Here is a 53,926-nt window from a genome sequence, read left to right on the forward strand (position 1 = left end):
CTTCGGCGACACCCGCCACCTCCAACACCGCCGCGCCGACGCCCTCGGCATCATCAGCGACCCCCGCTACACCCAAGAACTCCTCACCCAAGCCCGCAACCACCCCACCGCACCCCCGACCACCTCCCCAAGCACCGCCGCAGAACCCTCCGCAGACCCTGCGCCCGCGCCCGCAGACACCCCAACTCCGGCCGCAGACCCTGTCCGGTGTTCGGCGGAGGCGAACCCCGAGACCGCCCCTGGCCTGCGCCCCACAGCGGACCCGCAGACAGGCGTCGGTACGCGGTCCGCAGGTGCGGGCTTGATGTCAGGCGTCGGCACGCGATCGGCGACCGCGGACGGCGCGTTCGGTCCGCGCGACCGTACGAGCGACGCACCGCGCACGCCGTCCACGCCGTCCACGCCGGCGGACCCGGCCCGCGGCGGCAGTGTGGCTGGCTCGGAAAGCCCGCCGTACGACGGTCCCTGTGACCGCACGAGCGACGCACCGCGTACGTCGCCGGCCCGCGCCGGCACGACGGCGGGTCCGACGCGCTCGCCGTACGTCGGTCCGCATGACCGCTCCAGCGGCGCACCGTGTACGTCGTCTGGCCGGGCTCGCGGTGGCACGACGGCGGGCCCGGCAAGCGCGTCGTACGACGGCCTGGATGCTGGTGATGCCCACCTGGCCGATCCCATCGCCGGGGCGACGGCCGACCTGGTCGAGTTGCGGGAGCCTCCGTTGGAAGACGGCGCCGGACCGTATGATCCCGATCCGCCCAGTGACCCGTTCGACAGTCGGCTACCGGGATACATCCCCGGTCCGCGCAGTGAGCCCGACGAGGGCGTGCCGATGGATGCCGCCGCTCAGCGGGCGCTGGACGCGCGCCTCGCGCAGATCAAACGCGACGCCTACGCGAACCCCGCGACCAGTGCGGACTCGGCCAGCGCCGCGGGCAGTGCGAGCCGGGCTGGGCAGGTGCGTCCTGGGCAGACCGAGGTCTTCGTGCACCTCACCGACCTCACCCTGGCCACCGGGACCGGGGTGCTGCGCGCCGAGGGGATCGGGCCGTTGCTGGCCGAGCAGCTCACCGAACTCGTCGGCCACGGCCCGTACACGGTCAAGCCGGTGATCGACCTCAACGACGCCGTCAGTGTCGACGCCTACGAGATCCCGGCGCGAATCCGGGAACGGGTGCGGCTGACCTACCCGGTCGAACTGTTCCCGTACGGGACCAGGGAAAGCCACCGTGGCATCGATCTGGATCACATCGAGCCCTACGACCCGTACGGCCCAGCCGGGCAGACCAGCACCCGCAACCTGGCGCCGCTCAGCCGGTTCGCACACCGGGTGAAGACCCATGCCCGCGGGTGGGATGTCCGGCGCGTCGACCACAAGACCTTGGAGTGGACGACGCCGCACGGGTTCAGGTTCGAGGTCGGTCCGACCGGGACGCACCGCCTGCCCAACCGCATACCCGACAGCTGATCCCGGGCTGGTGGGAAGGCTCGGCCGAGTGCCCCGGTGAGCTGGTCGCGATCGAGCCTGTCCCGCGGGCCCTTTGGCTGGCGAGTTGAGCGAGTCGCCGTTCGGGTTCAGGTTTGAGGTTGGGCCGGCCAGGACGCATCGGCTGCCCAACGGCATATCGGATGGCTGATCCCGGGCTGGTGGGAAGGCTCGGCCGAGCGAACCAGTGAGATCGTCGCGGTTGAGCTCGACCGGGGACGCTCAGCTGGCCGGTCGAGCCGGCCGCTGCTCTAGATCTCCTTCGCTTTGGCCTACTTGGTGTACAGGGCCTCGACGTCGGAGCCGTACTTTTCCATGACGATGTGGCGGCGGAGGGAGAGTTTGAGGGAGAGTTCGCCGGATTCCTGGGTCCAGTCCATCGGCAGGATCGAGAACTTCTTGATTGCCTCGGCGTGGGAGACCGAGGTGTTGGCCTCGTCGATCGCCTTCTGGAACTCGGCGATCAGGTCCGCGTCCTGGGTCAGGGCCGCCGGGTCGGTCGGCTTTCCGCGTTCGGTTGCCCAGGGCACGATCGTCTCCGGGTCGATCGTGATGAGCGCGGCGATGAACGGTTTGCCGTCGCCGACGACCATGCACTGGCTGACCAGCGGGTGCAGCCGGATCTGGTCCTCGAGCAGCGTCGGCGCGACGTTCTTGCCGCCCGCAGTCACCAGGATCTCCTTCTTCCGCCCGGTGATCTTGATGAACCCGTCGACGTCGAACTCGCCGAGGTCGCCGGTGTGGAACCAGCCGTCGGCGTCGATCGCCGCCGCGGTCGCCTCGTCGTTCTTCCAGTACCCCTGCATCACCTGGCCGCCCTTGAACAGCAGCTCACCATCGTCCGCGACAGCGACCGTGACACCAGGCAACGGCCGGCCGACGGTCCCGATCCGGATGTCGTCGGGCAGGTTCACCGCGACGGCAGCCGTGGTCTCGGTCAGCCCGTACCCCTCGAGCACCGGTACGCCGATCCCGCGGAAGAAGTGACCGAGGCGGTCGCCGAGGGGAGCGCCGCCGGAGACGGCGTACTGCACCTGTCCGCCGAGGACCGCCCGCAGCTTGCCGTAGACCAGCCGGTCGAACAGCATGTGCCTCGCCTTCAGCCCGAACGACGAACCGCCCTTGTCCAAGGCCTGCGAGTACGCGATCGCGGTGTCCGCGGCGGCGTCGAAGATCTTGCCCTTGCCGTCCGCGTGCGCCTTCTGCGACGCCGAGTTGAACACCTTCTCGAACACCCGCGGCACGCTCAGGATGAACGTCGGCCTGAACGCGCCGAGGTCCTCGACCAGGTTCTTCACGTCGGCGCTGTGACCGACCTTGACCCGCTTCATCACACAGCCGACCTGGATGATCCGGGCGAACACGTGCGCGAGCGGCAGGAACAGCAGCGTGCTCGCGCCGGTGGTGTCGAAGAGGTTGTCGAGGATCTTCACTGCCGGGCCGAGCTCGTCGAGGAAGTTCGCGTGGCTGATCTTGCAGCCCTTCGGGCGTCCCGTCGTACCGGAGGTGTAGATCAGCGTGGCCAGGTCGTCGGCCGTGACCGAGGAGCGGCGCTTGTCGAACTCGGCGTCGGAGATGTCCTGGCCGAGCGCGGTGAGCTGGTCGACGGCGCCGGCCTCGATCTGCCAGACCTCCTGCAGCGCAGGGGCCTCGGCCCGCGCGGACTCGACGACTGCACCGTGGGTCGCGTTCTCGACGACGGCGACGACCGCCTCGGAGTCGGTGAGGATCCACTGGATCTGCGAGGCGGAGGAGGTTTCGTAGATCGGAACCGTGACCGAGCCGATGCTCCAGATCGCGTAGTCGATCAGGGTCCACTCGTACCGCGTCGGGCTGAGCAGCGCGACCCGCTCGCCGGGCTTCACGCCGGCCGCCATCAGGCCCTTCGCGACGCCGGTGACCTGCTGGGCGAACTCGGCCGCGGTGACGTCCTGCCAGCCGCCGCCCGCCACCCGGCGGCTGAACACCGCGGTGTCAGGATGGGAGGACGCGTTCGCCCACACCGGGTCGCTCAGGCTCCCGCTGGCGGGCTCGGTCACAGCAGGAACGGTGTACTCACGCATCCGCGTCGTCTCCTCAGTCGGTCACGAATTGTCGACTTCCGGCGCACGCTACAGTCACCTACCCACAAGTAGCCACCTTTATGTGACCCAAGGAACTAGGTTCGGAGCCATGCCCACGCTCGACATCAGTTGCGACGACCTGGTCGTTGCTGATCCAGCCTACGTCGCCGAGCGACTCGGATCGGACACCCTCTGGCGCGAATGGTGGCCGGACCTCACGCTGACGCCGTCCGAACGGCGCGGCGCGGAGGGGGTCCGGTGGTCCGTGACCGGAGCAGCGGTCGGTACGGCGGAGTGGTGGCTGGAGCCGGTCCGCGACGGTGTCGTCGTGCACTGGTACCTGCGCGTCGACCCGGCCCGGCCGGTCCGCGGCCGCGCCCTCGAACGGCTCAAGGAGCGGTACGTCGCGACGTACCGGGAGCACCTGTGGCGGTTCAAGGACGAAGCCGAAGCGGGCCGCGCGGCGGGCGAACGACGTACCTCGTCCGATCCCGCGATAGTCTCCGTTGAGGACACTGGTTCATTGCACCAGACCGCATCAGACCCGACCGGCGAAGAGGTGAATCGATGGCGGAACAGACCACCTCGACCATCAAGGTGAACGCGAGCCCCAAAGAAATCATGGCGGTGATCGCGGACTTCGCGGCGTACCCGGAGTGGGCCGACTCGATGCGGGAGACCGAGGTGCTGTCCACCGACGAGGCCGGCCGGCCGAACAAGGTGCGTTTCAAGGTCGACGCCGGCGCGATCTCGGACGAGTACACGCTGGCCTACGTCTGGTCCCGCAACGAGGTGACCTGGACGCTGGTCGAGGCGAAGATGGTCAAGGGTATGGACGGCGCCTATGTGTTGAAGGACCTGGGTGCGGAGGGGACAGAGGTGACGTACCGGTTGGCCGTCGACGTGGCGATCCCGATGATCGGCATGCTCAAGCGCAAGGCCGAGAAGGTCATCATCGACACCGCCCTGAAGGGCCTCAAGAAGCGCGTCGAGTCCTGATCCAGTGACTCGGGTTCTGCTGTATACGGGTAAAGGCGGGGTCGGCAAGACGACCTCTGCCGCGGGTACCGCCACGCTCGCCGCACTGCGCGGGCTGCGGACGCTGGTGCTGTCGACGGACGCCGCGCACTCGCTGTCGGACGCGTTCGACTCCGAGGTCGGCCCGGAGCCGACGGAGATCGACGATCTGCTGTTCGTCCAGCAGATCGATGCGCAACGCAAGTTCGAGCGGTCCTGGGGCGACATCCAGAACTACCTGCGGTCGGTGCTGCACATGGTCGGCGTCGACCCGATCGAGGCCGAGGAGCTGACCGTGCTGCCCGGCGCCGCAGAGGTGCTCGCGCTGCTCGAAGTGCGCGACCACGTCCGGTCCGGGCGCTGGGACGTGATCGTCGTCGACTGCGCGCCGACCGCGGAGACGCTCCGGCTGCTGGGGCTGCCGGAGGCGCTGAACTGGTACCTCGACCGGATCTTCAACGCCGAACGCAAGATGATGCGGACGTTCCGGCCCTTCATCTCCCGGGGAGGCAGCCTCAGCCGCGGCTCGAGCCTGCCCGTCCCGGACGACAACGTCTTCGACGCACTGCGGCGGCTGCAGAGCGATCTCTCGGACATCCGCACGCTGCTGGCCGGCCCGGACGCCTCGGTGCGGCTGGTGCTGACGCCGGAGGCGGTCGTGGTCGCCGAGGCGCGGCGGTCGCTGACGAGACTCTCGCTGTACGGGTACCGCGTGGACGGCGTCGTCGCCAACCGGGTCTTCCCGGCTGCCGGTGCGGACACCTGGCGGCGGCAGTGGGTGGCCGCGCAGCGCGGGATCCTCGAGGAGGTCGCCGACTCGTTCCGGCCGCTGCCGATCTGGGAATCGCCGTACCGGGTCTGCGAGCCGGTGGGCGTCGAGGAACTGGCCGCGTTCGCCGTCGAGATGTACGGCGGGGACGACCCGTTCGCTCGTGCCACCGACGAGACGTCGTTGTGGGTGGACCGGCACATCGACACCGACGGACGGACGTACACGCTGACGATGCCGTTGCCCTTGGCATCGGCCAGCGAGCTGGAGCTGGCCCGGCACGGTGACGAGCTGATCATCACGGTCGGGTCGTACCGGCGGGTCCTGCCGTTGCCGGCGGCGCTGGCGCGTGGCGTGGTCGCGGGTGCGCGGCTGGACGACGGGCGGCTGCAGGTGCGGTTCGCGCCGCGGGAGACCGCGCGGCCGGTCGCCCCGGCGGAGGTCCCGAGCGGATCGGGTCCGTTGGAGTCTGCGCAGGAGCTGGCCCAGGGGCTGACGGCGGAGTACCACGAGCAGCTGGCCCGCCGTACGGCCGCGATCGGGGAGGGTCTGTGAGCAAGGAGCCGGTCGGCTCGGTCGCCGAGGAGGCTGCCAAGCTGTTCGCGGTGCTGCAGCACGCGACCAAGGACGCCCCGGACGAGGGTGAGCCCGAGCACAAACTAGGCCCGGACTGCATGTGGTGTCCGGTGTGCCAGCTGATCCACAGGGTACGGAACACCAGCCCGGAGACGATCGAGCAGCTGTCGACGGCGGCCGCGCACGTGCTGGGCTCGTTGAGATCTCTGCTGGAGGCCGCCGCGGACGCGGCCCGGCAGGCGCGGGAGGACGCAGCGTCGCGGCCGACCAGCTCCGCGCAGCCCGAGGAGGAACCGGCCCCGCCCAAGGTGGACCGGATCGACGTGAGTGAGGACCCCGAACCATGGGACTGACGATCGGCATCGATGTCGGCGGTACGAAGATCGCGGCCGGCGTGGTCGACGAGCACGGCACGATCGTGGCCCGCTCGCACCGCGACACCCCGGCGGACTCCGTCGACGGGACCGCGGCGGCGATCTGCGACGCGGCGGCCGAGCTGATCGCCGAACACGAGATCGAGGCGGTCGGGATCGGCGCCGCCGGGTTCGTCTCCTCGGACCGGTCGACCGTGCTGTTCGCGCCGAACCTGGCCTGGCGGGACGAGCCGCTCGGTGAGCGGGTCACGGAGAAGCTGAAGATCCCGGTGGTCGTGGAGAACGATGCGAACGCCGCCGCCTGGGGCGAGTTCGCGTTCGGCGCCGCGAAGGACGTCGAGCACATGCTCTGCCTCACGGTCGGCACCGGTATCGGCGGCGGTGTCGTGATCGGGGGCGAGATGCTCCGCGGGGCGTACGGCGTCGCGGCCGAGCTCGGCCACATGCGCGTCGTACCCGGTGGTCATCGGTGCGGGTGCGGGTCGCGCGGATGCCTGGAGCAGTACGCGTCCGGGCGGGCGCTGGTGCGTGAAGGGCGGGCGCAGGCGGAGTCGGGGTCGATCGCGGCGGCGCAGATGCTGAGCGTGTGCGGGATCACCGACCCGGCGGAGCTGACCGGGCCGATGATCACCGAGGCGGCGATGGCCGGTGACCCGTGCGCGGTGGAGCTGCTCGAGGACCTCGGCCGCTGGCTGGGCGAAGGGCTGGCGAGCCTCGCGACGATGTTCGACCCGACGCTGATCGTGATCGGCGGCGGCGTGAGCGCGGCGAAGGACCTGCTGATGAAGTCCGCCGAGATCGCCTTCGAGAAGGTCCTCCCGGCCAAGTCCAACCGGCCCCACCCCACCTTCACCCTCGCCCTGCTGGGCAACGACGCCGGCCTCATCGGCGCCGCCGACCTGGCCCGCCGACCGGCTCCGGCCCAGGTCCCCGCACGGTGATCTGGGATACTGGAAGCGGTCCGGCGGGGGTCGGGGGTACCGCGAGGAAGGTCGAATCTTGGCTCTGACGCAGGCTTTGACGATCGGGATCGATATCGGCGGGACCAAGGTCGCCGCCGGCGTGGTCGACCCGGAGGCCAACATCCTGGACCGGGTACGGCGGGACACGCCGACGACGGACCCGAAGGAGACCGAGGACGCGATCGCCGAGATCGTCCACGACCTCGAGTCGCGGCACGACGTGATCGCGGTCGGGATCGGCGCGGCCGGGTTCGTCGACGTCACCCGGTCCTCGGTGCTGTTCGCGCCGCACCTGGCCTGGCGGCACGAGCCGCTGCGGGACGCGGTCGAGCGCCGGCTCGGCCTGCCGGTCGTGGTCGAGAACGACGCCAACGCGGCCGCCTGGTCGGAGTGGCGCTTCGGCGGCGGGCAGGGCGAGAGCCACCTGGTCTGCGTCACGCTCGGCACCGGCATCGGCGGCGCGATCCTCAACGACGGCTCGCTGCAGCGCGGGAAGTTCGGCATCGCCGGCGAGTTCGGCCACATGCAGGTCGTCCCGGGCGGTCACCGCTGCGAGTGCGGCAACCGCGGCTGCTGGGAGCAGTACGCCTCCGGCAACGCGCTGACCCGCGAGGCGCGCGAGCTGGCGCTGTCCGGCTCGCCGGTCGCGCACAACCTGCTGCGTGCGGCCGGCGGCGACCCGCGCAAGATCAACGGCCCGATGGTGACCGAGCTGGCCAAGGACGGCGACCCGGTCGCGGTCGAGCTGCTCGAGGACGTCGGCCGCTGGCTCGGCATCGGCCTCGCCAACCTGGCCGCTGCGCTCGACCCCGGCACGTTCGTCATCGGCGGCGGCGTGTCCGACGCGGGCGAGCTGCTGCTGGCGCCGGCGCGCGAGGCGTTCAAGCGCACCCTGACCGGTCGCGGGTTCCGTCCCGAGGCGCGGATCGTCCGCGCGGTCCTCGGTCCGGAGGCCGGTCTGGTCGGTGCGGCTGACCTGGCTCGGGAAGAGGCGACGTGGTTGCGCCGGGTCCGGGTCAAGACGACAGCGGTCACGGCGAAGACGGCGGCCGCACGTGGACGGTCGACGCGCTTGGAGCGGGCCGCGCGGAAGTCGGCCGGCCGCCGTACCGGAATGCGCGCCGCGGCCACCGAGACCGAGCTGCACCCGGCCGACGTGAACGGCGACAACGAGGGATGACGGACACGCCCCGGCTGCGGGTGCTGTCGTACAACGTGCACCGCTGGGGCGATGACCGTACGGCGCTCGCCCGGGTGGTTCGAGCCTGTCGGCCGGACGTGATGCTGGTCCAGGAGGCGCCGACCTGGTGGGGGACCAGGCGCAAGCGGCGCGCGATGGCCGCGACCTTCGGCATGCGGTACGTCGCGGCGTCGGCGCGCAACGCGATCCTTGTTGCCGACGGCATCGACCTGACCGGTGTCCGGGGGCGCCGGATCCGGCGCCCGTTCGTCCGTCGCCGGCTGAACTTCATCGCCACCCAGCTCCCCGGTGGCTCGGTCGGCGGAATTGTGGTCCTCGGCTCGACCCGGATCGCGGTCGTGGTCTGCCACCTGGGCCTGCACCCCCGCGGCCGGGTCCACGAAATCGCGCAGGTGCTCGAGCTGTGCCGCTCCTTCGGCACGCCGTACCTGCTCACCGGCGACGTCAACGAAGAACCCGACGGCCCGGTCTGGAAACGCCTGGCCGAGGAGGGCCTGCTCGACCTCGACGCCGGCAACACCTTCAACTCGACAACGCCCCACAAACGCATCGACGCCGCCGAGTTCTCACCTCAACTCAAGGCCCGCCTCCGCCACATCCCAGCCACCCGCGAAGACCTCGCGGCGGCCACCGACCACCTCCCGCTGCTGATCGAACTCAGTCCCTGAACTCCAGCAGCGGATCGATGACCACGTCTCGCCAGCGCTCTCGATGGCCGTCGGCCTGGAGGCGGTAGTAGAGGGTCTCCCGGCGTACGTCGTCGGCGGTGCCGAAGTGGCCGCCGATGTTGTGGGCCAGCAGGTAATGGGCAAACAGAACGCTGCCGGCAGGCCCGATTGCCTGGACGGGGTCGCCGAGCGGGACGTCCGGGTACGGCCCGGGGTTCATCTCGTCGACGCGGGCGAGGGCGTCGGCGCCGCGTTCGGCCAGGTAGGCGCCGAACTTCAGATGGGTGCCTGGCCAGAGGTACAAGTTCCCGCGGTCGGGCTCGTCGTGGTCGGTCAGCCAGATCCCCGCGAGCATGCTGAACGTCCCCGGGGTTCCGTCGGGGAGACCAGGTGTGATCCCGTCGACATGCGGTCCGCCCGGTCGGTGCGGCCACGGCGGGATCGTGGTCGCGACCTGCGCGAAGTCCGGATCCTGTACGGCGAGGTCGGGCCGCAGCAGCTGACCGGCCAGCTCCGCCAGCCCGATCGAGCGGTAGAAGTCGAGCAACGGATGCCCGCCCTCGAACCGCGGCCAGAGAAAGTGCGCCCCGACGCCCTCCGGCCGCTCCTGCTCGAGCATCGTCGCCACGATCCGGCGCCCGGTCGCGAGCTGCGCGCCGGACAGCGCGCCGGGAACAACGACGTACCCCTGCTCACGGAAGTGGGTCAGGTGGGCGTCGGTGAGCATCAGCTCTTCTTGCGGTTGAGGAAGGCGCGCATGGCGTCCTGGGCCACGGGGGAGCCGAAGAGTGATGCCGAGAGTTCGGCGAGGTCCTTGCCGCGGGCATCGATGTCGGCGAGGAGGTCGCGGTTGAGGAGCTTCTTGGTCTCGCGCAGACCTTGTGGGACGCCCTTCAGCAGCGCCTCGAGCACGGTGTCGACCGCCGCGTCCAGGTCGGCGTCCGGCACGGTCAGCGTGAGCAGGCCGAGTCGCGCGGCCTCCAGCGCGTCGAAACCGTTGCCGGTGAGGAACGTGTACGCCGCCGCGCGGTCCGTCAGCCGCGGGATGACCGTGAGCGAGATCGTCGCCGCCGCCAGCCCCAGCCGTACTTCGGTCAACGCGAACGTCGCACTCTCGCCGGCGATGCTGATATCGGCCGCCGCGACGATCCCGATCCCACCGGCCCGCACCGCGCCGGCCACCCGCGCGACCACCGGCTTCGGGTTCGCGACGATCGCCCGCTGTACGTCGACCATCCGCTGCGCCCCGACGCCCATCCCGACCGTCGTCGCCTCGGACAGATCGGCCCCCGAGCAGAACACATCCAGCGCCGACCGAACCACGATCACCCGCACCGCGTCGTCCGCCCCCGCCGCCTCGAGCCGCTCCAGCAACTCACCCGTCAACTGCTGCGACAGCGCATTCTTGTTGTGCGGCGAATCCAACGTAATCGCCGCAACCCCACCGGCCACCTCGAGGTGCACAAGTTCCGTCATACCGCCATCCAACACCCTGGCTATGGCTCAGGGGCCTGAGGTGCCGGGTTTGGGGCTTAGGGGGTCGCCGTGGCGGTGGCGGATTTTCCAGGAGTTGGATTCCAGGGCGAAGATCATGGTTGCGCGCAGGACGTGGGCCAGCGGGTCGGGGCGGTCGGCGTACGCGACGGTGCAGCGTTCGATGGCGACCGTGTAGGCGAGGTCGGTGCCGACGTGCTTGGTCAGGTACTCGAACTCGACCTTGGCGCCGCTCGGGCGGAACTGTGACGACGCCCACTCGTAGCGCGGGCCGATCTCGGTCCAGCCGAGTTCGTGGCCGCCGAAACCGCCGAAGATCGAGGTCTGCTCGCTGTGGGACACCAGTGGCATCCACAACGACGGATCCCCGTTGACGAAGGCGGTGTTGGCCTCCTCGAACCGGCGCAGGAACGTTTCGAAGTCCTCGTTCACCCCACCAGTCTGAACGCCGCCCGGGTCACTTGCTGTCGGCGTACTCCGGGCACAGCTCGCGGGCCAGGTGCTCGATGAAGAGACCGACGTCCGTGACGATGCCGCGCGCGTGCGAGGAGCCGCGGTCGGCCAGCTTGGTCACGGTGGCCGGGTTGATGTCGACGCAGGTCAGCGGGATCGAGGCCGGCAAGATGTTGCCGGTAGCAACCGAGTGCAGCATGGTGGCGGCCATCAGGCAGTACCCGACCCCGTCGAGCTCGGCCCGCATCGCCCGCTGCCCCTCGAGTACGTCGGTGTAGACGTCGGGCAGTGGCCCGTCGTCGCGCACCGAGCCGACCAGCACGAACTTCTTGCCCTTCTTCACCAGCGCGTGCATGACCCCGGCGGTGAGCACGCCCTGCTCCACCGCGGCCGCGATCGACCCGGCCTTGCGGATCGTGTTGATCGCCCGGATGTGGTGCTCGTGACCGTGCTCGACGCCGCGGCCGCCCTCGAGGTCGACGCCCAGCGAGGTGCCGTACAGCGACGACTCGATGTCGTGGGTCGCCAGCGCGTTGCCGGCGAACAGGACGTCGACGTACCCGGCCTCGACCAGCGCGACCATCGCCGGCGCGGCGCCGGTGTGGACGATGCCCGGGCCGCCGACCCACAGCACCTTCTGGCCGTCCGCCTTCGCCTCGCGCATCCCGTCGGCGACCTGCCGGACGAGGACCCGCTGCGGCTTCTCGCTCGACACCTCCGACTCCATGAAGCCGAAGCCGCCCTCGACGGTCTCGCTGATCGGCGGGATCACGCGGACGCCCTGCGCGCTGGTGATGATCCGCATGCCGGCGCGGACGTCGGACATCGGGATGGTCCGCACCGTCTCGCCCTCGACCAGCAGCCCGCAGTCCATCTCCGGGTTCCGCACCTCGACCCAGTGGCCGTGCAGCCGGACGTTGGTCGGCAGGTTCGTGGTCGAGTAGAAGCCGTCCGGGAAGACGCCGTCCTGGGTGACCTCGGTGATCTCCGGCTCGCCGGGGTTGACCAGGTTCGCGCCCTTGGTCTGGATCCGCATCAGCAGCCGCTGCAGCGACTCCTCGTCGTCCGCGCCGACCGTCATCCGGACCGTGGACGGGTCGTCCTTGTCGTAACCGAGGTCGAACTTGTCCAGCGTGTACTCACCGCCGTACCCGCGGATGTCGTCGAGGACGCGGGACAGCAGCCCGGAGTCCATCAGGTGGCCGGTGATCTCGACGGTCTCGGTGACCTGCACGGGGTGCCCTCCCTCGGAAGTCGTCGGATTGTCCGACGATCCGAATGCTAACTCAGACGACCGCTCCGTCGTCGCCTCCGTCACCAGGCGGAAGCCGGTCCTTCATCCGCAGCACCAGCGTCAGGAACCCGCCGATGAAGCCGGCGACCGCGAGCGTGGTGATCCGGCCGGTGCCGAAGTCCAGGACCGCGGCAGCGATCAGCAGCAGCGGACCGCCGAGCAGCCCGAGCCAGGCGAGCCGGGTGATCCAGTCCAGCCGCGGGCCGCGCGGCGGCTCGGGCGGGACGAAGTGGTCGTGCGGGTCGTCGGCCTTGCGAACCGGCTTCTCGTCCTCGTCGTCGTCGGGCTTCTCCGACACGGTCAGCCCAGTCGGTACGTCGATCAGCGGTTCGTACTTGTCGTCGACATCCTCGCTGGCCGGCCACCGCGGCACCGGGTCCTCGCCGCCGTCGTGACCCGGCGCGGACGGCTGGCTGAACTGCTGGACCAGCGACTCCCACTCCGCGTCCTCGGTACTGCGGTCGATCACCGGGCGGGCCTCGTCCACCGCCGCGGCGTCGACGAAGATCTCGTCGTACCCGACCGGAATGCGGACCGGTTCCTCGGCCTCCTCCGGCGTCCGCGCCTCGCTCTGGTTCTCGCAGTACGCCGCGATCCCAGCCGCGGCGAGCGCGTCCAGCACCGGCTCGGCGACCAGCGGGTCGATCCCCCCGAGCGACGTGTACGACGCCGCCGTCAGTCCGTTGTCACGCATCGGAGTTACCGCTCAGCCGCTTGATGAAGGCAGTTGAGTCCGCGAAGATCCGCGGTGCGTCGTTGTCCAGGGTTGCCACGTGATAGCTGTCCTCGAGCAGGGTCTCGGTCACATCGCGGGACGAGATCGAGGCCAGCACCGTTCGCCCCGAGCTCGGCTCCACCACATGATCGACAGTACTGCGGAACAGCAGGACCGGCTGCGTGACTTCGGCCAAATCCTCGCGGGTGACCTTCCACAGCTGTGACAGCGACTGCAGCGCGCGCAGCGGCATCCGGTCGTACGCGCCCTCGTCGGTGCCCGGCTTCTTGATGTCGTTGGAGATGCCCGGGAACGACGGGACCAGCTTGGACAGCACCGGCAGCAGCACCAGCCGCTTGTCGTCGGTACGCACCGACGGGTTGATCAGGACCAGACCGGAAACGTCGGTCCCGTGCTGCTCGGCCAGCCGCAGGACGAGGCAGCCGCCCATCGACAGCCCGACGAGAAAGACCTGGTCGTGCTCCTTGCGGAGGCGGATCAGCTCGTTGTCGAGTACGGCGTACCAGTCGGGCCAGCCGGTCTTGTTCATCTCCTGCCAGCTGGTCCCGTGACCGGGCAGGCGCGGTACCGCGACGCCGTACCCTTGCGTGGCGAGATGGTCCGCGAACGGCCGCATCGACTTCGGTGAGCCGGTGAACCCGTGGCTGAGCAGGACTCCGACGGCCGCGTTCGCCCCGCTGCCGGGACTGCGAAACTCCTCCGCGTGGGCTTGCACTGGCACGCTCGACTCCTCGCCGTTCCGTTCCTCACAGACGCCCGGACCGGAGACCGGCCAGGGCGCACGTCAATCGTCGCATCTGGCCCGCATTCAGTCTGCATCCAGTCTGCATCCAGGTGACAACACGGTGAGCAACACCCACATTCCTGGCGGTGACATTGCCTGAGGGGGAAGCTGGAACGTAGTGTCCGGGTGTCGGGCGAGTGACGGAGGTCGAGGCGGATGCTGTACCTGTTCCTGAGACGGTTCCTGGTCGCGCCATTGATCAAGCTGCTCTTCCGGCCCAAGGTGACCGGGCTCGAGCACGTGCCGACCGACGGCCCGGCGTTGCTGGTCAGCAACCACCTGGCGTTCTGCGACTCGATCTTCCTGCCGGTCTCGGTACCGCGGCAGATCGTCTTCCCGGCCAAATCGGAGTACTTCACCGGTCCCGGCCTGAAGGGCAAGCTGGTCGCGACGTTCTTCCGGTCGGTTGGCCAGATCCCGATCGACCGGTCCGGCGGGCGCGCCTCGCTGGCCGCGCTGAACACCGGTCTGAGCATCCTCGAGAAGGGCGGCCTGTTCGGGATCTACCCCGAGGGCACCCGCTCGCCCGACGGCCGGCTGTACAAGGGCAAGACCGGCGTCGCGCGGATGGCGATCGTGGCCGGCGTCCCGGTGATCCCGGTGGCGATGATCGACACCGAGAAGCTGCAGCCGCCGGGCACGATCCGGCCGAACTTCTTCTACCGCGAGAAGGGCCGGCTGCTGCCGCGCCTGGTCCGTCCGGGCGTCGCGTTCGGCAAGCCGCTGGACTTCTCCCGCTACGAGGGCATGGAGCGGGACCGCTTCGTACTGCGCTCGGTCACCGACGAGATCATGTACGCGCTGATGGAGCTGTCCGGCCAGGAGTACGTCGACATGTACGCCGACAAGGCCAAGGAGCTGATCAAGGCCGGCGAATCCGTCGACGAGCACCTGCGACTCGGCGACACCAAGGCGAGCTGACCCGGGTCGGGGCCGGTCCCGGGCGAAGATGTCGCCATGGACAGCGACCTGAACGTGCTGGGTGAGCCGTTGCAGGAGTGCGGGACCGACCCGGTCACCGGCTTCTACCGCGACGGCTGCTGCACGAGCGGCCCCGAGGACCTCGGCAGCCACACCGTCTGCGCGGTGGTGACGGCGGACTTCCTCGCCCACCAGGCCTCGGTCGGGAACGACCTGATCACACCCCGGCCCGAGTACAACTTCCCGGGTCTGGAGCCGGGCGACCGCTGGTGCGTGGTCGCTGCCCGCTGGCTCCAGGCGTACCACGCCGGGGCCGCGTCTCCCGTCGTACTCGCCTCGACGCACGCCCGGACGCTCGACACGATCCCGTTGACCGCGCTCCGCGAGCACGCGGTCGACGTACCGTCCGATCCGGGCTCGTTGACCTGAGACGGTCACGCTCGGTTCCGGGCTCTGGCCTACAGTTGGGCCCATGCAATTCGCGACGTTGACGGCCGGGGAAGTGCCGGGAGTTCCGAGTCTGGACGAGCTGCGCGGGCTCAAGCCGCTGCAGCAGCCGGAGTGGCCGGACGGGGCCGTGCTCGACCAGGTGATCGCCGAGCTCCGGACGCTGCCGCCGCTGGTGTTCGCCGGTGAGTGCGACGACCTGACCACGAAGATCGGCGCGGTCGCCCGCGGCGAGGCGTTCATCCTGCAGGGCGGCGACTGCGCCGAGACGTTCGCCGGCGTGACCGCGGAGAACATCCGGGCCAAGCTCCGGGTGCTCCTGCAGATGTCGGTCGTCCTGCAGTACGCCGCGAGCGTGCCGGTGGTGAAGATCGGCCGGATCGCCGGGCAGTACGCGAAGCCGCGTTCGTCCGGTGAGGAGACCCGGGACGGCGTGACGTTGCCGTCGTACCGCGGCGACGCGGTGAACGGTTTCGACTTCACGCCCGAGTCGCGGATCCCGGACCCTCAGCGGCTGCGCGGTGTGTACAACGCGGCGGCAGCGACGCTGAACCTGACCCGCGCGTTCACCACCGGTGGGTACGCCGATCTCCACCAGGTGCACGCCTGGAACACGGACTTCGTGAAGTCGTCGCCGGTCGGCCGCCGCTACGAGCAGCTGGCGTCGGAGATCGAGCGGGCGCTGGCGTTCATGCGGGCCTGCGGCGCGACGTCCGACGAGTTCCGGACCGTCGACTTCTACGCGTCGCACGAGGCGCTGATCCTCGAGTACGAACACGCCCTGACCCGGATCGACTCGCGGACCGAGCAGCCGTACGACGTGTCCGGCCACCTGCTCTGGGTGGGGGAGCGGACCCGTCAGCTGGACGGCGCGCACGTCGAGTTCCTGGCCTCGCTGTCGAACCCGCTCGGCGTCAAGATCGGGCCGACCACGACTCCGGAGTACATCCGGGCGCTGATCGACAAGCTGAACCCGAAGGGGGTCGAGGGGCGGCTGACCTTCATCACGCGGATGGGCGCGGGCAAGATCCGCTCGGCGCTGCCGCCGCTGCTCGAGGCTGTGCGTGACCACGGCTCGCCGATCGCGTGGGTGTGCGACCCGATGCACGGGAACACGTTCGAGACGCCGAACGGGTACAAGACCCGCAACTTCGACGACGTGATGGACGAGGTCCAGGGCTTCTTCGACGCGCACGAGCAGGTCGGGACGTGGCCGGGCGGCGTCCACATGGAGCTGACCGGCGACGACGTCACCGAGTGCCTCGGCGGCGGTGAGGAGCTGGTCGCGGAGGACCTCGTCAACCGGTACGAGACGGCCTGCGACCCGCGGCTGAACCGGCACCAGTCGCTGGAGCTCGCCTTCCTGGTCGCGGAGCGGCTGCGGGGCGCGCAGGCATGATCGATCTCCGGTCGGACACCGTCACCCGCCCGTCGGCCTCGATGCTGTCGGCGATGACGTCCGCGGCTGTCGGCGACGACGTGTACGGCGAGGACCCGACGGTCAACCAGCTCGAGGAGCACGTCGCGGGGCTGCTCGGGCACGAGGCCGGGTTGTTCACGGTGACGGGCTCGCTCGCGAACGTGCTCGGCGTACGGGCGCTGGTCCCGCGCGGCGGCGAGGTGCTCTGCGAGGCGTCCGCGCACATCGTCCGCGCCGAGCTCGGCTCGCACGCGGCTGCCAGCGGTGTCACCACACGGACGTGGAGCGCGCCGGCCGGGCAGATCGACCTCGAGCAGATCCGGTCGCTGATCGCGCCCGACCTCGGGCCGTACTTCGTCACCACGTCAGCGGTCTCGGTCGAGAACACGCACAACTTCGGCGGCGGCGCGATCCAGCACGGGTACGACGCTCTCGCCGACGAGCTGGATGCTCGGGACATCCCGCTGCACCTGGACGGCGCCCGCCTGTGGAACGCAGCCGTCGCCACCGGCCGGACACCAGCCTCCTACGCATCCCGAGCGGCCGCGGCCAGCGTCTGCCTGTCGAAGGGCCTCGGAGCACCGGTCGGCTCGGTGCTCGTCGGGTCGACGGACCTGATCCGCGAGGCTCGCGTGTGGCGCAAGCGTCTGGGTGCCGGCTGGCGACAGGCCGGCGTACTGGCTGCTGCCGGGTTGTACGCCCTCGAGCACAACGTCGAGCGGCTGGCTTCCGACCACGCGAACGCGTGCGCGATCGCTTCCGTGCTGGCGGATGCCGCGCCCGGCTCGGTGAAGCCGGATCAGGTCGAGACGAACATCGTCGTCGCCGATCTCGCCGCCACCGGTCGCACCGTCGCCGAGGTGGTGGCCGCTGCCCGGGACGCCGGAGTACTGGTCGGTGGCGTCGGTGCGACGCAACTCCGCGTCGTCACGCACCTCGACGCATCCGCCGAGGACTGCCGGACGGCGGCGGAAGTCCTGGCCCGCATCGTCAGCTGATCGTCACGAGTGTTGAGCTTTCCGCTCGATGCGGTCGCTGCGTGCTGCCCTCGTCGTTCCGCGCGCGTACGCGCCAGGTAGGCTGCCGCTGTCGGGGTCGCAGCGTTCGGGGAGAGCCGTGCGAGAGATCGTCGTGTTCAGCGGAAGTGCCCACACCGAGTTGGCGGAGCAGATCTGTAGTGATCTCGGCGTACCGCTTTCGCCGGTAGAGATCCATCGTTTCAGCAATGACTGCCTGCAGGTCCAACTCCAGGCGAACTGCCGGCAACGAGACGTGTACATCGTGCAACCGCTGGTGCCGCCGACGCAGGAGCACCTGATGGAGCTCCTGCTGATGATCGACGCCGCCCGCGGCGCGTCCGCGCAGCAGATCACCGCGGTCATCCCGCACTACGCGTACGCGCGCTCGGACAAGAAGGACGCATCCCGCATCTCGATCGGCGGCCGCCTCGTCGCGGACATGCTGACCACCGCGGGCGCTAATCGTGTGTTGACCATGGCGCTGCACGCGCCGCAGGTCCACGGGTTCTTCTCCGTACCGGTCGACCACCTGACCGCGATCGGCGTACTCGCCGACCACTTCCGCGGCCGCGACCTGAGCGACACCGTCGTCGTCAGCCCCGACCTGGGCAACGCGAAGACCGCGACCCAGTTCGCCCGGTTGCTGGGTACGCCGGTCGCCGCCGGCAGCAAGCAGCGCCTCGCCGACGACCGGGTCGTGATCGACGCCATCGTCGGCGACGTGGCCGGCAAACGCGCCATCATCCTCGACGACGAGATCGCCACCGGCGGGTCCATCATCGAACTCCTCGACCGCCTCAAGGACCGAGGCTGTACGTCGGCCGCCGTCGCCTGCACCCACGGCCTCTTCGCCGGCGCCGCCGTCGAACGGTTGAGGTCCCACCCGTCCATCACCGAAGTCATCAGCACCGACACCGTCCCCCGCCCCGACGGCTTCCCCGAACTCGAGATCACCTCGGTAGCCGGCCTCTTCGCCCAAGCCATCAAACGAATCCACGACGGCGAATCAGTCAGCAGCCTCTTCGACGGCGTAGACCCCACCCACGCCCCACCCCAACCCAAACTCCCCTTCTAAAACTCAGGCCCCCGCCCGCTCCGCAGGCAAGCAGGTCCCGGGGAAGGGTGATCAACCCCGCGTGCTCCGCAGTCGCTTTCTTCGTCGCTGCGCTCCTCAGCGCGCCTGCTATGCCCGCACCCGCCCGCCCCCCGGCTTATCGCCGGTGCATCCCTTCCGGCTGTCGCCGGATTTTGCGGGCTGCCGCCCGCGTTCGACCACGACCGAGTCCCTGCAGCCAAGCGGACCGTACTGGTCGGCGACGTGAACGCCCGTACGCGATGCCGCTGTCATACGCAATCTTGCTGACCCGCCTGCTATCACGCAGAACCGACCTGAGAGAACGTCAGCCACGCAACTGCAGTGCCATGCGTGTTGTTTGCGTGCGTCGATGAACGCGCCATGGCTAGGATCCGGGGATCTCTAGGTGGTGCCCATAGTCGTCGTGTCGCGCGGCCGGGATGTCGCGAAGGAATGTGCGTAGGGCGTCGAAAGCCTTCTGCGGCGCTTGGCGGAACACTCCGTGGCCCACTCCCGCCAGCACCTCTACCTGGGTGGTGGTGTTGCTGAGTACCGCAGGCAATCGCCGGGCCGCGGCGGCGGGCGACACCGGGTCGTCCTCGCCCGCTAGGACCAGCGTCGGGCAGGTCACCGCGGTCGCGAGAGCTGCGGTCAGTTCGGCAGGCCCGCACCCGCCCGCCCGGAAGTGCGCCTGGACCTCGTCGTTGATCAGCGCCCGTGCCTTGCGCGAGGCTATGTCGCCGTCCGAGGTGCCGGCGTACAACGGCAACCCATGATCCGCCCACGCCTTGCTCGCCGAAGGGCTGGTGTCACCGCCCAGATATCTGGCGGCAGCATCTCGGGCTGCCTGCCCTCCGCGGCGCTCGAATACTTCGAGGCTCTCGTCGAGAGAGGTGGGCACGCCGAGAGTGCTCTCCAAGACCAGACCCGCGACCAGATCCGGATGCCGAGCCGCACACTCGATCGCGACCCTGCCGCCGCTGGAGGAACCCACCAGCACCGGGGCACGGACATCGAGTGCCTCACAGAACGCGGCGACGTCGTCGGCCCAGCGCGTCCATGTCCAATTCTCCGCGGTGCTGTGGTCGGAACGGCCTGAACCGCGCTGATCGAGGTAGATCACCTGAGCGACGTCGGCGAGCACCGAGAACTCTGGTTTGAACAGGCTGTGATCCGCACCGGGTCCGCCGTGCAGGAGTAGCAGAGTCGGCCGCGACAGCATCGCGTCTCCCTCAGCGATTAAGCCACAGCCGTCGACATCGAAGTAGAGAGACACATGGTCGACAGCCACCCGCATCCCGGCAGTATGCCCGACCACATAGCGCCGCGAGTCAGTGGACCATCACGGGAGGTCGGCGCGTGGCTTCTCCACTGTGGCCCAGGTCGGACTTGCTGCGTCCGGGACTCGGTCCGGCGGCCACCAGTCGTGCGCAACCGCCAGCGGGACCGGGTTCACCGGGTCGGGCAGGACGATGGTGAGGCCGTTGCCGCGGGCTTCGAGCTCGGCGGCGTACGTAGGGTCGACGCGGTCAAGCGTGATCATGATGAGCCCGGACACCGGGTGAGGCCCCGTCGAGGTGACCTTGGTGGGCAGGTTGAGGTCCTCCTGCCTGCGCATGAGGCCCAACACCCATTGCAGGGTCCATTCGATCTCCTGTTCGGCCGGCCGCCGGCGCCTGAATCGCAACAACTCGGGGAACCGCACGAGCGGGGAAACCTCACGCTGTGCCCGGACCATCTGCTCATGCACCGGAATGCTGATGACCAGGACGACCCGCTCACCGCCGTGCTCGACAGTCTCCGTGAGCGTGGCATCCGCGTTCGGATTGCGCTCGACCCACTCCCGCACGACCGGCAGATCTGGCGAGGCTGTCGCCGGACCCTCCCGATAACGCATACCAACCACCTCCCAGACCAGGCTATGGCAGGGTGGTGAGGAGTTTTTGCATGGTGGTGATTTCGGTGGTTTGGCCTCGTTCGATCTGTTGGGCCAGTTGCTTGCTCTTCGGGTTTTGGCCGGAGGTTTGTTCCATCTTTGCCATCGCGACCGCGCCCTGGTGGTGGGTGATCATCATCCGTACCCACATCTTGTCGAAGGCGGCGCCGGTTTGGTTGCCGAGGGCCATCATCTCTTCCGTGGTCATCATGCCCTCGCCGGATGCCATCGAGTGGCCCATTCCCGGGGTCGGCACCATCTGGTCCCAGCCTTTGAGCCAGGCCGACATCTCCTCGATCTCGGGGGCTTGCGCCGCCTTGATCGCCGTTGCCAGTTGCTTGACCTGTGCGTTCGTTGCCTTCTTCAACGCCTGATCGGCCATCTGCACCGCCTGCTGGTGGTGCGGGATCATCGCGGTCGCGAACGTGACATCGGCAGCGTTGTGATCCGCCGGCGCCGTGTCGGCGGGGGCCGTCGTGCTGTGATGCATGCCCGGCCCTGACTCCTCGTCGTTGCCGCAGGCAACCAGCCCGAGCCCGGTCGCACAACATGCGATCGCCACGAGCACGCCCCGTGTACTGCACTTCATGAAGTTGTGTCCTTCCCTACGCCGCCCTCGATTACTACTATTCAGCATAGTAGTATCCGGGTGTCAGGGGGGAACATGACAGGACTCGACGAACGCAGTCCCGACCAGGAGTGGTTCCTGAAGCGAACCGCCGGCACGCAGTACGCCGCCGATCACAACGGCTGGGGGCCGTCCGCGCGGTACTTCCGCTCGCGCATCCACCTCATCGACCAATGCCTGCAGGTGACCACCGGGGACCTTCTCGACGTCGGCTGCGGACCAGGCGCGCTCGTCGAGCACCTGCTGGACAGTCGCCCCGGCGCGTTCGCGATCACGGCATGCGACGTATCCGCGGAGATGCTTCACGCCGCCAGAGCGCGGCTGTGGGGGCGCCCGGGTTCACGCGACGTCCGGTTGTCACTGGCGAGCATTGAGGAACTGCCCTTCCGCAGCGCCAGCTTCGACGTCGTCATAGCCGCAGGCGTGCTCGAGTACGTCGACATCGACCGCGCCCTGCCGGAACTGGCACGCGTCGTACGACCTGGCGGGCTCGTCATCGTCACGATGCTCAACCAGGTCAGCCCGTACCACCTGTTCGAGTGGTGGATCTACTGGCCGCTGTTACGCCAGATTCCGCGTCTGCAGGCGCTGATCGGAGTGCCACCGGGACGTCGCAGAGGATCCCCGGCGAAGGGCTTCCGCACCGCCGTCCGACGGCGGCTCGTCAACGCCCTGCGCGCCAGCGGACTGCAGGACGAAGACGTGGCGTACTACGACCTGAACGCGCTCGTGCCTCCGCTCGACCAGATCGTGCGCCGTTGGACGACGCGATGGCGCAGCCGTCCCGGGACAACCATCAGCCGCGGCCCGCGCCGCCACCTCGGTACGGCGTACCTCGTCGCGGCACGGCCGTCTTGATGTACAGAAAGGCCGCACTGACCTACTATCTACCGTAGTTGTCCGCGGGGGATGATCGACATCGAGGCGGAGGGGTCCGGTGCGCGGGTTCGGTGAGCTCGAGGCGGCGGTGATGGAGCGGCTATGGTCCTGGGGCCGCCCGGCCGTCGTACGCGAGGTGCTGGACGACCTCAACAGGGATCGCGACCTGGCCTACACCACGGTGATGACGGTGATGGACAACCTGCACCGCAAAGGCTGGCTGACGCGGGAACGTGAAGGCCGTGCTTACCGGTACGAACCGGTCGCCTCGCGGCAGGAGTACAACGCCGAACTGATGCGCCAGATCCTCACCGACAGCGGCGACCAGGCCGGCACTTTGCTGCGGTTCGTCGAGAGCGCGACACCCGAGGAGGCCGACGCTATCCGGCGCGCCCTACGGTCCCGGAAGCCCGGTCGGCAATGACGCTCACCGCCGCACTCTTCGGGTACGCCGCCGTACTGGCCGTGGCGATACCCCGGCTGCTCGGCGGTCGGTGGCTCGACCGGTCGCCGCGGCTGGCCTTGACGCTCTGGCACACCAGCGCAGTCTCGGCACTGTCGGCGGCCACGCTGGCCACGGTCGCCTGTTTCGCGGACGGCGGGATGTTGCGCGTCTGGCTGGCGGCGCTGACCGACGGCAAGGGCGGTTCGGACATGCTCATTGCGGGAGCAACCCTCGTCGTCCCCGCACTGGTCGTTGGACGTGTCGGATTCGCCGCCGTACGGCTGCTCCGGATCAGACGTTCGGAGCAGCGACGTCACCTCGAGTTGCTGAGCCTGCTCGGACGGCACGACTCCGAGCTGGACGCAACGATCCTCCCGGCTGACGTGCCTGCTGCGTACTGCGTACCCGGCGCGCGCCAGATCGTGCTCACCAGCGGCGCCGTCACCGTCCTCGACGACGTGGAACTGCGAGCCGTGCTGACCCACGAGCGGGCGCACCTGGCCGGCCGTCATCACCTGCTTGTCGCGTGGGCCGACGTACTGCGGCACGCTTTCGGGGCGTTGCCGTTGTTCGGGCGGATCCGCGAAGTCACCGGAAACCTTGTCGAACTGCTGGCCGATGACCAGGCGGTTCGACGCGTTTCAGGGGACAGTCTGGCTACGGCCATCGCTGCCCTGAGTTGCGGTCGCGCACCAGCCGTCGGTCTGGCCGCGTCCGGTGGGTCGGTGGCCGCGCGCGTCGAACGGTTGATGACACCACCCGAACCCTTGCCGGTGGCGACGCGCATCGGCGGAGCGGGAGCCGTACTGTCGTTGATGACCATGCCGTTCTTGGTCATCATCGTTCCGACTCTCTTCGCAGCCAGTCTGGTGGCGTGCCCGCACCTGTTCTGATGCGGGACTGTGTTGGTCAGCGGCGGCGGCCCCAGCGGCGGGTTGTGCCGATGCCGGCGAGGTGGAGGGCGATGCAGAGGAGGCCGGCCATCAGCAACGTCTGCGGCGTGAACGCGTCGCTGACGCGGGCGTCGGCCCAGTCCAGGATGAGGGCCAGGCCGAAGATGACGGCGGCGATGATCGCGAACATTTGGATGCTCCTTCGTGCGATCGGGCGGAAGTACCTTCTAAGTACCCACCCGCTATTCCGGAGCGACAGCTTTGTGGAGCAGAGCGAGGATGAGTTGCTGTTCGGCTTTTGCTTCGTCCGAGCCGGTTCCGCCTCGGCCAGTGGTGAGGTGGGCAAGGTCGGACGGGGTTGAGCCGTGGTCGTTCGGTAGGTGGGGGTCGGCGCCCGCGTGGAGGAGTTGGTCGACGGCGGCTGAGCAGCGGTTGCGTACTGCTCGGTGGAGGGGAGTGACGCCGCCGGCGGCAGTTGCATTCGGATTGGCGCCCGCTTCGACGAGGAACTTGATGATGGCTCGCTGCGCTGTCGGGTTTCAGTTTGCTGAGCCGGGTACGCCGTTGGCCGCGGCGTGCAAGGGTTCCGCGCCGCGGCGGTTTCGGGCGGTGAGGCTGGCGCCGCGGATGAGCAGGTCGCGGGCGAGGCTGACGTCGTACGCGAATGCTGCGGCATGCAGGGCGGTGTCGCCTTCGTAGAGCTGAGCTTGGCATTGCTCGAGGAAGAACTCGTCGGGGCGCGCCAAACGTGCCGTCACCAGCGACGGTACGGCGTCGAGCGCGGCCGTCACGGCCTGACGGTCGCCTGTTGCGATGGCTGTTAGGAGGCTGGGAAGGTCGTTCATGCCAACGACTATGCCTTTGCGGGTGTGCCCAGGCTCCTGAAGGTGATGAGTACGAAGGGAATCGCAAGGAGGACTGCTCCCGCGACGGCCGAGCCTGTGCTCGGTGTTCTGGTGCTGGAGTCCAGGAGGGCGTACCGGATGACGAAGGCCAGGCCGAGATTGATCAATCCCACTGCGAAGATTGTTTGTGCGTCACTCCATTTGTCCACGTCCAGCACGTGTTTGGGCACACTTGGCGCGCCTTTTGATAACTAGGCTGATGACATGAGCCTCGACATTCCTGACCAGGTCCGCAGGACGGTCGTGTCCGACGGCAACGATTCCTGGCTGGACGAGCTGCCAGGCGTGGTCGAGTCGCTGGCTGAGGATTGGTCGCTGGTGATCGGGTCCAGCTTCGCGGGTGGTCACGCTGCGCTCGCCGTCGAAGCCACGCTGGCTGACGGGACTCCGGCGGTTCTCAAGGTCGGCGTACCAGGCCGCGATGTCGGGCCGGAGGCCACAGTGATGCGCCTGGCCGACGGAGAGGGCTGCGCCCGGCTGTTGCTCGAGGACCTTGGGCGGCAAGCCCTTCTGCTGGAGCGCCTTGGGGCTCCGATGTACGACGTCGTGGCCGATCCTGCGAGCCGCCACGACTTGCTGTGCGATGTGGCTGTGCGCCTGTGGCGTCCGGTCGGGCCGGACGTGGAGCTTCGAACCGGCGCGATGCTGGCCGAGCAGTACGCCGATCGGCTGCCGCAGCTCTGGGAGCAGGCGGGGCGACCGTGTTCGCCGGCGACTGTGGCGGATGCGCTGGATTGCATGAAGCGTCGTCGCGCCGCCCACGACGATCGGACCGCGGTTCTGGTCCACGGCGACGTCCACGAGATGAACGCGCTGCAGGCCAGTGACGGCAGCTACAAACTCATCGACCCAACCGGGCTTCGAGCAGAGCCGGCCTGCGATCTCGGCACCATCGTGCGCTGCAACCCCGACCTCGGCGACGACCTCCGAGCCCGCACCAAACACTTGGCTTCCCGCACCGGCGTCGACGCCACCGCCATCTGGGAGTGGGGAACCATCCACCGAGTCTTCAGCGGCGTCTACGCCTCCAGCATCGGCTTCCAGCCCTTCGGCAGTCGCCTACTCGCGGAGGCAGACCGCCTGACGGCCTAGACCTCGGTACGACGCACGGTATCGTCGGCCTATGGCGGGTTGGGAGAGTCTGCGCGTGGACCTCCTGCGGCTGCATGAGGAGTCGCCGGGCGCGCTCGTGGTGTGGCCGAGCCCCGAGACCGAACGGCGGTCCGAGCGGAGGTTCTGGATCCAGTTGGCGGCCTGGGCGACGGAGATCGCAGGCACGCTGAACGCGACGTACGGCGACGTCGTGGACCTGCAGGTTGGGGCGATGACCTTTCCGGGCGGAGAGTTGCTGGAGAGCGCGTACGCACGCCAGCTGCCGGGAGTCCCCGCCGACGCTGCCGGGCTGGTAGTCGAGGCGTTCTCCCCGCTGTCGGTCCGGAGCGGACGATCCGCACACGGAGAGGTGGAGGTGACGAATCGCGCCGACCACACGCAGCTGCTGTACCCCTCGCGGAACCTCCACGCGACCCTGACGGATCGCAGAGGCAACGTTGTTGGTCGGTATGTCGGACCAATCAACGCCGGCCGCATCGGACTGCCGCTCGAGCCCCAGCAGAGTCATCGCTTGACCGTCTTGATCGGCGCGGCCTCGGTAGTCCCGGAGCTGGGCTACGCGGTTCCGCCGGGGGAATGGAACCTGGTCATCTCGCTGCAGACTGACGAGCGCTTCCTGTTGTCGGAACCATTGAAGATCACCGTCACGCCGTGAACCTGCTGGGAGTTGGGTCTTTCGGCTGGAGGAGGCGCATGTTGAGGGGGTTCGGCGCCTAACGCGCGGTAGCAGTCGGCTAGAGGCGTTCTGGGTGGTGACCTACGAAGACGTGGTCTTGGCCTGTGCACGAGATGACGTCCGCCTTGGTTGTGGGTACCCAGCCTCCGCCTACGGAGACCTCGTCGCCGACGTGGGCGACGGTTTGGCCGGTTGGGTCGAGGAGGGCTGGTCTGCCGTCGCGGATTCCGATGGTTGAGCCCACGGGCCAGGCGACGTCAACCAGTTTGTCGACGTGGACGATGGCTCGGGACTCGTCGAAGACGCTGACCTGCATGCGGACTACGAGGCAGTTCGTTGCTGGGTCGATGTCGAGGGTTCCGATCAGCTGGGCGTGCAGTTCTATCTGCGGGACTGTGCGCTGAACCGTCAGGCCGGGGACGTTGTTCATCGGGGTGCCTCCAAAGTCAGTATTAGCCTCAGTGGGGTGAGATGGCTAAGGGACGGGTCGGCGGGGGCGGTTGCGGAGGCGTTGGCGGAGGTTGGACTCGGCGGGTATCCGGTGGTGGTTCGGGAGTCGGTGGAGAACGACCCGACGTGGTGGTCGGCCAGCGCGGTGGTGGGTGAGCAGTACGTCGTGAAGTTCGCCTGGTCGGAGCCCGCGGCGCTGCGGTTGGCGCATGAGATCGACATGTTGGCGAGGTTGCGGCCGACAGTTCCGTACCTGCCGGAGGTGGTTGCCAGTAGCACCGATCCGTTGTTGCTGGTGACTGCGTTGGTGCCCGGCGAGTCGCTATTCGAGATTGTGGACTCGATCGACCGGGACGACGCCGGACGGCAGCTGGCCGAGTTCATGGGCGAGTTGCACGGTCAGGTCGGACCCGGCCTGCCCGCGGCATCGTTGCAGCCGGCCGCGACCGATGTACTGCGGGAGCAGTTCCCGAAATGGGCTCGTCCGGATCAGCGTGCTGACGTCGTACGCTGGTGCGACTGGACGGACGACGTACTCGCGACGCCGGGTCCGCAGGTGCTGGTGCACGGCGACCTGCATGGCGGGAACCAGGTGTGGGACGGCGGGGCGCTCCGAGCGGTGGTGGATTTCGAGACCGCCGGGTTCGCGGATGCGGAGTACGACCTGCGTACCTTCCCCGGCACCGGCCCCGGCGTCGAGTTGCTGACGGCCACCATGCGTCATTACCCGCGGGAGCTGTCGATCGAGCGGGTGATGGCGTGGCATCTGCGTACGGCGCTCGCGGACGCGCTGTGGCGCAGCGAAGCCGGCGTACCGCTGCCGGATCACCGGACCCCGCCGGGGTGGGTCGACGATCTCGCAGACCGATTTGCAGCGCTCGGCATCGAGACCTGATCACAGCTCCTTGCTCAGGTTCCCGAACAGTGGCCTACTGTGAATCAGGGGAGGGGGAGACGTTCATGGAGCCCTTTGCTGTGCAGGCGGGTGAAGGAGTCACGTACACGACTCCAGTCAACGGGTCGGCTGTCGTCATGGCCGACACGCTCCGGACCAATGGTTCGCTGAGCATTCTCGAGCTGCTGATACCGCCGTACAGCGGTCCGGCGGTGCACACGCACCTGCGCGAGGACGAGGTGTGGTACGTCATCGAGGGCCAGTTCCGGTTCAAGGCCGGCGACGAGATGCTCCGGGCATCGACCGGCGGCATGGCGTTCGGCCCGCGCGGCGTGCCGCACGCCTTCCAGAACACCGGCGACACGGCCGGACGCCTGCTGATCATCACCACCCCATCAGGCGTCGAGCGCTTCTTCGAGCAGGCACAGCAACTATCGCAACCCGTCGACCCAGAAGAACTCGCAGCAATAGGCCGCGCCAACTGGGTCGAATTCGCCGGCCCACCCCTCGCGATCACCGACCCGCTCTAGCGGAGCTTGTTGGTTGCGAGCCAGTTGTCGATGTGGGTCATGGTGGTTTGGAGGATGTTGCCGAACAGGATCATGTGGTCGGCGTCGAGGAGTTCCTGGTAGGTGGCGTTGCGGTACTTCGCAGCGGTTGCGCGGCAGACTGCTGGTACGACGGTGCGGTCCTGGGCGCCGCCGAAGATGAGGACCGGGCCGTTGATCGCGGCGTAGTCGACGCGGGACGCCTTGCGGCGGTCGAGTTGGGGGAAGGCCATCTCGCAGTACGCGCGACCCGACTCGCACACGAGGTCGGCGTACAGCGCGCGGGAGTCCTCATCGGTCTGCGTGATCCGGCCGCCGACGTGGAACTTGTCCCAGGTCGGCCGGAGCGGTTTGGTCCACGGGCGCGGCTGGAGGTAGTGGCTCAGGAACAGACGGCTCATCGACGGGTACATGGCGAAGATCCCGGCCGCCGGGGCCGGGCAGACGCCGATCAGGCCGGCGTGCTTGGTCCGGGCGGCGACGAGCTGCGCCAGCAACCCGCCCAACGAATGCCCGAGGATCAACGGCGGCGAGTCGAGCGACTCACACACCTCGACCAGATCGTCGGCATAGTCGGTCAGGCTGAGCGATGCGATCTGCGCCGAACCTTCCTCCAGATCCAGCTCGTGGTGGCGCAGTGTCGGCGTATGAACCGTGAAACCACGGTCTTCGAAGGCAGCGCGGGCCTCGTGGAAGTGACTCCCGCGACCCCAGGTCCCGTGGATGAGAACAACATGCTCGACATCGCTCATGTCGCCGAAACCTATCCGACCGGAGCGGACTCACCGGGTGAGCGCGCCGGACGGCTTTCATTCATAGGATTGCTCGTATGGCGGACTCGGTGCGGATGGGTGTGGTCGGGGCGGGCAGCATCTCGGTGCGGGGAATCCTGCCGCACCTGGGGCAGCCGGATCTGGCGGGCCGGGTGACGCTCGCTGCCGTGTGTGACCCGGTCCCAGGGCGTGCGGAGGCTGCGGCGGCAAGATTTGGAGTGGAGCGGGGCTTCACGGAGTACGAAGAGCTGCTGGCCCGGGGTGATGTCGACGCGGTGACGATTGCTTCGCCGATCGGGTTGCACTACGAGCAGGGGAAGATGGCCTTGCAGGCCGGCAAGCATGTGCACTTCAACAAGACGATGACGATCACGGTTGCCGAGGCCACCGAGTTGATCGAGCTCGCCGCCGCAAACGAACTGCGGATCGTTGCCTCGCCGGGGGAGATGCTGCGCCCGCACCACATCCGCACGCGCGAGCTGATCGCCGAGGGCGCGATCGGCACGCTGTCGTGGGTGAGCTGCGGCGCGTCGTTCGGCACGTACCACGAGAACGAGTCCGTCCGCGGCGGCGCCGACGTACTCAGCAACATCGACCCGTCGTGGTACTTCCGCAAGCCCGGCGGCGGCCCGATGTACGACATGACGGTCTACGCGCTGCACACCGTCACCGGCATCCTCGGTCCGGCGAAGCGCGTGACCGCGATGTCCGGCGTACGCATCCCGGTCCGCTCCAGCGGGGGTGTCGACGTACAGACCGATGCCGACGACAACACCGTCGTGCTGATCGATTTCGGCGACAACGTGTACTGCGTCGCGACCGGCACCGCCGCAGGCCCGATCCGCGGCGGCTTCGGCGGCGCGTACTACGGCACGGCCGGAACGATCGACGGCCTGCTCCTCAACGGCGAACCGTTCGACTTCCCCAACCGCGATGCTGCCGAGCTCGCCCCGCGCGGCCCGGGCAACCAGGCACTCCTCCCGCATGTCACGGGCGCGCACCGCGACATCGAGGAGCAGCACGTGTACGAGGACGTCATGCAGCTGGTGGACTGGGTCCGCGACGACACGCCGTCCATCGTCACCGCCGAGCACGCCAGACACGTCATCGACATCATCGAATCCGCCTACCGCGCCGCCGCAACCGGCCAGACCCAGGAACTCACCACCACCTTCTGACATAGCCTGATCGCATGGCGGACGTATCACCGCGGCTTCGGCGACGGATCCAGTCCGACTTCACTGAGCCAGGAAGCGCCGAGGAGATCGCACGACTGGTGTCCGAGGCGAGCGATTCGGAGCGCATCCAGGCCGCGATCGTCTTCTGCGCGCGAGGTGACCTGACCCGGCTCCGCGGGTCGCTGGAGCTGGCGAGAACTGACTGGCGGGATGTCCTCATGTGCGGTGAACTCGCCCACGAGGACTGGCCGGCCAAGCTTGAAACGCAGCTCGGCCCGCCGTCCTGACCCTCGCAGCAAACCCGATGATGCCGTCCGGGCGCGAGCGTCTATCGTCTGCGGCATGCAATCTCTGTCTCCACGGGCCCGGGCGCTCGGTGCGGCCGTGCTCTGCCTGGTGATCGCCGTCGGGGCCGGACTCGCCGTGGACAGCCGGCTCGACCGGCACTGGATCCTGCGCGGGCTCACCGTCTTCCTCGCGATCTGCTGCGCGGCCCTGCTGCTGACCGATCAGAGCCGGAGGCTGCGGCAGATCATCACGGCGATCGGGCTGGCGATGTTCGGCCTGATCATCCCGTGGTCGCAGACGACGTGGTCGAAGCCGCCGGAGATCAAGTTCGCGCTGCAGGTCGCGACCGACGCCAAGACCGCGGCCGAGAAGAAATCGAGCAGCAGCGTCACCGTCGCCGACGTGAAGGCGGCGGCCGGGGCCCGCGGCGGCGCCATCGGCTCGTTCGTCACCGAGAAGAGCCCCCAGGTCCACGGCGCGGACGCTTTCCCCGTCATCGTCCGCGCCAAGCGCGACCAGGGCCGCCCCTGGGCCTGCCTCTCCTTCACCGGCACCACCGCCAAGGTCCGCCCCTGCTGAGATCTGCTATGCACGGCGAGCCAGTTCAGGGGATCGAGGTTGCTGCGTCGAACCAGTTGGTGGGGGTGTTCGGGGAGGTGGTTAGTTGGAGCTTCTCGGCGATCGTGCGGAGTTCGGCCATTGACGGGTTCGGGGACAGGCTCTGGATCGTGACGGCGACTCCGTTGCCTTCTAGTCGTACGGCGTCGCGCGGCGGGATCTGGTTCTTGTCGTTGGCCGCCGCGATGCCGTTGCCGTACACGTAGTACGCCTTCATCCCGTGGATGATCGCAACGGGTTTCATGAAGCGGCTGTACTGGTTCCAGAACTTGCCGGTCGAGTAGCTGATCTCGAGGTCGTCGCCGAGCTGCCGTACGAAGGCCCCGTTGCCCGGCAGCGTGCAAGCCTTGGGAGCCGTCCCGGGCCGGAACGACTGGCTGCAGTCCCGCGACGCCGGCCTGACGTACCCGGTCGTCGGGTCGCCGTCGCTGAACGTCGCCGCGAACTCCTCACCGGACCCTTCGACGTTGCCCTTCGCCGGCGAGTAGGTGATCCGGCGCGCGGTCAGGCCGTCCGGCAGTCCGTTCGCGACGAACGGCGATCCGAGCTTGGCCGGACCTGTCGTCATCGCCTCCGCGACCTGGAGCGCCACCGCGACATCCGGATCGAACGGGCCGTCGAGCTGCGGGATGGCGCGGGTGCCGAGCTGACGCTGCGCCTCGCAGGTGATCAGTCCCCACAGGCCTTCGGCCGGCTGCCAGACAAGAGTCTTGTACGTGTCACCGGACAGCGGGAACCGGTAGCCGAGCGGAGCGGGCGGGAACGGCTTCTTCTTGGTCGAGGTGACGATCCGGCCGGCGGGGAGCCGCTGACTGCCGGCAGGGATCCGCCCCGGGTCGAAGTCGCCGTTGCGATGCACCTGGAGCTGGCAGTACGTCGGCCACGGATTGCCGGTCAGCAACTGCAGCTCGGCGTCCTGCCGGTTCGCGCCGTACACCTGAACGGACGCGTAGATGTTCTTGGGCAGCGTCAGGCCCGCCCACTGGGACCACGCCGACGTCTTGGTCTGGTCCGCCGGCCCGGTGCGGGACTGCAGCAGGTGCGGTGCGAGCACAGCGGCGACCGCAGCAGTCGCAGTGGCTACCGCGGTGGCGACGACGAACGCAGTACGGCGGTGTGCGGCACGCCGGCCGCCCAGCTGGAGCGCTTGCCGGATCTCGCCCGGATGCGGCGCCGTGTCGGCCTGGCGAGCAGCCCATGGTTTCGGCGATCTCGTTGTCGGTCAGGCCGCCGTAGTACCGCAGGACCAGTACGGCCCGTTGCCGCCGCGGGAGCTTGGCCAGTCGCCGATCAGATGCGCCTCCGGGGTGGTCCAGACCGCCGATCCGGTCCCAGGTGCGCTGGGCCTTGATCGCGACGTCCTGTACGACGTCCTCGGCCAGGTACGGCGTACCGCACAGCACGGTCGCGAACCGCAACAGCGGCGGCAGACCGGCCTACACCAGTACAAGCGACAGTACGGCCGGATCTGCTGAGTCCGAGTCGCGGGCAATCGATTTCTCAGACCGTCGATGACCGCTAGGGTCGCGGGTATGACTCTTGGGAATCTGACCGGTATCAGTGCGCTCGCCGAGGTCGAGTCGCGGTCCATCAGTGCGGAGAACCCGACCGGCGAGCCCGGTCAGGGCGGGCGGCGGACCGAGGGGACCGGCGCGCGTGCGGCCCGGGATCTCGGGCAGGGGTGGAAGGTCTCGCCGTCGATCGAGATCGGGCCGGGGGAGACCGCGACCCTGGCGGATATCGCCGGCTCCGGCTGTGTCACCCACATCTGGCTCACCACGCATGTCGACCACTGGCGGCGGTTGGTGCTGCGCGGCTACTGGGACGGCGACACCGCACCGGCGATCGAGACGCCGGTCGGCGACTTCTTCTGCTCCGGCTGGGGCAAGTTCGCGCAGGTCAGCTCGCTGCCGGTCGCGGTGAACCCGAACGGCGGTTTCAACTGCTACTGGGAGATGCCGTTCCAGGAGCACGCCACGTTCACGCTGGAGAACACACACGACGAGACGGTGGTCGTGTACTTCCAGGTGGACTACTGGCTCGGCGCGGTACCCGACAAGTCGGCGTACCTGCATGCGCAGTGGCGGCGGAGCAATCCGCTCGAGTCGAAGACGGTCCACACCCTGCTGGACGGCGTGGAGGGTCCCGGGCACTACGTCGGCACCTACCTGGCCTGGGGCGTCAACAGCACCGGCTGGTGGGGTGAGGGCGAGGTGAAGTTCTACCTGGACGGTGACGACGAGTTCCCGACCATCTGCGGCACAGGTACCGAGGACTACTTCGGCGGCGCCTGGAACTTCGACGTACCTCATCTGGGCGGCTACACCGAGTTCAGTACGCCGTACCTCGGTATGCCGCAGGTGATCCGCCCGGACGGGCAGTACCAGAGCCAGCAACGCTTCGGCATGTACCGCTTCCACCTGCCAGACCCGATCCGCTTCAAGGAGAAGCTGCGGGTCGACGTACAGGCCCTCGGCTGGCGCTCCGGCGGCCGCTACCTGCCGCTCCAGGACGACATCGCCTCGACCGCGTTCTTCTACTCCGGCAAGACGAGTACGACGCGACCGGACGCGCCGACCCACGACGTGATGGAGATCTGCTAGGGCACCGGAAGCGGGTTCTGCAGCGCAGTGTCGGCGAGGACGACGAGGGCGGCGGTCCACGCGAGTGGTGCCTCGCCGGCCGGCTGCAGGTCCCGGTTCACCTTTTCCGGCAGGGCACCGGTGCTGGTCCGGTGCTGGTCGAGCCAGGACAGCAGAGCGTTCGCCGTAGCCTTGTCCCCGCGCGCTGCTGCGCTCAGCGCGAACAACGCGGTCTGCGGGGTCCAGGAAACTCCGTCGGCGCGCCAGTCCTCGCCGGGCGTCACGCCGCCGTTGGGCTGGGTGAGTACGGCGTGGGCCCGGTCGATCGCGGTCGAGACGACGGAACGCTCCGGGGCGAACGGCGGACCGAGGACCGTCACGATCGCGTCCGCCCCGCCGCCGATGCCGATCGGTTCGACACCGGGCTCGACGAAGCTCGTCGCCGCCGCCGGCGTGCGCGGATAGTCCGGTCCGAAGACCCGATCGGTTGCCGCTGACAACGTTTGGAACGCGGCCTGCCAGCGGGTCGCCTCGGCTGGGTGGTGCTGGTCGGTGGCGATCCGGACCGCCGACCGCAGCCCGGTCAGCAGCGGCGCGACCGTGCCCAGAGTCAGCTCCTTCTCGCGCCGCTCCCAGTAGTCCGACGACGGGGCGGGCAGTCCGTCCGGCGCGAGCTCGGCGACGATCTGGTCGGCCGACTCCCGGACCATCTCCCAGTACCTGTCGCCCGCCCGGCAGAACCAGGTCGCCCACAGCACCCACCCGGACCCGTCCAGCTGCGGAGCCCGGCCGTCGTCGACCCGACCGCCGGTCTCGGTGTACCGCGCTTGCCATCGACCGGCCGACGGCCGCACCCGGTCCAGGAACGCCAGTACGTCGAGTGCCGCGTCGTACTGGCCGATCGCGCACCGGGCGACGGCGACGAACGACGCGTCGCGCGGCCAGACGTACCGCCACGGGCCGTTCCAGCCGGCCAGCGTGGCGCCGTTCGGGAGCGTGAGACCGTCGAGATCGGCCAGGGCGTGCTGCACCAGGTCGTCGTACTTCCCGCTGACGAGGGCCGAGTCGGCGTGCGTGGCAGTCCGGCCGGGGATGCCGTCGGCGACGAGACGGGGCTGCGGGTTGCGGATCAGGTTGCTGGTCGTGCCCGCGGCGAGGATCGCGAGCAGCAGGGCAATGACGGCGTACGGGAACCAGCGGTGCCGGCTGCCGTCCCGCATCGTCGCCTCCTATTGCGCCAGGTGCTGCACTTCCGCCTCGAACTTCCGCCGCGGCGCCAGCTCGACCAGGTACATCGCCGACACCACCAACGCTCCACCGACCAGCATCCGCCACGTCAGGCTGTCGGAGCCGAACAGTACTGCGAACGTCGAGGCGAACACTGGCTCCATTGTCATCGCAATCGCGGCCCGCGTGGGAGTCAGGTGTGCCTGCGCCCAGGTCTGCACGATCAGCGCGAGCGCTCCGGCGACCAGCGCCATGTAGACCACCGCGACCCAGTCGCGGCCCGAGCTCGGCACCGAGAACCCGCCGGGGAGCGCCCCGATCCCGCAGACGCACGTGATCACGATCATCTGCAGCGTCGACAGCCCGAACGCGTTCTTCGGGGTCGACCATGCGCCCAGCCCGATGATGTGCAGCGCGTAGAGCCCGGCCGAGGCCAGCGTCAGCAGCTCGCCGGTACCCAGCGTGAACCCGCGCAGGGACAGTACGCCGAGGCCGACCGTGGCGAGGATCACGGCGAACCAGGCCCAGCGCCCGATCTTGTGGCGCAGGATGACCGCTCCGAGCAGCGGGGTGAAGACGACGTACATGCCCGTGACGAAGCCGGAAACGCTCGCCGAGGTGTGCCGCAGGCCCTCGGTCTGCACGAGCTGGGCGATGCCGTAGGTGATGCCGAGGGCAACGGCCCGCCCGCGGTCCAGGCGGCTCAGTTTCGAGATCGCCGGCGGATGGATCAGCACCAGCGCGACCGAGGCGATCAGGAATCGCAACGCCAGGTAGTCGGCGACGTCCATCCTGGTGAGCAGGTCCTTGGTCAGGAAGAACGTCGACCCCCACGCCGCCGCGACCGCGAGCAGGGCAAGGACGGCGATCCGCGGGTGGTTCACGCCGCACATCTCATCAGACGCCTTCCGTAGAAGGCAAAACGAGCTAGAGCACGGTGATGGTGACGGTGCTTCCCGGTTGCGCCTTCTTGCCGGCGCCGGGGCTCTGCGCGGCGACGATGTTCAGCCCGAGGTTGAACGGCGCCTTCTGCACCGTGACCTTGAAGCCTGCGTCGGTGAGGATCTTCTGCGCGTCCGCGGTGCTCTTGCGCTTGACGTCCGGTACGTCGACCAGTGGCGGGCCGAGCGAGACCACCATCGTGACCTTGTCCTTGGCGAACAACGTGCCGCTGTTCGGGGTCTGGCTGATCACGTTGCCCTCGGCGACCTTCTCGTCGTACTGCGTCGTGCGGCCGACGGTGAAGCCGAGCTTGCGGAGTGCCTTGCTCGCGTCGCGGTAGGACTTGCCGGTCCAGTCGGGCACGGTGATCGGCCGTTTGCCCTTGCTGACCGCGAAGTTGATCGCTGTGCCCGGCTTGACGACGGTGTTGAACCGCGGGCTGATCGCCATCACCCGGCCCTGCGGCACGGTCTCGCTGTACTGCTCGCTGATCTGCCCGGTGATCAGCTTGATCGGGGACAGCGCCTGCTGCGCGGCGTCCAGCTGCAGACCGACGAGTTGCGGCACCCGGTAGCGCTCAGGCCCCTTCGAAACGGTGAGACCGATATCGCCGTTCTTCCGGATCCGGTCGCCCGCGGCTGGGTCGGTCCGCATGACCTCTCCCTGCGGCACGTCCTCGGAGTAGTCCTGGTTGTCCAGGCTGGTGTGCAGGCCGGATTTCTCGGCTTCCGCCTCGGCGGCAGCGGGCGCCATGCTCACCAGGTTGGGTGTGGAGGTGTAGCGGTGGATGCCGTAGTACCAGGCTGAGGTGCCGATGGCGATCGCTGCGGCCAGGATCACGATCAGTGCGATCGGGCCGCGGCTCTTTCGCTGCTGTGCTGGTGGCGCCGGCTTGGCAGGTGCTCCAGTCGGGCGGCCACGGTCCACCGGTACGACGATGGTGTCGTGGCGGAGCGGTTCGCTCTGCAGCGACTCCAGCGGTGCCTCTCCGCGCGTGTAGCCGTCGTCGTACCCGCTGTCCTGCCGGATCTGCTGGATCGGCACGGTCAGGTCGCCGGTCAGCTCCGGGTCGTCCGGCAGCCCTTCCTCGAGCGCACTGCGTACGCGGTGCACCTGCCGGCTGAACACCCGCGCGTCGGTGGGCCGCAGGTCCCGGTCGCGAGCGGTCGCACGCTGCACGAGCGCATCGACGTACGGCGGGATGGTCGGCACCTCGAGCGACGGAGCGGGTACGTCGGCGTGGACGTGCGCGTACGCGACCTGGATCGGGGTGTCGCCGGAGTGGGGCTTGTTCCCGGTGAGCAGCTCGTACAGGAGGATGCCGGCCGAGTACACGTCGGAGCGGGCGTCCGCACTGCCGTCGGTGACCAGCTCGGGCGCCAAGTACGACACCGTGCCCATCAGGAGCCCCTGGGTGGCGGTGTTGCCGCTTGCGCTGACTGCACGGGCCAGGCCGAAGTCAGCGACCTTCACCGCGCCCTTGTCGGAGATCAGCACGTTCTCGGGCTTGATGTCGCGGTGCACGATGCCTGCGTCGTGAGCGGCCGACAGCGCCGACAGGACCGGCGTGAGCAGGTCGAGCGCGCGGGCGGGGGACAGCGGTGCCTGCTCACGGATGACGTCACGCAGCGTGCGGCCGGGCACGTACTCCATCGCCAGGAACAGCGTGCCGTTGTCGTCACCCTGGTCGAAGACCGCGACCACGTTCGGGTTCGAGAGGCGGGCGGCGGCCCGGGCCTCGGCGACGAACCGGCGGGCGAACTGGGCGTCGTCACCGAGCCCGTCGTGCATCACCTTGAGCGCGACGGTGCGATCGAGCCGGGTGTCGAGGGCGCGGTAGACGGTCGCCATACCGCCCTTCGCGACCCGCGCGTCCACGCGGTACCGGCCGTCGAGCACTCGCCCGACGAGGCGGTCGCTGACCTGCGTGTCCACGTCGTCCGTCACTTGCGGTGAGCCGCCTCTCCAAACGTTCTGCTCAGAGAGTGTAGATAACGCCTCAGCGTGACTGGCTCAGGCTCACCGCAGGGGGTCCCACCCGCGTTCGAGCTGAGCCTTGATCCGGAGCACATTCTTGACGTACAGCTTCGTGTCCGGGTACACACCGTTCTTCTTCACGCCGCCCAGGCCCTGGTAGTACCCGGCGACCGCGAGGTCGAGGCGAGCGGCGCCGGTCAGCCGGCTCAGCAGCACGACTCCGGCCGTGACGTTGTCCTGCGGTCTGAGCAGGTCCAGTTTGCGGCCGACGATGCTCGAGGCGAACTTGCCGGTCGACGGGATGACCTGCATCGCGCCGATCGCGTTCGCGGGAGAGACGACGCGCTGCTTCCAGCCGGACTCCTGCCAGCTCACCGCGAGCGCGAGCTGAGGGTCGACGCCGTACCGCTTGGCTGTCGTTACGATCAGTGACCGCATCTGTGTCCGGGTCGGCAGCTTGCGCTGCTTCAGGATCGCCCGGTTGCGGTTGGCCTGCGCGACGATGTGGTCGGCGTACGTGCGGCCGGCGAAGGTGTTGTCGGTGCGCGCCTTCTTGGCAGGCTTCTTCGGGTGCAGCTTCACCGGGATCTGCAGCGGCTTGCCGGCGTAGATGCGGTCGCCGGAGCGCAGCCCGTTCGCGGCGAGCAGGTTGGCCTGGGAGCACTTGAACCGCTTCGCGATCTTCGAGACGGTGTCGCCGCGCTTGACGACGTACGTCACCCGGCCGAGCTGGGAGCGCTTCGCCGGCTGCGCCTTGGAGCCGGTGGTCTTCGCGGGGACCTTCAGAACTTCGCCGGCGTAGATCGCGTTGCCGTTGCCGGGCAGCTTGTTCAGCGCGACCAGCGTCATCACCGACGTGCCGTACCGGCCGGCGATGTGGCTGAGGGTGTCGCCCTGCTTCACCTTGTACGCGCCGAAGCCGGGTGAGCCGGCGGTGATCACGGCCGCGGTCAGGACCGGCACGGCGAGCCCGCTCAGCACCCGTAGGACCTTGTGCATGGCAACCATCTCCCCGTGTGACGTCCTGTTGACCGTAAGCGCTGGTACAGATGTGACAACAGGGGGCCATGGGGTACGTGTTACGCCTGTAATGCAATGTTTACAATTCAAGGCTGAACTACATTGTTGTCGTTCACAAGCATTCCGGTTGCTGCAGGCAACTGTGAGTCAGTGCCCGAACCGGCTGGCCAGGAAGGGTTTCGCCAGATCCGGCAGCGTGCCGGTGCGGACGGTCTCGGCCAGCACGTGCGCGGTGACCGGCGTCAGTAGCACGCCGTTCCGGTAGTGGCCGGTTGCCCAAAGCAACCGATCCAGACCGGACGGCCCGAGGATCGGTGCGTTGTCCGGCGTCGCGGGACGAAGGCCGGCGATCGCCTCGACCAGTTCGAGCTCGTCGATCACGGGCAGGACTGTCCGGGCGTCGCGCAGCAGCGCGAACGCGCCACCCGCCAGCACTCGGGTGTCGTAGCCGAGCTCGCTCGTCGTCGCGCCGACGACCAGCTCGCCGCCGGGTCGTGGGACCAGGTAGACGGAGAAGCCGCGCGCAGTTGCTCGTACGGTGTGCTGCAGTGCGGGACGATACGCCTCGGGCACCCGCAGCCGCAGTACCTCGCCCTTCACCGGTCGGACCGGTGGACGAAGCTCCTCGGGCACGCCGTCCAGCTGCGACGACCACGGTCCGGCCGCAGCGATGACCTGACCCGCGTGCACGGTGTCGCCGTTCTCCAGCAGTACGCCGATAGCCGTCGTACCGGAGGTTAGGACGCGAGAGACGCGCTGCCGGATCAGCTGGACGCCGGAGAGCTCGATCGCGCGGAGGAGGGTGGCTACTGCTTGCCTGTTGTCGACGGAGTGGTCACCCGGGACCCAGACGCCACCGGAAACGCCTGTGGCGAGCAGTGGTTCGCGGCGGCGGGCGTCGCGGCCGGACAGCTCCTCTACCTCGAGCCCGAGCCGTCGCTGGTAGTCGGCGAGCCTGCGAAGCGCCGCTGCGTCGTCCACGTCGTACGCGACAGACAGTGTGCCGGTCCGGTGCAGGCCGGCGGGCTGTCCGGTCAGCTCTTCCAGCTCCTCGGCGAACGCGGGCCACGCGTTGACCGACGACAGGTTGAGCGCCAGTAGCTCGTCCTCGCCGTACTCGACCTCGGTGACGGGTGCGAGCATGCCGGCGGCGACGTTGGAGGTCTGGGCGCCCGGTGTCGGGTCGCACACCGCCACCTGGACACCGTCGGTGGCAAGCCGCCAGGCCGTCGCGAGACCGATGAGTCCGCCGCCGATCACCACCACGTCAGGCATGCCACAGAGCCTACGACCGAACAGACATGGCAGGCTTTGGGGTGTGACTGACCACACCGAACGGCTCGACGACGCCCGGCTCTACCTCTGCACGGATGCCCGCGAGAAACAGGGTGACCTGGAGCAGTTCCTCGACGCTGCCCTGGCCGGCGGCGTGGACATCGTGCAGCTCCGGCAGAAGGAGATGGAGGCTGCCGACGAGCTGGCCGCGCTGGAGGTGTTCGCCGACGCGTGCAAGCGGCACGGCAAGCTGCTGGCAGTCAACGACCGCGCCGACATCGCCTTCGCGGCGGGAGCCGACGTACTGCATCTGGGGCAGCGGGACCTGCCGGTGCATGCCGCTCGCGCGATCACGGGACCGGGGCCGATCATCGGCCGGTCGACGCACACCTTCAGCCAGGTGAACGCCGCCGTGGCCGAGCAGGGGTCGGACTACTTCTGTGTCGGGCCGACATGGGCGACGCCGACCAAGCCGGGCCGTCAGGCCGCCGGTCTGGAGCTGGTGTCGTACGCGGCGGGTCGCCGGCAGTCGAAGCCGTGGTTCGCGATCGGCGGGATCGACCTGGAGCGGCTGGACGACGTACTGGAAGCGGGTGCCACGCGCGTGGTCGTCGTACGCGCCATCACCGACGCGGACGACCCGGGGGAGGCGGCCGCCGAGTTCACTCGGAGGCTGCGGTGATCAACAACCCGAAGGCCGCGAGGATCATCGCGGCCGTGGTGATCGCCATGCTGGTGATCACGCTGGCGGCCTCGCTGTTCGGGTGCAGCGCGAAGTCCGCCACCGACGTCGATCCCGACAGCGGTCTCAAGATTGTCGCCGTGGCCGATCTGCCGAAGGAGGCACAGGACACGCTGAAGCTGATCGACCAGGGCGGGCCGTACCCGTACAGCCGCGACGGTGTGGTGTTCGGGAACCTGGAGAAGATCCTCCCGAAGCAGGACCGCGGCTACTACCACGAGTACACCGTGAAGACGCCGGGCGAGAAGGACCGTGGTGCCCGCCGGATCGTGACCGGTAACGCTCAGGAGCGTTACTACACGGACGACCACTACAAGTCCTTCCGCCGCATCGCGGAAGACGGGGGAACCTCATGACCGATCTACGCGCCCTGCTGTCGGACGGGCTCCGTCCAGGCGTCTACCGCTGGCCGTCGACGGCCACCGCCGAGCAGGTACGCCGTGACGCCGCTGCCGCCGGGTTCGGATTCGTCCTGCTCGACACCGGCGAGATCCACGACAAGGCAGGGTTCCTGGACCTGTGTGCGACGGCATTCGACCTGCCGCGCTGGTTCGGCCGGAACTGGGACGCCTTGGCCGACTCGCTCAGCGACAGGTCGACCGGAGAGCCCGAGGTCGTGCTGTGGACCGGTCTCCGGCACCTGCTCGAGCACGATCACGACACTGTCGACGTCGCCCTGCAGATCTTCGCCGAGGACACCACCAACTCCGGTCAGCTCCGGATCCTCATCCATGAGGAGGCCGGCGCCGAAACGCCGGACCTGTTGAGCTCACTGCCGGTCCTGTAGCCGCTCGGTCAGGTCGTCGAGATCTTCGACGAACAGGAGGTTGCGGCCGCGGTTGCTCTCCCGGACCCAGTCGGCCAGCGGCTTGCTCGCCGCGATCCGCGACGAGATGTCGCCGACGACGGCAAGGCCCATCTGGTACATCACGAACTTCTGGGTGATCGCACCGGCCCGCCCGGTCCGCAGTTCGAAGAACTCGTCGCCGAGCTGCTCCGGCGTGAACGCGATCCACTCGGCCCGGTGGGCGTAGTGCGCGTCGACGATGAGCTGCACGGCCTCGCTCTCGGTGGCGACGGCCGTGTCACTGACGAACACCTGCACGCCCGCAAGATCAACCATATGCTTCAAAATACCCTATCTATCCCTACCTAGCCATTTATAGGGAATTCTAAGGAACTTGCCATAGTCTAGTGAGATGGCGCAGGAGCTGTACTCGGTCGAGCAGGTGGCGAATCGGCTGGGGCTGCACGTTCGCACGATCCGGAACTACGTCCGCGACGGCCGGCTCAAGGCCGTGCGGATCGGCAAGCAGTACCGGATCACCCGTGAGGACCTCGAGAAGTTCACCGGCGCCCCCACCGCCGTGGTCGACGTCGACCGGTCCGCCCGGCACGTCGAAGCCTCCAGCATCGTCCACATCGACGCCGTCGATCGCGCGACTGCGGACCGCATCACCACGCACATCCTCGGCGCGCTCAACCAGCCCGAGGCGGTCAACCTCAAGGCCGAGACCATCTACGACGAGGACCGTGCCGTGCTCAAGGTCATCGTCCTCGGCAACCTTCCTGCCACCGCCGACCTGCTGCGGCTCATCAATCTGATGGCCGAGCAGTAACAGCTACACCGAGCGGGAAGTCGCCGCGATCGCCAGGTCCGTCAGGGCTTTGCGGCTCGCGTCGTCGGCGAGCTGCGCCTCGTCCAGAGCATCGAGCGCATCCTCGGTGCGGTTGGTGATCAGGTCCTCGCAGGCCTGGACGGCACGGGAGTCCTGCAGGATCTCGCGCAGCAGCTGGACCTCGTCGTCGTCCAGGTCCGGCCGCCCGAACAGCCGGTCGAACTCGGCCAGCTGGACCTCGGACGCGTGGTCGATCGCATACGCGATCAGGACCGTGCGCTTGCCCTCGCGCAGATCGTCCCCGGCCGGCTTGCCGGTGACCGCCGGATCACCGAAGACGCCGAGCAGGTCGTCCCGCAACTGGAACGCCTCGCCCAGCGGCAGCCCGTAGCCCGACAACGACGAGATCAACCGCGAGTCGGCCCCGGCCAGCGCCGCGCCCACATGAAGCGGACGTTCGATCGTGTACGTCGCGGACTTGTACCGCAGTACCCGCAAGGCCAGGTCCATGTCGGACTCGCCGCTCGCTTGCGCCAATAGATCGAGGTACTGCCCGGCGGTGACTTCGACGCGCACTGCGTCGAAGTACTTCTCGGCCCGGGCCAGCGCTGCCGCGTCGAACCCGGAGGTGTGCAACAACTCGTCGGCCCAGATCAGGCACAGGTCTCCGAGCAGGATCGCCGCCCCGACGCCGAAGCTGACCGGGTCCCCGCCGTGGCCGCTCTTCTCGGCCCGCTCTCGCTGCAGCGCCTCGAACCGGCGATGAGCGGCCGGCGCACCTCGTCGTACGTCGGAGGAGTCCATCACGTCGTCGTGGACGAGCGCGCTGACATGCAGCATCTCCAGGCTGGCCGCGGCGGTCAGGATCGGCAGCGCCGGATCACCGCCCGCGGCCCGGAAACCCCAGTAGCAGAAGGACGGACGCAGCCGCTTGCCGCCGCTGGTCGCGTCCCGCGCGGCCTGCACCTGCTCGGTCAGCTCCGGCCCGAGCGCCGCCAGCCGCTCCTCCTGCCGGTCCAGGAACCTGCTCAGCGCCCGCTGGATCCCGCCCGGGATATCCACCTCACCAACCACATCACTGGCCACGTCTCGGAGCGTAGTCGGTGGGCAGACAGCGCCGACCACCGCGGGTAACCTGTGCGGCATGGCGAACGGGCTTCCTTCGACGCGTCCCGGCGGGGCGCCGACGATCCGTGAACTGCTTGCGTCCGGAGACCGGTCGTTCTCGTTCGAGTTCTTCCCGCCGAAGACGCCCGAGGCGGAGGAGGTGCTGTGGCGGTCGATCCGTGAGATCGAGCAGCTGCACCCGACCTTCGTCTCGATCACGTACGGCGCCGGCGGGACGACCCGCGACGGCACGATCCGGGTCACCGAGCGGGTCGCCCAGGACACGTCGCTGACCCCGCTCGGTCACCTGACCTGCGTCTCGCACTCGCGCGACGAACTGCGCTCGGTGATCGGCGCGTACGCCGGAGCCGGCGTCCGGAACATGCTCGCATTGCGCGGCGACCCGCCCGGCGGGCCGAACCAGCCGTGGGTCGCGCACCCCGAGGGCCTCAACCACGCGGTCGAGCTGGTCGAGCTGATCCGTTCACTCGGCGACTTCAGCGTCGGTGTCGCCGCGTTCCCGGACAAGCACCCGGAAGCGACCTCGCTGGAGGCGGACGCCCAGGTGCTCGCCGCCAAGGCCCAGGCCGGCGCCGACTACGCCATCACGCAGATGTTCTTCGGCGCCGACGACTACTTCCGGCTGGTCGACCGCTCCGCCGCGCTCGGCTGCGACATGCCGGTGCTGCCGGGCATCATGCCGGTCACGAACATCAAGCAGATCCAGCGGATGGCCGAGCTCACCGGGATGGCGTTGCCGGAGGCCGTGACGTCCCGGCTGCTCGCGGTCGAGGACGAGCCGGCCGCGGTCCGCGAGGTCGGCATCGAGATCGCGACCGAGCTCTGCGAACGGCTGCTGACCGGCGGAGCGCCGGGCATCCACTTCATCACGCTGAACCGGTCGACAGCGACCCGTCAGGTCTTCCGCAACCTCAGCTCTACCGTCGTATCCTGACGCAATGGCTGACCCGTCGGACCTGCTGATCGACCGCACTCTCGTCCTGCTCCGGCACGCCAAGGCGGTGCCGCCCGAGTCGAGGCCGGACCTGCCCGACCTCGACCGGCCGCTCGCCGACCGGGGCCGCGCCGACGCCGCCGCGGCCGGCCGGCATCTCGTTGCCCAAGGCATCGAAGCGGACCTGGTGCTGTGCTCGCCGTCGAAGCGCACCCGCGAGACCTGGAAGTACGTCGCCGAGGCCGGCGTCACCGCGGCCGACGTCTGGTACGACAAGCGGATCTACAGCGCCGACGCCGACGGACTCCTCGACGTCATCCACGAGGCCCCGGCCGAGGCCCGCACCGTGATCGTCGTCGGCCATGCGCCCGGCATCCCGTGGCTGGCCGACGAGCTGGCGCTGGACGGCACCAGCCCGGAGCGCGTCGAGCTCACCCAGAAGTACCCGACGTCAGGTCTCACGATCCTGCACCTCACCTGCCGCTGGCCGGACCTCGCCGCAAACGACGCCGACCTCGTCCAGTACGTCGTACCCCGCGGCTAACTGTTGTGCGGTAGCCAGCGGGTCGTGCTGTTGATGGTAATCAGACGTTGGGTTGCACGGGTCAGGACGACGTAGAGCGCCCGTACTCCGCCGAGCGTGTCGCTCACGATCCGATCTGGCTCGACGACTACGACGGCGTCGTACTCGAGGCCCTTGGACTCCAGTGGGCTGAGTGCGACGACGCGCGGATCGCCCAGCTCGGCGAGCACCTGGTCGACGGCGGGGCGCAGCTTCGGCGGCACGATGACGCCGACCGTTCCCTCGACCAGCTGCAGCAGCTCGGAGGCGGCGTCGGCGGCGGCCTCGGAGACTTTGCCGTCGTCGAAGATCCGGTGCTCCGGCTTCACTCCGGTACTGCGGACCGCGTTGGGCAGGTCCGCATCGGGGATGGACTGCTTGATCACTTCACCGGCAAACGAATAGATCTCGGCCGAGTTCCGGTAGTTGGTGGACAGCCGGAACGAGTGCCGTTGCAGGTGCGAGAGCATCGAGTCCATCGCGGCGCGCGCCTCGTCCGGGTCCGGCCAGGAACTCTGCGCCGGGTCGCCGACGATCGTCCAGCTGGCCTGCGGTCCGCGCCGGGTGACCATCCGCCACTGCATGGGGGAGAGGTCCTGCGCCTCGTCCACCAGGACGTGCGCGTACTCCTCCGGCTCCTCCGCTTCCCGGGCGGCAGCGGCCCGGGCACGGCGCTCGGAGCTGGTCAGCACCTCGTTGACGCCGTCGCTCAGCCCCTCCAGCCAGTCGAACTCCTCATCGGTGTTCTCCTGAACCGGCGGCCGACCGAGGAACGTGCTCAGCTCGTCCAGCAACGCCACGTCAGCGATGGTGAACTCGTTCGTCGTACGGATGCCTCTGGCGAGCGCGTCGATCTCTGCCGGAGTCAGGTCGTTCCGTGCCCAGCGCTGCAGCCGGCGTGGGTCACCGAGCCAGCGCAGCACGGACTCCGGTGTCACCACCGGCCACCACTGACTGAAGAACGTCCGGAACGCCGGAGTGTCGGCCACGCGATCACCGAACGCCTCACGGTCGCCCAGCGGTCCGGTGCGCAGGTCCTCCGGGAACCGCTGCCACAGTGCGGCGATCAGACCCTTGCGAGCCTCACTGGCTGCCTTGTTGCGAGCAGTCCGGCGCAGGGCATTCCGGCGTACGTTGTCGAGTTGGTTGGCATCCAGTTCGATCGTGGCGCCGCCGAGGAACACGCGAAGGTTGGTCGGTGCGTTCGGCACCCGGTCGCGCGCAGCCCGCGACAGCACGGCCCGCATCCGCAGCGAGCCCTTGATCGCGGCCACGTCGGCCTCGTCGACCGCCGTGGCCTTCACACCGTCGACCAGCTCACCGACAGCCCGCAGCGACACCGTGTTCTCGCCAAGGCTCGGCAGCACGCGCTCGATGTAGGCCATGAACGCAGCAGACGGCCCGACGACCAGTACGCCGCCGCGCTCGAAGCGCCTGCGGTCGCTGTAGAGCAGGTACGCCGCCCGGTGCAGGGCGACCACGGTCTTGCCAGTGCCTGGTCCACCGCCGATGACGGTGACGCCACGGGCCGGCGCCCGGATCGCCTTGTCCTGCTCGGCCTGGATGGTGGCGACGATGTCGCGCATCGTGTGACCGCGAGCCCGCGACAGCGAGGCCATCAGCGCGCCCTCACCCATCACCGGCAGGTCCTCGGGCGCGCGCTCGGGCGCCAGCAGGTCGTCCTCGAGTCCGACGATCCGCGGGCCCTTGTTCCGCAGTACGCGGCGCCGGACGACCTTCTGCCGGTCCGTCGCGGTGGCCCGGTAGAACGGCTCGGCCGCGGGCGCACGCCAGTCGATCACCAGCGGCTCGTACTCCGCGTCGCGGACACCGATCCGGCCGACGTACAGCTTGTCGAGATCGGCCGCGGTCCCGGCCGCCGGCTCGTCGTCGCCGCGGTCGGAGTCGAGCCGGCCGAAGACCAGGCCCTCGTGCTCGGCGTCGAGCTCCGCGATCCGGCGGGCAGCGGCGAACACCAGCACGTCCCGCTCGTACAGACCGGTCTGCTCCTCGTCGCGGACCCGGCCGACGTTCTGCGCCTGGCCACGCTGGTGGCCCTCGACGGCGATCCGGGACGCGGACCGCGCGGCCTCCTCGACCCGGCCGTACACCCGGTCGATGTGTTGTTGCTCAGCCGCCAGCTCCGCCCGCTCCACGCTGTCAAAGTTGTCGTGATCGGCCGATGTGGGGGTTTGATCCACCGAGGTCCTCTCTACCGCCGGGCACCACCCCGACACAGAACACAGGAACAACCAATCTTAGTTTGTTCCCCTGTCCAACCCCACCGCGGCCTCAGGCCTTCCCGATGGCGTCGGCCACAATCGCGGCGCCCAGCGTGGTGGCGGGCACGCCGGAGCCCGGATGCGCGCCCGCGCCGACGCAGTACAGACCCTTCACCGGCGACACGTTCGAGGCGCGGCGGCGGGCGGTCTTGTAGCCCTCCCAGGCCACGCCGGCCCACCAGGACGGCGAGGTCTGCCGTGAGACCACGTTGTCCCGGACGGGCAGCCCGCGCGCGACCAGCAGGTCCAGTACGTCGTCGGTCGGGTAGCCGTGGACCAGCACCGACCACGCCTGGTGACCGGCCGGCGCCGTACCGCCCGTGCGCACCACGACCGTCGGCGTCCCGTGCAGCACGGTCTCGAACGGCAGGTCCGGTACTGGATCCTTCAGACCGAGGTGGACGACGTACGCCGCCTGGGCCTGGTGGGTCGCGAGGATCCGCTTGCGAACCTTCTTGGCCGCCGGGTCCGCCACGAAGCTCTCGTAGAGCACCCGCGGGTCGATGTCGCTCACTACAACGTCTGCCGGAAGCTCTGTGCCATCAGTGAGCCGTACGCCGGTCACCGCGCCGCCGGTCGTCGTCACGGCGACCACCTCTGCGCTGGTGTGGACGGTGATCTTCCGCTCGCTGGCCCGCTGCACCAGAGCGTCGGCCAGTGCGCCGAAGCCGCCTGCGATGGTCCAGCGGCCGAACGTGCGCTCCAGGTACGACCAGACGCCGACGTACCCGGGCGTGAGGGTGGCGTCCGAACCGCCTTGGGCTGCGAAGTGCCGCAGTACCGCACGGGCCCGGTTGTCGCTCAACTCGCGCTGCGCGACCTTCTCCAGCGACTGCCAGGGTTTGAGAGCCCGGATCGTCTTGATGGGCAGCTTGTCCTCGAGCGGTGGCTCGAGTGAGGTCTTCCGCAGGATCTGCCACGTGTCGCCGTACGAGTCGACCAGGGCGGTCCACTGCTCGGCCACAGCCGCACCTGCGAGGTCGGTCCAGGCCTCCTCTTGCAGGCCGCGGTCACTGATCGGCAGGTCGAGCACAGAGCCGTCGGTGAACATGTGGCGGCGTGGCTCGGTCACCGGCTCCAGCTGGACCAGACTCTCGATCGGACGGCCGCTCTTGCGGAACAGGTCTCGCAGCGCGGCCGGCAGCGTCGTACTGGCTGCGCCGGCGTCCCAGGTGAAGCCGTCTGCTTCGACTCGGCCCAGCACTCCGCCGAGATGCTCGTTCTGCTCGCAGATGGTGACCTGGTGGCCCAGCTTGGCCAGCCGCACCGCACTGGCGAGACCGGCCAGACCGGCCCCGACAACAATCACGTTCGCCATCAGGCAGCACTGCTCCCAGTCGCAGGGGTACTTCGTCTCTCGCGCCAGGCTCTGAACCTGCGATACCCGCGCCGGATGAACCGGAATGCGAAGTACACCCCGATCAGTCCGAGGATCAGCAGGATGCCGGCGACGATCAGCGCGGCCTCCGGGTGGAAGGCGGCCAGCGTCACCACACTGGCGACCGCCACGTCCTCACCGGAGGACGCGGCGATGTTCGTGACCGGCTCGGGGGAGGTGTTGATCGCGAGCCGCAGACTGGCCTTCACCGAGTGCGAGAGGAGCGCAACCAGGCCACCTGTCGTCGCGATGATCGCCTGGTGCAGCGAGTTCGCCTGGCCGGCCAGCATGGCGGCCAGGATCGCGCCGATCGTCGGCCGGATCACCGTCGAGATCGCGTCCCACGCGGAGTCGACGTACGGAATCTTGTCGGCGACGAACTCGAACGCGAACAGAACACCCGCTGCGATCAGCACCGGGGTCGTGGTCAGCGCGTGCGGTACGTCGTCGGCGCCGGCGAACCGGCCCAGCAGACCGAGAATCAGCACGCAGACATAGGCATTCACGCCACTGGCCCAGCCAGTCGTGACCGCCAGCGGCAGCGCTTCCAATGTCCTGCTCCGTAACCCTCAGTTGCCGCACTATTTCGTCAGTATCGAACCCGTGAACGTGAGTTTTGGTTAACCGTTGACATCCGCGTCGCCTCGACTCACAGTGACTAGGCTGCCAGTCTGTGTGACCGGCACCCGCCCGAGGGGTTCAGGAGAACATCATGCTGCGTCGTCCGAAGATTCTTGCCGCACTCGCTGCGGTAGCGCTGCCGGCCGCCCTGGTCGGCGTGTCGTTGGGAGGTCCACCCGCCGAGGCGTCACCTGCGCCTGTGAAGCCCGCACCGTCCGCCGTCGCCGCTACGGCGTACAGCGCGGCCGCTGCGAAGTACGGCGTACCGGAGTCCGTGCTGCTGGCGGTCTCGTACGCCGAGTCGCGCTGGGACGACCACGCCGGCGCGCCGAGCACGTCAGGTGGCTACGGCCCCATGCACCTCACCTCGCTGGGTGCGTCCGAGGTGGCCGACCTGTCCGGCAAGCAGAAGGTCGCCACCGCCGAGTCGCTGCAGACGCTGAAGAAGGCGTCCGAGCTGACCGGGCTGGACGCGTCCTCGCTGCGCACCGACATCACCGCGAACATCAACGGCGGCGCCGCGGTGCTGGCGTCGTACCAGAAGTCGCTCGGCCTGCCGGTCGGCGCGACCACCTCACCGGCCGAGTGGTACGGCGCGGTGGCGTCGTACGCCGAGGCCGGCGACAAGGTCGGCGCTGCCGGGTTCGCCGACGACGTCTACTCGATCATGGCCAAGGGCGCAGCCCGGACGACGAACACCGGCCAGCAGATCGTGATGCCGGCCGTCGCCGTCAAGCCGGACAAGGCGCAGGTCGCCAAGCTGTCGCTGCCGGCCGGAGTCCAGCCGTCGAAGTCGGACGTGGAGTGCCCGCCGACGCTCGGCTGCGAGTGGCTGCCTGCGCCGTACTCCGAGTTCGGCACCGCCGGTGACTACGGCAACCACGACCTCGCCAACCGGCCGAAGACCGGCAAGATCGACTACATCGTCATCCACGACACCGAGGGCACCTGGCAGGGCGTGCTGAACCTGGTGCAGGACCCGACGTACGTGAGCTGGAACTACACCATGCGGTCGTCCGACGGACACACCTGGCAGCACGTGAAGGCCAAGGACGTCGCCTGGCACGCCGGCAACTGGTACGTGAACATGCACAGCATCGGCATCGAGCACGAGGGCTTCGCACCGCAGGGCGCCACCTGGTTCACCGAGTCGCTGTACCGCAACTCGGCCAAGCTGGTGAAGTACCTGGCCGCGAAGAACAACATCCCGCTCGACCGCGCGCACATCATCGGCCACGACCAGGTGCCGGGCACGGTCCCGTCCACGGTCGCCGGCATGCACTGGGACCCGGGACCGTACTGGGACTGGGAGCACTACTTCGATCTGCTCGGCGCGCCGATCTACGGGCACAAGGTCTTCCCGGTCCGCGTCGGCTCGATCGTCACGATCAAGCCGGGCTTCGCCAGCAACATCCAGGTCGTCTCCAACTGCGACGCGCCGAACACCACGTGCACGCCGCAGGGCACCAACTTCGTCTACCTGCGCCAGTCGCCGGACGACAACGCCCCGCTGGTCAAGGACATCGGCTTGCACCCCACTGGGATCGACGGCACCACTGACGTGTCCGACATGGGCTCACGGGCCGCAGCGGGTTCGCAGTACGTCGTGGCGCAGCGTCAGGGCGACTGGGTGGCGGTCTGGTACCTCGGCGCGCTGGGCTGGTTCAAGAGCCCGGTCAACGCACCGGATGCCTTCGCCAAGCCGGGTCTGGTCGTCAAGCCGAAGGCGGGTAAGACGTCGGTGCCGGTGTACGGCCGTGCGTACCCGGAGCAGTCGGCGTACCCGGCCGGCATCCCGTACCAGACGGTGACGCCGCTGCAGTACTCGATCGGCGCCGGGCAGTCCTACCCGGTCGGTGACCTGAACATCGAGACCGACTACTACCGGGCCGTGACGTTCGACGGGCAACCGCCGGCCGACCACGTCCAGGTGCTCGGAAAGGACAAGTACTACCAGATCTGGTTCGGCCACCGGATGGCCTACGTACGGGCTGCCGACGTAGACGTCCGCCCGGCGATCTAGTCTGTCGCACGTGACCGACGAAGCCGTCCAGCAACTGCTGGACGGCTTCGTCACGTCCATACGCAAAGTCGCCCCCGTCGAGGCGGTCTGGCTGCACGGCTCACTGGCACTGGGGGACTACCAGTTGGGCCGCAGTGACCTCGACGTGGTCGCCGTGACGTCGTCACCGCCGCCAGCTGCTGTCGCCGACGTACACCGGCAGCTGATGCGCGACTCACCGCTTGCGAAGAAGCTGCACTGCTCCTACATGACCGAGCTGACCGACCTCTCGGTGCGGCATCCGACGTTCGCCCAGGAGCGGTACTTCGACCGGCCGGTGACCCCGGTGACCCGACGAGAGCTTGCCATCGGCAACCGCACGCTGTTCGGCCCGACACCCGCGGAGCTGTTGCCGGCGACGACGGACGAGGAACTCTTCGCCTTCGTCCGGCGGGACCAGCGGGAGTTCTGGCTCCCGGCGACCCGCAAACGCACCAACTGGTACGCCGACATCTGGGTCGACCTCAGCCTGCTCACGCTCGCCCGTGCCCACGTGACGCTGGCGACGGGCGACCTGATCACCAAGCGCGCCGCGCTCGACGTACTGCCCGGTCTCGGGGCTCCCGTGTCAGTTGTCGACGACATCAAGGCACGCCGCTACGGACCAGTGCCTCGGACGTCGCCGTGGTGGCGGCACCGTCGGGGCGTGCTGGCCCGGCGGTTCCTGAGTACGGCGATTCCCGCCGTACTCAGTTGACCGTGACGGCCGTCCCCTCGGTCAGCTTGAGCAGCTCGCCGTACGTCGTCGGGAAGACCGAGTGCGGGATGCCGGCGGCGGCCCAGATGACGTCGTACTGCTCGAGGGCGGTGTCCACGTACGTCGGGACGCGGCCCGGGTGGCCGACCGGGGCGACGCCGCCGATCGACTGACCGGTGTGCTCCTTCACGAACTCCGGCGTGGCCCGCTTCAGCTTGCCGATCCCGAGCTCGGCGGCGACCTTCGCCGTGTCCACCCGGTGCGCGCCCGAGGTGAGGATGAGAACCGGTCCGCCGTCGCCGTCGAAGATCAGGCTGTTCGCGATCGCGCCGACCTCGCAGCCGAGCTCTGCCGCCGCGGCCGCCGCCGTCGGCACCGCCTCGTCCAGGATCACGATCTCGCCGGTGGCGCCTGCCGCCGCGAGTGCGTCGGCGACCTTCTGCACATTGGGATGACTGCTCACCCTGGTGAGCTTATGCGAGCGGGGCCGCGCCGAACGACACGTTAAAGCGGTCGCACCAGATCACCACGCTGCGGAAGTCCCCGAGCTTCACCTCGGCCGGGATCGGGTAGTTCTGGTTGCCGTGGTTGCCCTTGAGGCGGCCCAGGCTCCGATAGGCGCCGTCGTCGAAGACATGCCAGCCCGGTCGGCCGGGGATCACCTCGGCGTCGCTCAGCCAGACCTTCAGGTCGGGACCGTCGGACGTGTCGAGGTCCTCGATCCGGAGCACCCGGCTGCCGTCGGGCAGGACGAGGACGGCGGCCGTGCCGGACGTCCGGTGTTCGTGACTGATCAGCTTCCCGGTCAGGAGAATCTTCGGCCGGGGCTTGACAACCGGCCCTGGTTTTGCCGGGCGCTCAGAAACTGTCGGTGGCGTGGTCGACGATGAAGTCGTGGAGATCGGAGCAGTGCCGGGCAGCGCCTCGTCGACGACCCTGTCGGTGAGCAGCCGCCACGGCTGGAAGAGCGGCAGCGCGACCGCCGCGACCACGACGGCGACCGCCGTCGCGGTGATGACCGCTGCCCGTCTCCGCATCGTTCGTCCTTCCGTCCCGGGTTCTCCAGTCTGGCCTGCGGAGGCGTCGCGTGGCGACGCGCCGGAATTACGGGCCGTTGACGATTGTCGGCGGGCGACGATACGCTTCCAGTGTTCGAACAGATGTTCGATTGCCTCGGCCCCGGTTTCGTCGGGAGGCCGGATCGGGGCGAGCCGGACAGCTGGACGGCTCCGGTGCGGAGTTGCGGCCGCATCGGAATCCGGTGGTCCCGGCGGGCCGGGCACCGGGGTGGACCTCGACCCCCACCCCGGGCTCGCCCGCCGGGCCTCGGACCCAGCAGTGCAACAGGGGAAGCGTGTACAGAGGAGGCGATGGGCCATGTGGGAGTTCGACGACGCTGTCGAGGTGCACTCGGTGTTCGTGGACGGCATCGAGACCCCGGACCAGTTCCTCTGGCGCGGCCGCCTCTGGCGGGTCACCGCGCTGAAGTCCCAGTGGACCGAGACCGCCGCCTGGTGGGAGCGCGGCATCATCGGCCCGGGAACGATCCACGACCCACGTGCCCAGCGCCCGGCGCAGTCCGATGTGCTGCCGGCCCGGATCGACGCGGCCATGGTCGCCGAGGCCTGCTCCGCGGCTGTCGGGGTACTGGACGCGGACTGGGGGCCGGAGCGCACGGTGTTCCGGGTAGAAGCAGGCTCCGGGCGGTATGGCCGTCGTGAGCTGTTCGATCTCGCCCACGACCCGCACTCGGGTCGTTGGCAACTGGAGAGGGTGACCGACCGATGACTGTTTCACCGGTATCGCCGGCAGCTGCCGGCGCGGCCAGCCGAGAGCTGTCCCGTGCCCGCGCCGCGCTGGCCGAGGCCACGGAGACCACCGACCACCTCATCCG

General features: G+C 68.9%; 61 protein-coding genes and 3 pseudogenes (1 of these 64 cut by a window edge). 34 read left to right on the forward strand and 30 right to left on the reverse strand.

The genetic code is table 11. The features are described from left to right. Positions 1-1,468 (forward strand): annotated as a pseudogene (locus tag ABT313_RS34505) (hypothetical protein); the annotation flags it as partial. A 290-nt stretch (positions 1,469-1,758) separates the two neighbouring features. On the opposite strand, the gene ABT313_RS34510 reads toward ABT313_RS34505, so the two are convergent. Then, a complete protein-coding gene (locus ABT313_RS34510; protein WP_350862478.1) occupies positions 1,759-3,549 on the reverse strand; it encodes an AMP-dependent synthetase/ligase in 1,791 nt (596 codons plus the stop codon). Positions 3,550-3,658: 109 nt separating this feature from the next. Here ABT313_RS34510 and ABT313_RS34515 point away from each other — a divergent pair, with 109 nt between their 5' ends. The 7 genes from ABT313_RS34515 to ABT313_RS34545 are packed head-to-tail and all read left to right on the forward strand — an operon-like array spanning position 3,659 to position 9,116. Beyond that, on the forward strand, positions 3,659-4,150 hold the full coding sequence (locus tag ABT313_RS34515; RefSeq protein WP_350862480.1) for a hypothetical protein: 492 nt from the start codon (positions 3,659-3,661) through the stop codon (positions 4,148-4,150). Next, positions 4,117-4,548 (forward strand): SRPBCC family protein, encoded by a 432-nt coding sequence (locus ABT313_RS34520; protein ID WP_350862482.1) that lies wholly within the window; start codon positions 4,117-4,119, stop codon positions 4,546-4,548. Before ABT313_RS34515 ends, ABT313_RS34520 begins: the two co-directional genes overlap by 34 nt. Positions 4,549-4,552: 4 nt before the next feature. Continuing rightward, on the forward strand, positions 4,553-5,890 hold the full coding sequence (locus ABT313_RS34525; protein WP_350862484.1) for an ArsA family ATPase: 1,338 nt from the start codon (positions 4,553-4,555) through the stop codon (positions 5,888-5,890). Continuing rightward, positions 5,887-6,264, forward strand: coding sequence for a hypothetical protein (locus ABT313_RS34530; RefSeq protein ID WP_350862486.1), 378 nt, complete (start codon positions 5,887-5,889; stop codon positions 6,262-6,264). The genes ABT313_RS34525 and ABT313_RS34530 overlap by 4 nt, the downstream gene beginning before the upstream one ends. Beyond that, on the forward strand, positions 6,255-7,226 hold the full coding sequence (locus ABT313_RS34535) for an ROK family glucokinase (RefSeq protein WP_350862488.1): 972 nt from the start codon (positions 6,255-6,257) through the stop codon (positions 7,224-7,226). The genes ABT313_RS34530 and ABT313_RS34535 overlap by 10 nt, the downstream gene beginning before the upstream one ends. A gap of 58 nt (positions 7,227-7,284) precedes the next feature. Further along, entirely contained in the window at positions 7,285-8,427 is a 1,143-nt protein-coding gene (locus tag ABT313_RS34540; protein ID WP_350862491.1) for an ROK family glucokinase, read from the forward strand. Then, positions 8,424-9,116, forward strand: coding sequence for an endonuclease/exonuclease/phosphatase family protein (locus ABT313_RS34545; protein WP_350862493.1), 693 nt, complete (start codon positions 8,424-8,426; stop codon positions 9,114-9,116). The genes ABT313_RS34540 and ABT313_RS34545 overlap by 4 nt, the downstream gene beginning before the upstream one ends. Here ABT313_RS34545 and ABT313_RS34550 read toward each other — a convergent pair. The 6 genes from ABT313_RS34550 to ABT313_RS34575 are packed head-to-tail and all read right to left on the reverse strand — an operon-like array spanning position 9,106 to position 13,814. Beyond that, on the reverse strand, positions 9,106-9,843 hold the full coding sequence (locus ABT313_RS34550) for a phytanoyl-CoA dioxygenase family protein (protein ID WP_350862495.1): 738 nt from the start codon (positions 9,841-9,843) through the stop codon (positions 9,106-9,108). The genes ABT313_RS34545 and ABT313_RS34550 overlap by 11 nt on opposite strands. After that, complete coding sequence (locus tag ABT313_RS34555; protein ID WP_350862497.1) at positions 9,843-10,592, reverse strand: enoyl-CoA hydratase-related protein; 750 nt, start codon at positions 10,590-10,592, stop codon at positions 9,843-9,845. Before ABT313_RS34555 ends, ABT313_RS34550 begins: the two co-directional genes overlap by 1 nt. A gap of 27 nt (positions 10,593-10,619) precedes the next feature. Then, positions 10,620-11,042, reverse strand: coding sequence for a YybH family protein (locus ABT313_RS34560; protein WP_350862499.1), 423 nt, complete (start codon positions 11,040-11,042; stop codon positions 10,620-10,622). Positions 11,043-11,067: 25 nt separating this feature from the next. Further along, complete coding sequence (locus ABT313_RS34565) at positions 11,068-12,297, reverse strand: ornithine cyclodeaminase, nickel-pincer nucleotide-dependent (RefSeq protein WP_350862501.1); 1,230 nt, start codon at positions 12,295-12,297, stop codon at positions 11,068-11,070. A 52-nt stretch (positions 12,298-12,349) separates the two neighbouring features. Further along, entirely contained in the window at positions 12,350-13,051 is a 702-nt protein-coding gene (locus ABT313_RS34570) for a hypothetical protein (protein ID WP_350862503.1), read from the reverse strand. Further along, positions 13,044-13,814, reverse strand: a complete 771-nt coding sequence (locus ABT313_RS34575) for an alpha/beta hydrolase (protein ID WP_350862505.1) — start codon at positions 13,812-13,814, stop codon at positions 13,044-13,046. Before ABT313_RS34575 ends, ABT313_RS34570 begins: the two co-directional genes overlap by 8 nt. 219 nt (positions 13,815-14,033) lie before the next feature. On the opposite strand from ABT313_RS34575, the gene ABT313_RS34580 reads away from it, so the two are divergent. The 5 genes from ABT313_RS34580 (at position 14,034) to ABT313_RS34600 (ending at position 18,759) form a co-directional block, all read left to right on the forward strand. Beyond that, the gene (locus ABT313_RS34580; protein ID WP_350862507.1) at positions 14,034-14,798 is read left to right on the forward strand and encodes a lysophospholipid acyltransferase family protein; all 765 of its coding nucleotides are present in this window, start codon (positions 14,034-14,036) and stop codon (positions 14,796-14,798) included. Between the two features lie 36 nt (positions 14,799-14,834). Further along, on the forward strand, positions 14,835-15,227 hold the full coding sequence (locus tag ABT313_RS34585) for a DUF2237 family protein (RefSeq protein ID WP_350862509.1): 393 nt from the start codon (positions 14,835-14,837) through the stop codon (positions 15,225-15,227). Between the two features lie 43 nt (positions 15,228-15,270). Continuing rightward, positions 15,271-16,644 (forward strand): class II 3-deoxy-7-phosphoheptulonate synthase, encoded by a 1,374-nt coding sequence (locus ABT313_RS34590; RefSeq protein WP_350862511.1) that lies wholly within the window; start codon positions 15,271-15,273, stop codon positions 16,642-16,644. Next, positions 16,641-17,663 (forward strand): threonine aldolase family protein, encoded by a 1,023-nt coding sequence (locus ABT313_RS34595; RefSeq protein ID WP_350862513.1) that lies wholly within the window; start codon positions 16,641-16,643, stop codon positions 17,661-17,663. The genes ABT313_RS34590 and ABT313_RS34595 overlap by 4 nt, the downstream gene beginning before the upstream one ends. A gap of 118 nt (positions 17,664-17,781) precedes the next feature. Beyond that, complete coding sequence (locus ABT313_RS34600) at positions 17,782-18,759, forward strand: ribose-phosphate diphosphokinase (protein ID WP_350862515.1); 978 nt, start codon at positions 17,782-17,784, stop codon at positions 18,757-18,759. A gap of 385 nt (positions 18,760-19,144) precedes the next feature. Here the strand turns inward: ABT313_RS34600 and ABT313_RS34605 are convergent, their stop codons facing one another. Genes ABT313_RS34605 through ABT313_RS34615 form a run of 3 tightly spaced genes read right to left on the reverse strand, consistent with a single transcriptional unit; the run spans position 19,145 to position 21,263 of the window. Further along, positions 19,145-20,056 (reverse strand): alpha/beta fold hydrolase, encoded by a 912-nt coding sequence (locus ABT313_RS34605; protein WP_350862517.1) that lies wholly within the window; start codon positions 20,054-20,056, stop codon positions 19,145-19,147. 45 nt (positions 20,057-20,101) lie between these two features. Next, positions 20,102-20,656: a hypothetical protein gene (locus ABT313_RS34610; protein ID WP_350862519.1), complete on the reverse strand. Its 555-nt coding sequence runs from the start codon at positions 20,654-20,656 to the stop codon at positions 20,102-20,104. Between the two features lie 22 nt (positions 20,657-20,678). Beyond that, positions 20,679-21,263, reverse strand: a complete 585-nt coding sequence (locus ABT313_RS34615; RefSeq protein WP_350862521.1) for a DUF305 domain-containing protein — start codon at positions 21,261-21,263, stop codon at positions 20,679-20,681. 96 nt (positions 21,264-21,359) lie between these two features. Between ABT313_RS34615 and ABT313_RS34620 the strand changes: the two genes are divergently transcribed. The 3 genes from ABT313_RS34620 to ABT313_RS34630 all read left to right on the forward strand — a co-directional run bounded on the left by ABT313_RS34620 (position 21,360) and on the right by ABT313_RS34630 (position 23,540). Beyond that, positions 21,360-22,181, forward strand: coding sequence for a class I SAM-dependent methyltransferase (locus tag ABT313_RS34620; protein ID WP_350862523.1), 822 nt, complete (start codon positions 21,360-21,362; stop codon positions 22,179-22,181). Positions 22,182-22,260: 79 nt separating this feature from the next. Next, on the forward strand, positions 22,261-22,626 hold the full coding sequence (locus tag ABT313_RS34625) for a BlaI/MecI/CopY family transcriptional regulator (RefSeq protein WP_350862525.1): 366 nt from the start codon (positions 22,261-22,263) through the stop codon (positions 22,624-22,626). Beyond that, a complete protein-coding gene (locus ABT313_RS34630; protein WP_350862527.1) occupies positions 22,623-23,540 on the forward strand; it encodes a M56 family metallopeptidase in 918 nt (305 codons plus the stop codon). The genes ABT313_RS34625 and ABT313_RS34630 overlap by 4 nt, the downstream gene beginning before the upstream one ends. A 16-nt stretch (positions 23,541-23,556) precedes the next feature. On the opposite strand, the gene ABT313_RS34635 is transcribed toward ABT313_RS34630, so the two are convergent. From ABT313_RS34635 to ABT313_RS34645, 3 genes are read right to left on the reverse strand one after another with little or no spacing between them, the layout of a single operon-like run. Then, positions 23,557-23,730, reverse strand: coding sequence for a hypothetical protein (locus tag ABT313_RS34635; protein ID WP_350862529.1), 174 nt, complete (start codon positions 23,728-23,730; stop codon positions 23,557-23,559). A 52-nt stretch (positions 23,731-23,782) separates the two neighbouring features. After that, positions 23,783-24,058 carry an ankyrin repeat domain-containing protein gene (locus ABT313_RS34640; protein ID WP_350863803.1) on the reverse strand — a complete coding sequence of 92 codons (276 nt, stop codon included), beginning with the start codon at positions 24,056-24,058 and terminating at the stop codon, positions 23,783-23,785. A 21-nt stretch (positions 24,059-24,079) separates the two neighbouring features. Next, positions 24,080-24,385, reverse strand: coding sequence for a hypothetical protein (locus ABT313_RS34645; protein ID WP_350862531.1), 306 nt, complete (start codon positions 24,383-24,385; stop codon positions 24,080-24,082). A 264-nt stretch (positions 24,386-24,649) separates the two neighbouring features. Here ABT313_RS34645 and ABT313_RS34650 point away from each other — a divergent pair, with 264 nt between their 5' ends. Then, a complete protein-coding gene (locus tag ABT313_RS34650; protein WP_350862534.1) occupies positions 24,650-25,537 on the forward strand; it encodes an aminoglycoside phosphotransferase family protein in 888 nt (295 codons plus the stop codon). 31 nt (positions 25,538-25,568) lie between these two features. Beyond that, positions 25,569-26,213 (forward strand): hypothetical protein, encoded by a 645-nt coding sequence (locus ABT313_RS34655; RefSeq protein WP_350862536.1) that lies wholly within the window; start codon positions 25,569-25,571, stop codon positions 26,211-26,213. A gap of 79 nt (positions 26,214-26,292) precedes the next feature. Here ABT313_RS34655 and ABT313_RS34660 read toward each other — a convergent pair whose 3' ends face one another. Next, positions 26,293-26,664, reverse strand: a complete 372-nt coding sequence (locus ABT313_RS34660; protein ID WP_350862538.1) for a hypothetical protein — start codon at positions 26,662-26,664, stop codon at positions 26,293-26,295. A gap of 36 nt (positions 26,665-26,700) precedes the next feature. Between ABT313_RS34660 and ABT313_RS34665 the strand changes: the two genes are divergently transcribed. Both ABT313_RS34665 and ABT313_RS34670 read left to right on the forward strand, forming a co-directional pair. Next, positions 26,701-27,579: a phosphotransferase family protein gene (locus tag ABT313_RS34665; protein WP_350862540.1), complete on the forward strand. Its 879-nt coding sequence runs from the start codon at positions 26,701-26,703 to the stop codon at positions 27,577-27,579. A gap of 65 nt (positions 27,580-27,644) precedes the next feature. Next, positions 27,645-28,109, forward strand: coding sequence for a cupin domain-containing protein (locus tag ABT313_RS34670; RefSeq protein WP_350862542.1), 465 nt, complete (start codon positions 27,645-27,647; stop codon positions 28,107-28,109). Here ABT313_RS34670 and ABT313_RS34675 read toward each other — a convergent pair. Beyond that, positions 28,106-28,879, reverse strand: coding sequence for an alpha/beta hydrolase (locus ABT313_RS34675; RefSeq protein ID WP_350862544.1), 774 nt, complete (start codon positions 28,877-28,879; stop codon positions 28,106-28,108). The two genes, ABT313_RS34670 and ABT313_RS34675, sit on opposite strands and share 4 nt — an antisense overlap. Before the next feature lie 77 nt (positions 28,880-28,956). Between ABT313_RS34675 and ABT313_RS34680 the strand changes: the two genes are divergently transcribed. From ABT313_RS34680 to ABT313_RS34690, 3 genes are read left to right on the forward strand one after another with little or no spacing between them, the layout of a single operon-like run. Then, the gene (locus ABT313_RS34680; RefSeq protein ID WP_350862546.1) at positions 28,957-30,078 is read left to right on the forward strand and encodes a Gfo/Idh/MocA family protein; all 1,122 of its coding nucleotides are present in this window, start codon (positions 28,957-28,959) and stop codon (positions 30,076-30,078) included. A 14-nt stretch (positions 30,079-30,092) separates the two neighbouring features. Beyond that, positions 30,093-30,365 carry a hypothetical protein gene (locus ABT313_RS34685; protein ID WP_350862548.1) on the forward strand — a complete coding sequence of 91 codons (273 nt, stop codon included), beginning with the start codon at positions 30,093-30,095 and terminating at the stop codon, positions 30,363-30,365. Between the two features lie 55 nt (positions 30,366-30,420). Next, on the forward strand, positions 30,421-30,945 hold the full coding sequence (locus tag ABT313_RS34690; RefSeq protein WP_350862549.1) for a hypothetical protein: 525 nt from the start codon (positions 30,421-30,423) through the stop codon (positions 30,943-30,945). A 25-nt stretch (positions 30,946-30,970) separates the two neighbouring features. Here the strand turns inward: ABT313_RS34690 and ABT313_RS34695 are convergent, their stop codons facing one another. Together ABT313_RS34695 and ABT313_RS34700 are read right to left on the reverse strand one after the other, a co-directional pair. Continuing rightward, a complete protein-coding gene (locus tag ABT313_RS34695; protein WP_350863837.1) occupies positions 30,971-32,038 on the reverse strand; it encodes a hypothetical protein in 1,068 nt (355 codons plus the stop codon). A 172-nt stretch (positions 32,039-32,210) separates the two neighbouring features. After that, a pseudogene (locus tag ABT313_RS34700) lies at positions 32,211-32,387 on the reverse strand (SigE family RNA polymerase sigma factor); the annotation flags it as partial. 129 nt (positions 32,388-32,516) lie between these two features. On the opposite strand from ABT313_RS34700, the gene ABT313_RS34705 reads away from it, so the two are divergent. After that, the gene (locus tag ABT313_RS34705) at positions 32,517-33,587 is read left to right on the forward strand and encodes a glycoside hydrolase family 172 protein (protein WP_350862551.1); all 1,071 of its coding nucleotides are present in this window, start codon (positions 32,517-32,519) and stop codon (positions 33,585-33,587) included. Here ABT313_RS34705 and ABT313_RS34710 read toward each other — a convergent pair. From ABT313_RS34710 to thiO, 6 genes and pseudogenes are all read right to left on the reverse strand, one after another. After that, complete coding sequence (locus ABT313_RS34710; RefSeq protein WP_350862554.1) at positions 33,584-34,786, reverse strand: glycoside hydrolase family 15 protein; 1,203 nt, start codon at positions 34,784-34,786, stop codon at positions 33,584-33,586. The genes ABT313_RS34705 and ABT313_RS34710 overlap by 4 nt on opposite strands. 9 nt (positions 34,787-34,795) lie before the next feature. After that, on the reverse strand, positions 34,796-35,677 hold the full coding sequence (locus ABT313_RS34715) for a DMT family transporter (protein WP_350862557.1): 882 nt from the start codon (positions 35,675-35,677) through the stop codon (positions 34,796-34,798). A gap of 43 nt (positions 35,678-35,720) precedes the next feature. Further along, complete coding sequence (locus ABT313_RS34720; RefSeq protein ID WP_350863805.1) at positions 35,721-35,933, reverse strand: PASTA domain-containing protein; 213 nt, start codon at positions 35,931-35,933, stop codon at positions 35,721-35,723. Then, positions 35,934-37,670, reverse strand: a pseudogene (pknB, locus tag ABT313_RS34725) (Stk1 family PASTA domain-containing Ser/Thr kinase); the annotation flags it as partial. Positions 37,671-37,754: 84 nt separating this feature from the next. After that, complete coding sequence (locus ABT313_RS34730) at positions 37,755-38,711, reverse strand: lytic transglycosylase domain-containing protein (protein ID WP_350862560.1); 957 nt, start codon at positions 38,709-38,711, stop codon at positions 37,755-37,757. Between the two features lie 168 nt (positions 38,712-38,879). Continuing rightward, a complete protein-coding gene (gene thiO / locus ABT313_RS34735) occupies positions 38,880-40,007 on the reverse strand; it encodes a glycine oxidase ThiO (protein ID WP_350862563.1) in 1,128 nt (375 codons plus the stop codon). Between the two features lie 43 nt (positions 40,008-40,050). Between thiO and thiE the strand changes: the two genes are divergently transcribed. The 3 genes from thiE to ABT313_RS34750 are packed head-to-tail and all read left to right on the forward strand — an operon-like array spanning position 40,051 to position 41,536. Beyond that, positions 40,051-40,689 carry a thiamine phosphate synthase gene (thiE, locus tag ABT313_RS34740; RefSeq protein WP_350862566.1) on the forward strand — a complete coding sequence of 213 codons (639 nt, stop codon included), beginning with the start codon at positions 40,051-40,053 and terminating at the stop codon, positions 40,687-40,689. Continuing rightward, positions 40,686-41,105 carry a guanyl-specific ribonuclease gene (locus ABT313_RS34745; protein ID WP_350862569.1) on the forward strand — a complete coding sequence of 140 codons (420 nt, stop codon included), beginning with the start codon at positions 40,686-40,688 and terminating at the stop codon, positions 41,103-41,105. The genes thiE and ABT313_RS34745 overlap by 4 nt, the downstream gene beginning before the upstream one ends. After that, the gene (locus tag ABT313_RS34750; protein ID WP_350862572.1) at positions 41,102-41,536 is read left to right on the forward strand and encodes a barstar family protein; all 435 of its coding nucleotides are present in this window, start codon (positions 41,102-41,104) and stop codon (positions 41,534-41,536) included. The genes ABT313_RS34745 and ABT313_RS34750 overlap by 4 nt, the downstream gene beginning before the upstream one ends. On the opposite strand, the gene ABT313_RS34755 is transcribed toward ABT313_RS34750, so the two are convergent. Beyond that, positions 41,519-41,872 (reverse strand): DUF4180 domain-containing protein, encoded by a 354-nt coding sequence (locus ABT313_RS34755; protein ID WP_350862574.1) that lies wholly within the window; start codon positions 41,870-41,872, stop codon positions 41,519-41,521. The genes ABT313_RS34750 and ABT313_RS34755 overlap by 18 nt on opposite strands. A gap of 76 nt (positions 41,873-41,948) precedes the next feature. Here ABT313_RS34755 and ABT313_RS34760 point away from each other — a divergent pair, with 76 nt between their 5' ends. Further along, the gene (locus tag ABT313_RS34760; protein WP_350862577.1) at positions 41,949-42,368 is read left to right on the forward strand and encodes a helix-turn-helix domain-containing protein; all 420 of its coding nucleotides are present in this window, start codon (positions 41,949-41,951) and stop codon (positions 42,366-42,368) included. Positions 42,369-42,371: 3 nt separating this feature from the next. Here the strand turns inward: ABT313_RS34760 and ABT313_RS34765 are convergent, their stop codons facing one another. Beyond that, positions 42,372-43,454 carry a polyprenyl synthetase family protein gene (locus ABT313_RS34765; RefSeq protein ID WP_350862580.1) on the reverse strand — a complete coding sequence of 361 codons (1,083 nt, stop codon included), beginning with the start codon at positions 43,452-43,454 and terminating at the stop codon, positions 42,372-42,374. 58 nt (positions 43,455-43,512) lie between these two features. On the opposite strand from ABT313_RS34765, the gene metF reads away from it, so the two are divergent. Next, the gene (metF, locus tag ABT313_RS34770) at positions 43,513-44,430 is read left to right on the forward strand and encodes a methylenetetrahydrofolate reductase [NAD(P)H] (RefSeq protein ID WP_350862583.1); all 918 of its coding nucleotides are present in this window, start codon (positions 43,513-43,515) and stop codon (positions 44,428-44,430) included. A 4-nt stretch (positions 44,431-44,434) separates the two neighbouring features. Continuing rightward, complete coding sequence (locus ABT313_RS34775) at positions 44,435-44,974, forward strand: SixA phosphatase family protein (protein ID WP_350862585.1); 540 nt, start codon at positions 44,435-44,437, stop codon at positions 44,972-44,974. Here the strand turns inward: ABT313_RS34775 and ABT313_RS34780 are convergent. The 3 genes from ABT313_RS34780 to ABT313_RS34790 all read right to left on the reverse strand — a co-directional run bounded on the left by ABT313_RS34780 (position 44,971) and on the right by ABT313_RS34790 (position 49,203). Then, entirely contained in the window at positions 44,971-47,193 is a 2,223-nt protein-coding gene (locus ABT313_RS34780) for a HelD family protein (protein WP_502884051.1), read from the reverse strand. The two genes, ABT313_RS34775 and ABT313_RS34780, sit on opposite strands and share 4 nt — an antisense overlap. Positions 47,194-47,284: 91 nt before the next feature. Further along, entirely contained in the window at positions 47,285-48,592 is a 1,308-nt protein-coding gene (locus ABT313_RS34785) for a phytoene desaturase family protein (protein ID WP_350862591.1), read from the reverse strand. Further along, positions 48,592-49,203, reverse strand: a complete 612-nt coding sequence (locus tag ABT313_RS34790; RefSeq protein WP_350862594.1) for a DUF4126 domain-containing protein — start codon at positions 49,201-49,203, stop codon at positions 48,592-48,594. Before ABT313_RS34790 ends, ABT313_RS34785 begins: the two co-directional genes overlap by 1 nt. Positions 49,204-49,364: 161 nt before the next feature. Between ABT313_RS34790 and ABT313_RS34795 the strand changes: the two genes are divergently transcribed. Then, positions 49,365-51,296 (forward strand): N-acetylmuramoyl-L-alanine amidase, encoded by a 1,932-nt coding sequence (locus ABT313_RS34795; RefSeq protein WP_350862597.1) that lies wholly within the window; start codon positions 49,365-49,367, stop codon positions 51,294-51,296. 10 nt (positions 51,297-51,306) lie between these two features. After that, a complete protein-coding gene (locus ABT313_RS34800; RefSeq protein ID WP_350862600.1) occupies positions 51,307-52,032 on the forward strand; it encodes a nucleotidyltransferase domain-containing protein in 726 nt (241 codons plus the stop codon). Here ABT313_RS34800 and ABT313_RS34805 read toward each other — a convergent pair. Together ABT313_RS34805 and ABT313_RS34810 are read right to left on the reverse strand one after the other, a co-directional pair. After that, positions 52,025-52,495, reverse strand: a complete 471-nt coding sequence (locus tag ABT313_RS34805) for a YbaK/EbsC family protein (RefSeq protein WP_350862602.1) — start codon at positions 52,493-52,495, stop codon at positions 52,025-52,027. The genes ABT313_RS34800 and ABT313_RS34805 overlap by 8 nt on opposite strands. Positions 52,496-52,505: 10 nt before the next feature. After that, entirely contained in the window at positions 52,506-53,069 is a 564-nt protein-coding gene (locus ABT313_RS34810; protein ID WP_350862605.1) for a DM13 domain-containing protein, read from the reverse strand. 340 nt (positions 53,070-53,409) lie between these two features. Here ABT313_RS34810 and ABT313_RS34815 point away from each other — a divergent pair, with 340 nt between their 5' ends. Then, positions 53,410-53,820, forward strand: a complete 411-nt coding sequence (locus ABT313_RS34815; protein ID WP_350862608.1) for a DUF6504 family protein — start codon at positions 53,410-53,412, stop codon at positions 53,818-53,820. Next, positions 53,817-53,926 carry the 5' end (the start) of an SAV_6107 family HEPN domain-containing protein gene (locus ABT313_RS34820; RefSeq protein WP_134098266.1) on the forward strand. Its footprint extends 364 nt past the window's final position, so 110 of the gene's 474 nt are visible here — the first part of the coding sequence; it begins with the start codon at positions 53,817-53,819; its stop codon lies beyond the right edge, outside the window. The genes ABT313_RS34815 and ABT313_RS34820 overlap by 4 nt, the downstream gene beginning before the upstream one ends.

The organism is Kribbella sp. NPDC000426 (assembly GCF_040300265.1).
Classification (GTDB): Bacteria; Actinomycetota; Actinomycetes; order Propionibacteriales; family Kribbellaceae; genus Kribbella.

What these genes read in the sequence shown, in the direction of transcription:
- ABT313_RS34510 (WP_350862478.1), bottom strand. Translation starts at nt 3,549, where the DNA reads ATGCGTGAGTACACCGTTCCTGCTGTGACCGAGCCCGCCAGCGGGAGC.
- ABT313_RS34515 (WP_350862480.1), top strand. Translation starts at nt 3,659, where the DNA reads ATGCCCACGCTCGACATCAGTTGCGACGACCTGGTCGTTGCTGATCCA.
- ABT313_RS34520 (WP_350862482.1), top strand. Translation starts at nt 4,117, where the DNA reads ATGGCGGAACAGACCACCTCGACCATCAAGGTGAACGCGAGCCCCAAA.
- ABT313_RS34535 (WP_350862488.1), top strand. Translation starts at nt 6,255, where the DNA reads ATGGGACTGACGATCGGCATCGATGTCGGCGGTACGAAGATCGCGGCC.
- ABT313_RS34545 (WP_350862493.1), top strand. Translation starts at nt 8,424, where the DNA reads ATGACGGACACGCCCCGGCTGCGGGTGCTGTCGTACAACGTGCACCGC.
- ABT313_RS34550 (WP_350862495.1), bottom strand. Translation starts at nt 9,843, where the DNA reads ATGCTCACCGACGCCCACCTGACCCACTTCCGTGAGCAGGGGTACGTC.
- ABT313_RS34555 (WP_350862497.1), bottom strand. Translation starts at nt 10,592, where the DNA reads ATGACGGAACTTGTGCACCTCGAGGTGGCCGGTGGGGTTGCGGCGATT.
- ABT313_RS34570 (WP_350862503.1), bottom strand. Translation starts at nt 13,051, where the DNA reads ATGCGTGACAACGGACTGACGGCGGCGTCGTACACGTCGCTCGGGGGG.
- ABT313_RS34580 (WP_350862507.1), top strand. Translation starts at nt 14,034, where the DNA reads ATGCTGTACCTGTTCCTGAGACGGTTCCTGGTCGCGCCATTGATCAAG.
- ABT313_RS34585 (WP_350862509.1), top strand. Translation starts at nt 14,835, where the DNA reads ATGGACAGCGACCTGAACGTGCTGGGTGAGCCGTTGCAGGAGTGCGGG.
- ABT313_RS34590 (WP_350862511.1), top strand. Translation starts at nt 15,271, where the DNA reads ATGCAATTCGCGACGTTGACGGCCGGGGAAGTGCCGGGAGTTCCGAGT.
- ABT313_RS34595 (WP_350862513.1), top strand. Translation starts at nt 16,641, where the DNA reads ATGATCGATCTCCGGTCGGACACCGTCACCCGCCCGTCGGCCTCGATG.
- ABT313_RS34605 (WP_350862517.1), bottom strand. Translation starts at nt 20,056, where the DNA reads ATGCGGGTGGCTGTCGACCATGTGTCTCTCTACTTCGATGTCGACGGC.
- ABT313_RS34610 (WP_350862519.1), bottom strand. Translation starts at nt 20,656, where the DNA reads ATGCGTTATCGGGAGGGTCCGGCGACAGCCTCGCCAGATCTGCCGGTC.
- ABT313_RS34620 (WP_350862523.1), top strand. Translation starts at nt 21,360, where the DNA reads ATGACAGGACTCGACGAACGCAGTCCCGACCAGGAGTGGTTCCTGAAG.
- ABT313_RS34630 (WP_350862527.1), top strand. Translation starts at nt 22,623, where the DNA reads ATGACGCTCACCGCCGCACTCTTCGGGTACGCCGCCGTACTGGCCGTG.
- ABT313_RS34635 (WP_350862529.1), bottom strand. Translation starts at nt 23,730, where the DNA reads ATGTTCGCGATCATCGCCGCCGTCATCTTCGGCCTGGCCCTCATCCTG.
- ABT313_RS34645 (WP_350862531.1), bottom strand. Translation starts at nt 24,385, where the DNA reads ATGAACGACCTTCCCAGCCTCCTAACAGCCATCGCAACAGGCGACCGT.
- ABT313_RS34650 (WP_350862534.1), top strand. Translation starts at nt 24,650, where the DNA reads ATGAGCCTCGACATTCCTGACCAGGTCCGCAGGACGGTCGTGTCCGAC.
- ABT313_RS34655 (WP_350862536.1), top strand. Translation starts at nt 25,569, where the DNA reads ATGGCGGGTTGGGAGAGTCTGCGCGTGGACCTCCTGCGGCTGCATGAG.
- ABT313_RS34660 (WP_350862538.1), bottom strand. Translation starts at nt 26,664, where the DNA reads ATGAACAACGTCCCCGGCCTGACGGTTCAGCGCACAGTCCCGCAGATA.
- ABT313_RS34670 (WP_350862542.1), top strand. Translation starts at nt 27,645, where the DNA reads ATGGAGCCCTTTGCTGTGCAGGCGGGTGAAGGAGTCACGTACACGACT.
- ABT313_RS34675 (WP_350862544.1), bottom strand. Translation starts at nt 28,879, where the DNA reads ATGAGCGATGTCGAGCATGTTGTTCTCATCCACGGGACCTGGGGTCGC.
- ABT313_RS34680 (WP_350862546.1), top strand. Translation starts at nt 28,957, where the DNA reads ATGGCGGACTCGGTGCGGATGGGTGTGGTCGGGGCGGGCAGCATCTCG.
- ABT313_RS34685 (WP_350862548.1), top strand. Translation starts at nt 30,093, where the DNA reads ATGGCGGACGTATCACCGCGGCTTCGGCGACGGATCCAGTCCGACTTC.
- ABT313_RS34690 (WP_350862549.1), top strand. Translation starts at nt 30,421, where the DNA reads ATGCAATCTCTGTCTCCACGGGCCCGGGCGCTCGGTGCGGCCGTGCTC.
- ABT313_RS34705 (WP_350862551.1), top strand. Translation starts at nt 32,517, where the DNA reads ATGACTCTTGGGAATCTGACCGGTATCAGTGCGCTCGCCGAGGTCGAG.
- ABT313_RS34710 (WP_350862554.1), bottom strand. Translation starts at nt 34,786, where the DNA reads ATGCGGGACGGCAGCCGGCACCGCTGGTTCCCGTACGCCGTCATTGCC.
- ABT313_RS34720 (WP_350863805.1), bottom strand. Translation starts at nt 35,933, where the DNA reads ATGGTGGTCTCGCTCGGCCCGCCACTGGTCGACGTACCGGACGTCAAG.
- ABT313_RS34730 (WP_350862560.1), bottom strand. Translation starts at nt 38,711, where the DNA reads ATGCACAAGGTCCTACGGGTGCTGAGCGGGCTCGCCGTGCCGGTCCTG.
- thiO (WP_350862563.1), bottom strand. Translation starts at nt 40,007, where the DNA reads ATGCCTGACGTGGTGGTGATCGGCGGCGGACTCATCGGTCTCGCGACG.
- ABT313_RS34750 (WP_350862572.1), top strand. Translation starts at nt 41,102, where the DNA reads ATGACCGATCTACGCGCCCTGCTGTCGGACGGGCTCCGTCCAGGCGTC.
- ABT313_RS34755 (WP_350862574.1), bottom strand. Translation starts at nt 41,872, where the DNA reads ATGGTTGATCTTGCGGGCGTGCAGGTGTTCGTCAGTGACACGGCCGTC.
- ABT313_RS34760 (WP_350862577.1), top strand. Translation starts at nt 41,949, where the DNA reads ATGGCGCAGGAGCTGTACTCGGTCGAGCAGGTGGCGAATCGGCTGGGG.
- metF (WP_350862583.1), top strand. Translation starts at nt 43,513, where the DNA reads ATGGCGAACGGGCTTCCTTCGACGCGTCCCGGCGGGGCGCCGACGATC.
- ABT313_RS34775 (WP_350862585.1), top strand. Translation starts at nt 44,435, where the DNA reads ATGGCTGACCCGTCGGACCTGCTGATCGACCGCACTCTCGTCCTGCTC.
- ABT313_RS34785 (WP_350862591.1), bottom strand. Translation starts at nt 48,592, where the DNA reads ATGGCGAACGTGATTGTTGTCGGGGCCGGTCTGGCCGGTCTCGCCAGT.
- ABT313_RS34795 (WP_350862597.1), top strand. Translation starts at nt 49,365, where the DNA reads ATGCTGCGTCGTCCGAAGATTCTTGCCGCACTCGCTGCGGTAGCGCTG.
- ABT313_RS34810 (WP_350862605.1), bottom strand. Translation starts at nt 53,069, where the DNA reads ATGCGGAGACGGGCAGCGGTCATCACCGCGACGGCGGTCGCCGTCGTG.
- ABT313_RS34815 (WP_350862608.1), top strand. Translation starts at nt 53,410, where the DNA reads ATGTGGGAGTTCGACGACGCTGTCGAGGTGCACTCGGTGTTCGTGGAC.